40 protein-coding genes, 1 tRNA gene and 2 pseudogenes are annotated in these 57671 nt (G+C 72.9%); 17 read left to right on the top strand and 26 right to left on the bottom strand.

Going from position 1 to position 57671, the window contains the following annotated elements:
• Positions 1-392, bottom strand: a pseudogene (locus tag IE219_RS27200) (hypothetical protein); the annotation flags it as partial.
• 56 nt (positions 393-448) lie between these two features.
• The gene (locus tag IE219_RS27205) at positions 449-1321 is read right to left on the bottom strand and encodes a diiron oxygenase (protein WP_189982218.1); all 873 of its coding nucleotides are present in this window, start codon (positions 1319-1321) and stop codon (positions 449-451) included.
• Positions 1322-1719: 398 nt separating this feature from the next.
• Between IE219_RS27205 and IE219_RS27210 the strand changes: the two genes are divergently transcribed.
• From IE219_RS27210 to IE219_RS32000, 3 genes and pseudogenes are all read left to right on the top strand, one after another.
• Positions 1720-3606 carry an ABC transporter ATP-binding protein gene (locus tag IE219_RS27210; RefSeq protein WP_229850041.1) on the top strand — a complete coding sequence of 629 codons (1887 nt, stop codon included), beginning with the start codon at positions 1720-1722 and terminating at the stop codon, positions 3604-3606.
• Entirely contained in the window at positions 3603-5387 is a 1785-nt protein-coding gene (locus tag IE219_RS27215) for an ABC transporter ATP-binding protein (protein WP_189982220.1), read from the top strand. The genes IE219_RS27210 and IE219_RS27215 overlap by 4 nt, the downstream gene beginning before the upstream one ends.
• Before the next feature lie 191 nt (positions 5388-5578).
• A pseudogene (locus IE219_RS32000) lies at positions 5579-5807 on the top strand (phytanoyl-CoA dioxygenase family protein); the annotation flags it as partial.
• 115 nt (positions 5808-5922) lie between these two features.
• Here the strand turns inward: IE219_RS32000 and IE219_RS27220 are convergent.
• Positions 5923-8127 carry a trypsin-like serine protease gene (locus tag IE219_RS27220; protein ID WP_189982222.1) on the bottom strand — a complete coding sequence of 735 codons (2205 nt, stop codon included), beginning with the start codon at positions 8125-8127 and terminating at the stop codon, positions 5923-5925.
• Between the two features lie 52 nt (positions 8128-8179).
• A complete protein-coding gene (locus IE219_RS27225) occupies positions 8180-8710 on the bottom strand; it encodes a hypothetical protein (protein WP_229850043.1) in 531 nt (176 codons plus the stop codon).
• Between the two features lie 763 nt (positions 8711-9473).
• Between IE219_RS27225 and IE219_RS27230 the strand changes: the two genes are divergently transcribed.
• From IE219_RS27230 to IE219_RS27240, 3 genes are all read left to right on the top strand, one after another.
• The gene (locus IE219_RS27230; protein WP_229850045.1) at positions 9474-12956 is read left to right on the top strand and encodes an ALF repeat-containing protein; all 3483 of its coding nucleotides are present in this window, start codon (positions 9474-9476) and stop codon (positions 12954-12956) included.
• A complete protein-coding gene (locus tag IE219_RS27235) occupies positions 12956-13348 on the top strand; it encodes a hypothetical protein (RefSeq protein WP_229850047.1) in 393 nt (130 codons plus the stop codon). Before IE219_RS27230 ends, IE219_RS27235 begins: the two co-directional genes overlap by 1 nt.
• A gap of 342 nt (positions 13349-13690) precedes the next feature.
• Positions 13691-13766: transfer RNA gene (locus IE219_RS27240), tRNA-Arg, on the top strand.
• A 430-nt stretch (positions 13767-14196) separates the two neighbouring features.
• Here IE219_RS27240 and IE219_RS27245 read toward each other — a convergent pair.
• The 6 genes from IE219_RS27245 to IE219_RS27270 form a co-directional block, all read right to left on the bottom strand.
• Positions 14197-15369 (bottom strand): serine hydrolase domain-containing protein, encoded by a 1173-nt coding sequence (locus IE219_RS27245; protein ID WP_189982224.1) that lies wholly within the window; start codon positions 15367-15369, stop codon positions 14197-14199.
• Positions 15370-15423: 54 nt separating this feature from the next.
• Complete coding sequence (locus IE219_RS27250; RefSeq protein WP_189982226.1) at positions 15424-15993, bottom strand: 2OG-Fe(II) oxygenase; 570 nt, start codon at positions 15991-15993, stop codon at positions 15424-15426.
• The gene (gene cysS / locus IE219_RS27255; protein WP_229850051.1) at positions 15990-17369 is read right to left on the bottom strand and encodes a cysteine--tRNA ligase; all 1380 of its coding nucleotides are present in this window, start codon (positions 17367-17369) and stop codon (positions 15990-15992) included. The genes IE219_RS27250 and cysS overlap by 4 nt, the downstream gene beginning before the upstream one ends.
• A gap of 51 nt (positions 17370-17420) precedes the next feature.
• The gene (locus IE219_RS27260; protein WP_189982228.1) at positions 17421-18350 is read right to left on the bottom strand and encodes a hypothetical protein; all 930 of its coding nucleotides are present in this window, start codon (positions 18348-18350) and stop codon (positions 17421-17423) included.
• Positions 18351-18363: 13 nt separating this feature from the next.
• Positions 18364-19443: a sugar-transfer associated ATP-grasp domain-containing protein gene (locus tag IE219_RS27265; RefSeq protein WP_189982230.1), complete on the bottom strand. Its 1080-nt coding sequence runs from the start codon at positions 19441-19443 to the stop codon at positions 18364-18366.
• A 145-nt stretch (positions 19444-19588) separates the two neighbouring features.
• A complete protein-coding gene (locus tag IE219_RS27270; RefSeq protein ID WP_189982232.1) occupies positions 19589-19792 on the bottom strand; it encodes a hypothetical protein in 204 nt (67 codons plus the stop codon).
• 418 nt (positions 19793-20210) lie between these two features.
• On the opposite strand from IE219_RS27270, the gene IE219_RS27275 reads away from it, so the two are divergent.
• Complete coding sequence (locus IE219_RS27275; protein ID WP_189982234.1) at positions 20211-21551, top strand: NsdA family TPR-like regulatory protein; 1341 nt, start codon at positions 20211-20213, stop codon at positions 21549-21551.
• A 358-nt stretch (positions 21552-21909) separates the two neighbouring features.
• Here the strand turns inward: IE219_RS27275 and lepB are convergent, their stop codons facing one another.
• The 3 genes from lepB to IE219_RS27290 form a co-directional block, all read right to left on the bottom strand.
• Positions 21910-22677: a signal peptidase I gene (gene lepB / locus IE219_RS27280; protein ID WP_189982236.1), complete on the bottom strand. Its 768-nt coding sequence runs from the start codon at positions 22675-22677 to the stop codon at positions 21910-21912.
• 91 nt (positions 22678-22768) lie between these two features.
• Positions 22769-24634, bottom strand: coding sequence for a DUF8823 domain-containing protein (locus IE219_RS27285; RefSeq protein WP_373298897.1), 1866 nt, complete (start codon positions 24632-24634; stop codon positions 22769-22771).
• A gap of 203 nt (positions 24635-24837) precedes the next feature.
• A complete protein-coding gene (locus tag IE219_RS27290; protein WP_229850055.1) occupies positions 24838-27594 on the bottom strand; it encodes a D-alanyl-D-alanine carboxypeptidase in 2757 nt (918 codons plus the stop codon).
• A gap of 288 nt (positions 27595-27882) precedes the next feature.
• Between IE219_RS27290 and IE219_RS27295 the strand changes: the two genes are divergently transcribed.
• The 3 genes from IE219_RS27295 to IE219_RS27305 all read left to right on the top strand — a co-directional run bounded on the left by IE219_RS27295 (position 27883) and on the right by IE219_RS27305 (position 30277).
• Entirely contained in the window at positions 27883-28578 is a 696-nt protein-coding gene (locus tag IE219_RS27295) for a GOLPH3/VPS74 family protein (RefSeq protein ID WP_189982240.1), read from the top strand.
• A 355-nt stretch (positions 28579-28933) separates the two neighbouring features.
• Positions 28934-29794, top strand: a complete 861-nt coding sequence (locus IE219_RS27300; RefSeq protein ID WP_189982242.1) for a helix-turn-helix domain-containing protein — start codon at positions 28934-28936, stop codon at positions 29792-29794.
• A 282-nt stretch (positions 29795-30076) separates the two neighbouring features.
• The gene (locus tag IE219_RS27305) at positions 30077-30277 is read left to right on the top strand and encodes a DUF397 domain-containing protein (RefSeq protein ID WP_189982244.1); all 201 of its coding nucleotides are present in this window, start codon (positions 30077-30079) and stop codon (positions 30275-30277) included.
• 163 nt (positions 30278-30440) lie between these two features.
• Here the strand turns inward: IE219_RS27305 and IE219_RS27310 are convergent, their stop codons facing one another.
• Positions 30441-31265 (bottom strand): hypothetical protein, encoded by an 825-nt coding sequence (locus IE219_RS27310; protein WP_189982247.1) that lies wholly within the window; start codon positions 31263-31265, stop codon positions 30441-30443.
• Between the two features lie 85 nt (positions 31266-31350).
• Between IE219_RS27310 and IE219_RS27315 the strand changes: the two genes are divergently transcribed.
• Complete coding sequence (locus tag IE219_RS27315) at positions 31351-32136, top strand: SDR family oxidoreductase (RefSeq protein WP_189982249.1); 786 nt, start codon at positions 31351-31353, stop codon at positions 32134-32136.
• Positions 32137-32166: 30 nt separating this feature from the next.
• On the opposite strand, the gene IE219_RS27320 is transcribed toward IE219_RS27315, so the two are convergent.
• Complete coding sequence (locus IE219_RS27320; protein WP_189982251.1) at positions 32167-33258, bottom strand: ADP-ribosylglycohydrolase family protein; 1092 nt, start codon at positions 33256-33258, stop codon at positions 32167-32169.
• A gap of 228 nt (positions 33259-33486) precedes the next feature.
• Entirely contained in the window at positions 33487-37182 is a 3696-nt protein-coding gene (locus tag IE219_RS27325) for a S8 family serine peptidase (protein WP_189982253.1), read from the bottom strand.
• A 252-nt stretch (positions 37183-37434) separates the two neighbouring features.
• On the opposite strand from IE219_RS27325, the gene IE219_RS27330 reads away from it, so the two are divergent.
• A complete protein-coding gene (locus IE219_RS27330) occupies positions 37435-38508 on the top strand; it encodes a helix-turn-helix transcriptional regulator (protein ID WP_444545652.1) in 1074 nt (357 codons plus the stop codon).
• Positions 38509-38518: 10 nt separating this feature from the next.
• Here IE219_RS27330 and IE219_RS27335 read toward each other — a convergent pair whose 3' ends face one another.
• Positions 38519-41110, bottom strand: a complete 2592-nt coding sequence (locus IE219_RS27335; RefSeq protein WP_189982255.1) for a bifunctional FO biosynthesis protein CofGH — start codon at positions 41108-41110, stop codon at positions 38519-38521.
• A gap of 64 nt (positions 41111-41174) precedes the next feature.
• Entirely contained in the window at positions 41175-42050 is an 876-nt protein-coding gene (locus IE219_RS27340) for a TIGR03619 family F420-dependent LLM class oxidoreductase (protein ID WP_189982257.1), read from the bottom strand.
• A gap of 269 nt (positions 42051-42319) precedes the next feature.
• Between IE219_RS27340 and IE219_RS27345 the strand changes: the two genes are divergently transcribed.
• The gene (locus IE219_RS27345) at positions 42320-42538 is read left to right on the top strand and encodes a hypothetical protein (RefSeq protein WP_189982260.1); all 219 of its coding nucleotides are present in this window, start codon (positions 42320-42322) and stop codon (positions 42536-42538) included.
• A 41-nt stretch (positions 42539-42579) separates the two neighbouring features.
• On the opposite strand, the gene IE219_RS27350 is transcribed toward IE219_RS27345, so the two are convergent.
• The 7 genes from IE219_RS27350 to IE219_RS27380 all read right to left on the bottom strand — a co-directional run bounded on the left by IE219_RS27350 (position 42580) and on the right by IE219_RS27380 (position 51588).
• The gene (locus IE219_RS27350; protein ID WP_189982262.1) at positions 42580-43353 is read right to left on the bottom strand and encodes a glycosyltransferase family 2 protein; all 774 of its coding nucleotides are present in this window, start codon (positions 43351-43353) and stop codon (positions 42580-42582) included.
• Between the two features lie 141 nt (positions 43354-43494).
• Entirely contained in the window at positions 43495-45060 is a 1566-nt protein-coding gene (locus tag IE219_RS27355) for an APC family permease (protein WP_189982263.1), read from the bottom strand.
• Positions 45061-45309: 249 nt separating this feature from the next.
• A complete protein-coding gene (locus tag IE219_RS27360) occupies positions 45310-46767 on the bottom strand; it encodes an aldehyde dehydrogenase family protein (protein WP_189982265.1) in 1458 nt (485 codons plus the stop codon).
• Positions 46764-48503: an N-acyl-D-amino-acid deacylase family protein gene (locus IE219_RS27365; protein ID WP_189982267.1), complete on the bottom strand. Its 1740-nt coding sequence runs from the start codon at positions 48501-48503 to the stop codon at positions 46764-46766. Before IE219_RS27365 ends, IE219_RS27360 begins: the two co-directional genes overlap by 4 nt.
• 181 nt (positions 48504-48684) lie before the next feature.
• Positions 48685-49809: an LLM class flavin-dependent oxidoreductase gene (locus tag IE219_RS27370; RefSeq protein WP_189982269.1), complete on the bottom strand. Its 1125-nt coding sequence runs from the start codon at positions 49807-49809 to the stop codon at positions 48685-48687.
• Between the two features lie 90 nt (positions 49810-49899).
• Positions 49900-50661, bottom strand: coding sequence for an SDR family NAD(P)-dependent oxidoreductase (locus IE219_RS27375; RefSeq protein WP_189982271.1), 762 nt, complete (start codon positions 50659-50661; stop codon positions 49900-49902).
• A gap of 9 nt (positions 50662-50670) precedes the next feature.
• The gene (locus IE219_RS27380) at positions 50671-51588 is read right to left on the bottom strand and encodes a TIGR03619 family F420-dependent LLM class oxidoreductase (protein WP_189982430.1); all 918 of its coding nucleotides are present in this window, start codon (positions 51586-51588) and stop codon (positions 50671-50673) included.
• A gap of 140 nt (positions 51589-51728) precedes the next feature.
• On the opposite strand from IE219_RS27380, the gene IE219_RS27385 reads away from it, so the two are divergent.
• Both IE219_RS27385 and IE219_RS27390 read left to right on the top strand, forming a co-directional pair.
• Positions 51729-52034, top strand: coding sequence for a hypothetical protein (locus IE219_RS27385; RefSeq protein WP_189982273.1), 306 nt, complete (start codon positions 51729-51731; stop codon positions 52032-52034).
• Positions 52031-52348, top strand: coding sequence for a type II toxin-antitoxin system PemK/MazF family toxin (locus IE219_RS27390; protein ID WP_189982275.1), 318 nt, complete (start codon positions 52031-52033; stop codon positions 52346-52348). Before IE219_RS27385 ends, IE219_RS27390 begins: the two co-directional genes overlap by 4 nt.
• 62 nt (positions 52349-52410) lie before the next feature.
• On the opposite strand, the gene IE219_RS27395 is transcribed toward IE219_RS27390, so the two are convergent.
• Complete coding sequence (locus IE219_RS27395) at positions 52411-53637, bottom strand: amidohydrolase family protein (protein ID WP_189982277.1); 1227 nt, start codon at positions 53635-53637, stop codon at positions 52411-52413.
• A gap of 446 nt (positions 53638-54083) precedes the next feature.
• On the opposite strand from IE219_RS27395, the gene afsR reads away from it, so the two are divergent.
• Complete coding sequence (gene afsR / locus IE219_RS27400) at positions 54084-56954, top strand: SARP-family global regulator AfsR (protein ID WP_308434048.1); 2871 nt, start codon at positions 54084-54086, stop codon at positions 56952-56954.
• A gap of 218 nt (positions 56955-57172) precedes the next feature.
• On the top strand, positions 57173-57403 hold the full coding sequence (locus IE219_RS27405) for a hypothetical protein (protein WP_189982279.1): 231 nt from the start codon (positions 57173-57175) through the stop codon (positions 57401-57403).
• Positions 57404-57671: the final 268 nt, after the last annotated feature.

A 57671-nucleotide genomic window follows, 5' to 3' on the forward strand; every position in this document is an offset into this window, starting at 1 on the left:
GCCGACAGCCGCAGCCCCTCCTCACCCACGTCCGCACCCTCCAGCGAGAGCAGCAGCCCGTAACAGGTCGCCGAGGGCAGCAGGTGGCCCGTGGGCTCCAGGGCGCGGTCGCCGGGTGCCTGGCCGGCGGCGAGGCCGTCATAGGCGTCGGGGGCGAACCGCCCCGCCGAGAGGCCGAGATGGGGGAAGTTACGGAAGTAGTCCAGCTTGGCCAGGCCGTCGGCGGCCAGCAGCGGCGGCCCGGTCACCTCCGGAGCCGCCAGCCGGACGGCGAGACCACTGAGAAGACCGTCGAGACCCCGCAGCAACGCGGTGTGGACGGGATCCAGCGTGACCAGACCCGGCCCGGAATTCTTCAGGACGGGGACGGGCGGGGCACCGGTGGGGCTCATGGGGCGTTCCTCTCGGATCGAAGACGGATCGGGGGCGGGCCTGGGGCGGGCCGCGGTCAGTCGAGGACGCCGATGCGCCGGTAGAAGGTGGTGGTGCGGGAGACGATCGCGTCGTGGGCGGGCTTGCGCGCGGGGTCGGCGAGCAGCCGGGTGCGGAAGGCGAAGGGGTCGGCGATGCCCGCCTCCCGGTAGGCGTCGACGCTGTACAGGGACTGGAGCGAGGTGGTGATGTAGCGCTCGATGTAGGCGCGGGCCGCGTCGAGTTCGGCCGGTTCGCCCTCGGCCTTGAGGCGCTCGTAGAAGGCGCGGACGAGCTGGCAGCCGAAGGCGATGTGGCGGGACTCGTCCTGGTGGTGGACCCGGTTGATGGCGCGGATGGTCTCCGGCAGGGCGGTGTCGGCGGCCATCCGGCTGTTGAAGTGGTCGACGATCTGCTCGAAGATCAGGATGCGGCTGAAGACGATGAAGTTGCCGAGCAGCGCGGACTGTTCGCGGGCCGGGAAGGCCAGGGAGCGGTCGGGGAAGAGCCGGCCGCCGTAGCGCAGGCAGAACTCGGCGAAGAACCACATGTGTTCGTTCTCCTCACCGAGGAAGTGGTGGAAGAACGGGGTGGGGATCTCGTAGCCGGGCGCGTGGATCCGGTGGACGACCTCGGCCATGAGCTCCCGGATGCCGTGCACGTTGAGGCTGTAGAAGTTGATGCTCTCCCACTTGGCGAGGGCCAGGTACTGCTCGCGGGTGAGGTCGGCGGCGGCGGCGGTGCCGTGGACCGTCATCAGGTCCTCGCTCATCCACAGGGCGCCCTCGGGGATGGAGTCGGGCCACGCGAAGGTCTGGTACGGGTTGTAGTACTCGTTCTCCGCGGCGGTGGTGAGGCGCTGGACAGCGCTGCGGACCTCTTCGTCCCACAGGGGTGCGGCGGTCGTCATGGCTTTCCTCCGGGGATCGGGGCATGAGGATCAGGGCATGCGGGTGCCACGCGCCGACGGGGCGGGAAAAGGGCGGAACGGCCCACGGGTGGGGCGGGCGCGGCGGCGTGGCGGGGACTCGACGAGTCGGAAACGGGCCGGTGGAGCGGGGCAGGAAGGATGGTCTGCGGCGTTCGCTCGCCTCGACACTAATCACGCCCGGCGGCCCGTGTCCAGACCGGAAAGGATCACCGGTTCGCGGCTTGTTCCCTTCGTCCCGGAAGCAAACGCTCCTCATGTCCGCCTGTTAATACGGCACTTGACACCCCCGAAGGTCTGGACCAATTGTGTGCTCCGGTGTCACCCCGCCCGTTCGGGTGCGCTGTCGCGAACCACCCTTCCCAGCAAGGAGAACGCGCTTGTCGCCGCCGCACGCCCCCACCGCCTCCGTGTCCCCGCTCCGTGCCCGTGCGCGGCGGACCCGGGACCTGATCGGACTGCTGCCGCACGCGGGAGCCGGACTGGTGTCGGCCGCCGTCGCGCTCAACCTCGTCATCGGCCTCCTGCCGCTCGCCTTCATCGTCTGGATGAGCGTGCTGCTCGACCGGCTCCCGAGGGCCGGCACCGGCACCGGGGCCGTCCTCGCGGCCCTCTTCCTCGCCCTCGGCGCCTTCGTCCTCCAGCAGTTGCTCGCCCCCTTCCAGGCGGCGCTCGGCGAGGTCGCGACCCGCCGGGTGGACGGCCACTGCGTGACCGGACTGATGGACACCGCACTGCGCCGTTCGCCGATCTCCCTGCTGGAGAACGAGGAGACCCTGAAGCTCCTCAGCGACGCCCGCGGCGCCTTCGACCGGCTGCTTCCCACGCCCGGCGACGCGGCGGCCGGGGCGCTCGCCCTCATCGCCCGCTACACCCAGCTGTCCGGCGCGGTGGTCCTCGTCGGCATCACCCTCTCGCCGTGGGCGGCGCTGCTGACCGGCGCCACCGCGCTCCTCCTGCGCTTCGGGCAGCGGGGCTCGCTGGGCCGGTTCGCCGGGCTGTACCAGGGCCTCGCCGGAGAGCGGCGGAAGATCGCGTACATGCTCAGGACCGCCGGCGGCACCGAGGCCGCCAAGGAGATCCGCGTCCTCGGCCTGTCGGGCTGGTTCGGCGCCCGGCACCACGCCGACATGCGCGGCTACCTGGACCCGCTGTGGGAGGGGCGGCGCCGGATCCTGATGGGCCCGTTCGTCGTACTGGCCCTCGCCGGGCTCGCCGGCGGCTCCGGCGTCCTGCTGCTGCTCGCGGGCCCCGCCGCCCGCGGCGAGCTGTCGCTGCTGACCCTCGCGATCGCCCTCCAGGCCGTCCTCATCCCCATGCGGTTCGGGGTGTACTTCCCCGAGGCCGACGTCCAGACCCAGTACGGCATGCAGGCGTACGACTCCCTCACCGCCTTCACCCGGCGCGCGGCCGCGCTGGAGGAGCGGGCCCCGGCCGCCGCCCCGCGGCCCCGGACCGGCGAGGCGGCCCCCGCCCCGGCCGAGGGCGTGCGCTTCGAGAACGTCGTCTTCCGCTACACCCCGGACGGACCCGCCGTCCTCGACGGCCTGGACCTGGAGATCGAGGCGGGCCGCTCGACCGCGATCGTCGGCCTCAACGGCGCCGGGAAGACCACCCTGGTCAAGCTCCTCACCCGGCTCCACGAGCCCACCTCCGGCCGCGTCACCGCCGACGGCGCCGACCTGCGGGACCGGACCCCGGCCGAGTGGCAGCGGCGGCTCGCCGTCACCTTCCAGAAGTTCAACCGGTACGAGCTGAGCCTGCGCGACAACGTGGTGCTCGGCGCTCCTGGCACCGGCGCCCCCGAGGACGCCGCCTTCGAGGCCGCCATGGCCCGCGCCGGCCTCGACGACGTCCTCGCCCGCCTCCCCCACGGCCCCGACACCGTGCTCTCCCGCCAGTACGAGGACGGCATCGACCTCTCCGGCGGCCAGTGGCAGCGCGTCGCCCTCGCCCGCTCCTTCCACGCGGTCGAGCGCGGCGCCCGGATCCTGGTCCTCGACGAGCCGACCTCCCAGCTCGACGTCCGCGCCGAGGTCGAGTTCTTCGACCGCTTCCTCACCATGACCAAGGGCCTGACCAGCGTGGTCATCTCGCACCGCTTCTCCACCGTCCGCCGCGCCGACCGGATTGTCGTCCTGGAGCACGGCAAGGTCGCCGAACAGGGCACCCACGACGAGCTGCTGGCCCTCGGCGGCCGCTACGCCGAGCTGTTCCGCCTCCAGGCGCAGCGGTTCTCCGACCCCCTGCTGGAGGAAGCCCGGTGACCACCCTCCTCACCGCCGTCCGCACCCTGCTGCGGCTCGCCCACCGGCTCGACCCGCGCCGCCTGTACGTCTCGGCGGCCCTGCTCCTCGTCGGGCTCCTCGCCACCCCGGCCGTCGCCCTGCTGCTGCGCGCCTTCACCGACAGCGCCCTCGACGGGGCCGCCGGCACCGCGGCGTGGCTCGCCGCCGGCATCGCCGCCGCCCTCGTCCTCGAACTGTCCATGGGGCACTTCGCCCACCTCTTCTACTTCGAACTGGGCGAGCAGCAGGAGACCGCGCTGCGCCAGGACGTGCTGGACGTCTCCAACGGCACGCACGGCCTGGAGCACCTGGACAGCCCCGAGTTCGCCGACACGCTCACCCTCGTCCGCGAGGACCTGCCGCGCACCCGCGCCTCGATGGAGGCCGTGCTCCAGCTCTGCGGACTCGCCCTCCAGGCCGTCCTCACCACCGTCATCCTCGCCACCGTCAACCCGTGGCTGGCCCTGCTGCCGCTGGCCGCGGTGCCGCCCGTCCTGGTCGCCGACCGGGCCCAGGCCGTCCTCGACCGGGCCAAGGAACGCTCCGCCGAACCCACCCGGCTCAGCCGCCACCTGCTGGCCCTGGCGACCTCCGACCACTCGGTCCCCGAGGTCCGTCTCAGCGGAGCCGAGAGCGAGCTGATGCGGCATCAGGCAAGGGCCTGGCAGCGCTCCACCGACCTGCTGCGCCGCGCCGCCCTGCACGCCGCGGCCCTCCGCGCGGGCGGCCAGCTGTTGTTCGCACTCGCATACGGAGGGGGGCTGTGGCTGGTGGTCCGGCAGGCCCTCGACGGCTCCGTCGACGCCGGTGACGTCATCCTCGTCATCACCCTCGCCGTCCAGGTGAGCGTGCAGGTGGCGAGCGCTCTCGGCCTCCTCGCGATGCTCCAGGGCGCGGGCCGCACCTTCGAGCGCCTGGACCGCCTGCGCGCCTGGTCCGCCGAGGAGCCCGCACCCGCCGCCCCCGTGCCCGCCCCCGCCCGTCTGGAGCAGGGCATCCGCCTGGAGAACGTCTCCTTCCGCTACCCCGGCAGCGACCGCGACGTCCTCACCGGCGTCGACCTGACCCTGCCCGCCGGCGCCACCGTCGCCCTCGTGGGCGAGAACGGCGCGGGCAAGAGCACCCTGGTCAAGCTGCTGTGCGGGATGTACCGGCCCACCACCGGACGCGTCCTGGTGGACGGCGTCGACCTGCGCGACCTCGACCCCGCGGCCTGGGCCGCCAGGATCGCCCCCCTCTTCCAGGACTTCGCCCGCCTCGAACTGCCGCTGCGCGAGAACGTCGGCGTCGGCCGGCTGTCCGCGCTCGACGACGACGGGGCGCTGCGCGGCGCGATCACCGCGGCCCGCGCCGACCGGGTCCTCGACCGGGTGCCCGGCGGCCTCGACGGCCTCCTCGGCAAGGGGTACGGCGACGGCACCGAGCTCTCCGGCGGCCAGTGGCAGCTCCTCGGCCTGGCCCGCTGCCTGGTCCGCGAGGACCCGCTCCTGATGCTCCTCGACGAACCGGCCTCGGCCCTGGACGCGGCGGCCGAGCACGCGCTGTTCGAGCGGTTCACGGACGCGGCGGACCGGGCCCGCTCGGACTCCGGCTCCCTGACCCTCTTCATCTCGCACCGCTTCTCCACCGTCCGCTCCGCCGACCTGATCGTCGTCCTGGAGAAGGGCGCGGTCCGGGAGCAGGGCGGCCACGACGGCCTCCTCGCCGCCCGGGGCCTCTACGCGGAACTCTTCGAACTCCAGGCCCGCGCCTACCAGTAGCCCACCCGGCCCACCACCCCGGCGGCCCCCGGCGATCACCGCCGGGGGCCACCCGCGTACCCGCCCGAGGAAAGGTTCCGATCGGCTACGTCATCGTCCGCGAGGCGACACCCGCCGCCGACGCCCGCGAACTCCTCGACTTCACCTGGGTCTTCCAGCACCTCAGCCCCGATGACCCCGAAGGCTGGTACGCCGACCGCCCGTTCCGCCCCGGCCTGGACCGCACCGCATACCCCGTGGTCCGCCCCGACCCGCACCCCGGTGACCCGCTCATCCGGAACGGCCTGCTCGCCCACGGCGTCGCCCGCGACACCTCGCACAACGGCGTCCGCGCCGTCCAGTACCTCTCGATGGTGCCCGCCCCTGGAGGAGCACGCGGAGCTGCGCCGCTCCCGCGTCGAGTCCTGGCGCCACCCGCGCCCCCGGCCGCGTGCGGCGGGGCGCACGACCGACGAGGCCCCCGGGCCGCGCGACGGAGACGTCTCCATCGGCGGCCCGGGGGCCTCGTCGGTCTGCCGTCCGGCGGACGACCGCGTCAGCGGACCTGCGCGCCGAAGCGGGTGCCGACGTTGGGCAGGCCGCCGGTGCCCGGCTTGTACACGGTCACCGGGGCGACCGTTCCGCCGGTGACGGTGTTGGACATGGGCAGGGCGTACAGGGCGCCGAGGCCGGGGCCGTAGGGCATGCCGACGTAGAGCTTGGTGCCGGTGTAGTGGATGTTGCGGCCCAGGTACTGGTTGGCGCCCGGGGTGCCGGGGATGCCGTCGCCGTCTCCGGCCTCGATCCAGCGGTCGTTGGCGCCGGCCGCGGCGACCAGGGAGAAGGTGTGGATCGCACCGGCGTTGTCGGTGGTGCCGAGGGCCTCGCCGGGGGTGCCGACGGCGAGGCGCATGGTGGCGCCGGTGCTCACGGCACGGGGTGCGGTGTTGACGGCGGTCAGGGTCTCGCCCATCCGGTCGCCGGCTTCGGCGGTGCCGGAGACGTCGTCGTCGGCGGTGCCCTGCCACAGCTGGCGCGTCTCGCTCCACGTGCCCGCGGCGGTCACCCGGCCGACCACGACACGGCCCGCGTCGGCCTTCTGCGTGGCGCCGCCGTCCGTGGACATGGCCTCACCGGGCGAACCGATCGCGAGGATCGACTCGTTGGCGGTGGCCGAGCCCGCGGGGCGGTAGTCGGTCAGGGAGAGCGACCAGGCGAAGTCGTCGTTCGCCTCGGCGCCGCCGGAGACGGAGTCGAGGTCCTGGTCGAGGCCGAACAGCGGCTTGGGGTGGCCGTCGGCGTGCAGGGTGTGGCTGAAGACCGCGAGGTTGCCCGCGGCGGCGTCGCCGTTGATGGTCTCGTTGGGCGCGCCGATCGCGATGTGCTGGGAGTCGGCGGCCAGGGAGGCGCCGAAGCCGTCGTTCGCCTCGGCCGCGCCGGGGACGTCGGCCTTGTCCTGGTGGATCGCGACGTTGACGGAGCCGCGCAGGTAGAAGGCGGCACCGGCCTTGGCGACCGTGCCCACCTTCTCGCCGGGCGCCGAGACCACGATGTAGGGCTCGCCCGCGGTGGTGGTGCCGGCCACGACGTTGTCGCCCATCCGGTCGCCCGCCTCGGGCGTGGCGGCCTTGATCGCTCCGGCGCCCGCACCCTGCTCGAAGTGGGTGCTCTTCAAGGTGCCGGTGCCCATGCCGCCCGGGGCGCCGTACAGGATGTCGAAGAAGCCCGCGTCGGCGGCGGAGCCCACGTCCTCCAGGGTGGTACCGACGACGAGGTCGGTGTAGCCGTCCTCGTTCCAGTCGACGGTGTCCATGGAGTCGGCGAACCAGTCGCCCTGCTCGGCGCCCCCCGCCACCCAGTCGAGGTCCTGGTTGATCTCGGCGACGCCCTTGCCCCCGCCGTACACGATCCGCACCAGACCCGCGTTGGTGTCGGTGCCGACCGTGGCGCCCGGGTCGGCGATCGCGACGTCCTCGACGCCGTCGCCGTTGAAGTCCACGATCCGGGTGGCGCCGACCTTGCCGTCGATCCAGGACTTGAGGTCGTCGACACGGGAGATGACACCGGCCGTGGAGGTCTGCGCGGGGTCGATGCCGTGGCAACCCCCCTGCGAGGACTGGCTGCTGAGGCCGACGAGCTGACCGGCGCGCAGGACGGGACCACCCGCGTCGCCCATGCAGGCGGCCGCGCCGTCCTTGCCGGTGACGGTCGCGGAGGTGGCGGCCGCCGCGTCGACGGTGTAGGAGGCGGTGTGCAGCTTGAGCGGTGCCCACTCGGTCTTGGTACGGCCGTAGCCGGCGAACTTCAGCTCCTCGCCCGCGGTCGGCCCGGACGTGGCGAGCGCCGCCGGAGCGACGCCTGCGACCGGTCTGTTGAGGCGGGCCAGGACGACGTCGCGGTCGGTGCGCGGGACGAGTTCGACCACGCGCCGCTCGGCGCCCTGGGTGCCGGACAGGTCGGAGCGGCCGATGATCGCGGTGGTGCTCTTCTGCGGGGCTCCGGCCGGGACGGCGAGCGAAGCGGCCGGGTCGGCGGCGAAGCAGCTCGCCGCGGTCAGCAGCCATTCGGCGTCCACGAGGACGGCGGAGCAGCCGCGGTCGTGCGGGCCGACGGTGATCTGGGCCGTATAGGCGTAGGTGGTGTCGGAGTCGGCGACGGGCGTGCCGGTGACGGCGGAGGCGGGTGCGGCGCACAGCGCCAGCGGAACCGCGACCAGGGCTGCGCCGAGCGTGGCCAGGCGGAGACCTCGGGAGTGCTGCATGAGTGGTTTCCTCGCTGCGGGATCCAAGGGGTGAACGGGTGGTCCGGCGTTCCTACTTGGAGGTGCGGATCTCGACGAGCATGTGGTCGCGGCCCTCGGGGTCGGCGCTCTCGCCGACCGCGGTCCAGGTGTCCTTGGCGACGTCGAAGGACTTCTCCTCCGTGCCGACCGTCATGTCGACCTGGGCGCTCTGGTCGGCGCTGCCCTTGACCGCGTACACGGAGGGGATCTCAAGCGTCAGCCAGCCGCTGTTCCCGGTGACCTTGAAGCAGATCTTCTCCTTGCTGCGGGCCCAGACCTCCAGCAGTCCGGCCTCGGCGGCGCAGTCGGCCAGCACGATGTGCCCGTCGCCCCGCTTCAGGACGATGTTCTTCTCGGCGAGGATCTTGTCCGCGTTCGGGTAGTCGTAGTTCTCCACGGCATAGCCGGGTGCCGCGTCGGCCACGGATTCGGTGCTCCCCGCCGGCGAGCCCGCCGACGAGGTCGTCCACAGCACGGCCGCCAGGCCGGCGGTACACGCCGTCGCAATGATGCGAGTGGCGATTTTCATGTGCAGCTCCCTCTTGTAGATCAGGTGTCTCATCCCCTTCTCCTCTGCATGGCGACGCGCCCCGACCGGGCGCCTCCACGCCGTTTCAGGGAAATACGAGCAAGCCCTGGACGCAGCCGGGATGGCGGCTGCCGATATTTCCGCGCAGGCCGTTTCGGCCCACCTGGCGGGGTGCGTGAATTCATCCAGGTGAGCTGAGTCGGCTTTCTGCGGCGCCCTATTCAAGGGCTCGACCCCTCCCCATGTCCAGCAGGGCAAACCGGAAGCGACCATGCAGGGTTGGCGAATTCACCCGCCTCAACAGCCGTTTTCACGAAGGTTGTAGGGATGACCGTGAAGACCCCGTGAAGAATCCGAGGTGCGACCTTCGCGAATGTGCGGGATTTGACGCGCGAATAGAAATTTCATCGAGATATGTTTGGGGTCGAAACTTCCAATTTGCTGAGTGGGTCGCACTTTGCGATCCGCCATGAACAATGGAGTCGATTCTCCGAGAAAACGGAACAATCACCACGGATCAAGCTGCGGAATCACGCCTCGTATTGCTATTGAATTGACGTTCGACTGAATGGGTGTTGGGATCGCTCTGCCTCAATGCCCGGACCACACCTGCGCGCCATTCGCGTATCCGTCCGGGCGGCGCGGCGGACGGGCGGCACCGTGCCGCGCCATCGGGCGCGCACGGGCCGGACAGACACAGCGAGAGTGGAAGGGAGTCGTGATGTCACAGCCGTCACGGCCGGGGTTGAGCAGGCGTCAGACACTGGCCATTTTCACCGGGATAGCCGCGGGCAGCATGCTGTCCACCGGTATGTTCGGGACGCGGCCGGCGTACGCGGCGAGCGGTTCGGGCGGCACGCCGGCGGTGCCCGAGGAGTCCGGGCTCCCGGACACCGATCGCGGCAAGGTGGTCTGGGCGTACCGGTCGGGCCGCCGGGCCGTCCGCGCCGCGGCGGCCACGGCGCTGGCGGGCTCCGCCGCGGACATCACGGACTTCCTCGACCAGAAGGCGCCGGTGGCCTGGGCCGAGGACAACAGGTTCGCGCTCGCGGAGTCCCTGGCCACGGCCGGCTCGGCGACGCGCACCGCCATCGGTGCGGCGCTGTCCGGCGGGGACGCGGCGGTCGAGGCCCTCCTCCAGGGCGGCTTCCGGACCGCCGTGGACGAGGACCTCAGGGTGGCAGTGAGCACGGTCCAGGCCCACGGTGCCAAGGCGGTGAAGCGTGACGCCTCCACCGCGCTGGCGGCCGACTCCCCCTTCGCGCTGCGCGCCTTCCTCAGTGACGGGCGGTTCGCTTCGCAGGAGGAGGACGACCGCATGCAGGTGATGACCATCCTCACCTCGGGGTCGCCCCAGGTGCGCGAGTACGCGAGCCGGGCCATGAACGACGGGTCGGCCAGGGCCGTCCGGTGGTTCCTGGAGACCGGCCAGTACATCGCCCGGGCGCGCGACGAGGAATCGGCCACGATCCAGCAGCTGGTCGACCTCGTGGAGAAGGAAGGCCGCCGCGCCGGCCAGAAGACCGACGAGGCCGTCGAGCTGTCCGACCAGGCGGTCAGCGCTTCCGAGAAGGCGAAGACCGCGGCGCTGGAGGCCAAGGCCGAGGCCCTGGCCGCCGGACAGGACGTCACCCGCTCGGCCAAGGCGGCGGGGAAGGCCGCGCAGGCGGCCAGGGGCGCGGCCGCCGCCGCGTCGACCGCGGTGTCGGCCTCGCGGACGGCGCAGGCCGCCGCACAGCGTTCGGTGGCCGCCGCCAACGCCGCCGCGGCGGCCGCGGCCATGGCGGGACGCGCCGCCGCGAACGCCTACCGTGCGGCGATCGCCGCCTCCAAGGACCGGGCGATGGCGGGCGCGGCCGGCGCGGCGGCGGACATCGCGCTGAAGCTGGTGAGCTTCGTGCGCACGGTGGCCGCCAAGGCGGACCTCGCGGCCGCGTCGGCCGAGGCGGCGCGGCGGGCGGGCGACGCCGCCACCAGCTCGGCGATCAACGCGGCCGACGCCGCCCGCTCGGCGGCCGACGCGGCCGTGGCCTCCGGAGCGGCCCAGTCCGAGGCCGCCGCCGCGAAGCGGGCCGCCGCCGAGGCGGACGCCGCCGCGGCCAGGGCCACCCGGGCGGCGAGCAGGGCGCGGAACCTGGCCGGGCAGGCGGCCGTCGCCGCCCGCGCGGCACGTGACGCGGCCAACAGCGCCGCCGACCACGCCGAGAAGGCCGCGGCCGCGGCCAAGGAGGCGGCCGCCCACGCCGGTGAGGCGGTCGACTACGCCAACCGGTCCACGCTGGCCGCCAACGCCGCCGTCACAGCGGCGAAGGCCGCCGCCGACGCGGTCGCCAAGGCGCGGGACGTCGAGCAGGCGGCCCGCCAGGCCGAGGCCGAGAGTCTGGCCGAGGAGACCGAGGAGGCGATCGAGCAGGCACGGCTCGCGGCGAAGGCGGAGTCGAACGACCTCGCGCGGTTCAACCGGGAGCGGTCCCAGGAGACGCGCCTCTCCGAAGAACTCCTGGCCCTCATCGGCGCCGCGGAAGCGGCCCTGCGGACCGGAACCGTCGAGCAGGCCGCGGCGGCCGGGCGCAAGGCGGCGGTCCGCCTCCTGGAGGGCGCGGGGACCTGGACCCGTCAGGCGGCGGAGTACGCGCTGGCCGGTTCGGACCAGGACGTCGCCCACTGGATCGAGACCGACCGCGTCCTCGCGCTCCAGCAGGACAACGTCGAGAACGTCGCGGCGCTCGCCGCGATGTCGACGCAGGCCGTGGCCACGGCGGCCGCGGCGGCGCTGAAGACCGAGGACCCGGCCAGGATCAAGGCGTTCCTGGAGACCGGATCGGTCGAGGCGGCCGCCGACGACAACCGGGTCGAGGTGGCCAGGATCCTGGCCGACCCCAGCAGCGGCACGAGGGTGCGGAGCGAGGCGGCGGCCGCGCTGAACACCGGGACCGCCGAGGCCGTGCACACCTTCCTGTGGGTGGGCCGCGAGGCGGCCGTGCGCGAGGACGACCGGGTGGCCGCGTCCGCGCTCCTCGCGACCGGGGGCCCGTACACCAAGGCGGCGGCGCAGATCGCGCTCGAAGGCGACACCTTCATGCTCCGCCAGTTCATCGCGACCACCCAGTACGACTTCGCGCGGATCGACCACGACCGCGCCACGCACATCAGCGCGATCCGTGCGTCGATCGCACGCGCGGCGAAGATCGCGGCGAACGCGCAGGAGGACGCGGCCCGCGCCTCCGAGGCCGCCGCCCTCGCACGCCAGGCCGCCGACAAGGCGACCGAGTGGGCCAACCTCGCCAAGGGGTACGCCGCGGACGCCGCGAAGTCCGCGCAGGAGGCGCGGGACAACGCCGAGGCCGCCGAGAAGTCCGCGGCCGAAGCGGCGAAGTCCGCCCAGACCGCGAGCAACGCGGCCGCCGCGGCACGCAAGGCGAGCAGCGTGGCGCGTCAGGCCGCGACGCGCGCCGTGCGGTCCGCCGAGATCGCCGCGCGCTACGCCACGGACGCCGCGATCTCGTCGACGATCGCCCGCAAGCAGGCGATCGAGGCCGGCCAGGACGCCGACGCCGCCGCGCGGGCCGCGACCCAGGCCTACCGTCTCGTCGCCGAGGCCGCGTGGCGCCAGGCGATCCAGAACGCGATCGACAACGCGTCCGTCCCCATCGGCGACGGCAAGGGCGAACTCCCGGCCGGAGCCGAGAGCTGCCTGACGCCGTTCGGCAAGCCCATCCCGTCCGGAAACGGCGCCAACCCGTTCGAGCTGGGATGGAGCTGGCTCACCGGAGGCGGCGACCGCTCCCAGTGCTTCGGCCCGGACGACCCGTTCACCAAGCTCTACCGCGAGCACCCCTGGACCAGCGAGACCCTCGGCTACTTCGCCGATCGGGTGCGGTCCGGGAAGTACGAGCTGGGCCACACCTACATGTACGACTACGGCCTCGACGGCTTCCAGGGCCTGAAGTGGCTCCGGGACGCCGGGCTCACGCAGCCGGCGGACGGGTTCCTGACCGGGTACACCGGAAACTCCGCGTACGCGTTCCTGGGCTCCCAGCAGATCCGGATGACCCCCATCCGGAAGAACGCGGACGGCAGCGTGGTGTGGCGGTACACGGCGTACAGCGCGCAGAGCATCGAGTCGGCGACCCGCCCGCCCGTCATCGGGTACCAGGACTGGTGGAAAGACGGCCCCGGCAAGGCCATCAACGGTCTGATCGACTGGGTCAGCGGCGACTCGGGGCCGGGGTCCACCATGACCATGACCATCGAGTTCAACGTGACGCTGGGGCCGTAGTGGGCAAGCTGACGAGCGGACGCCGGTTCGCCGCCGCCCTCCTCGCCGTTTCCGCGGTACTCACCGCGGGCTGCGCGGCTCGGGTGGACGCCGCGGACCTGCCCGGCCTGTACCGCGACAAGGAGTCCGGCGGCGAGATCCGGCTCGATCCCGACGGCACCTTCACCGCCACCGCTCTGACGATGGACCCGGACACCGCCCCCGAAGACCTCCACGGCAAGTGGGAGTTCGTCGACAGCTCCGGCAGCGACTTCGTCTACCTGGACATCGCCGGGCGCGGCATCGGCGAGGTCTCCGGCGTCCAGCTCTACACGCGCGGCGGAGGAAAGGTGGCGTTCAGCGAGCCGGACGGATCGTGGTCCCTGACGCTCACCAAGACCACCGAGAAGTAGAAACAACACGCGCCCGAAGGCAGGGCCTCCCGACAGCTCACCGGCCGTCAAGGCCGAGAGCGTCCCCGGGAGGCCCTGCCACCCCACGCGCACGCGGCCGCACCCACTGACTCCAACGCGTCCACCGTAGGCACACGACGGCCCCCGGCGACAACGGGGGCGACCTCCCTGACCCCTATCCGCTAGGCTGTCAGCGGTCAGTCGGCCTCCACGGCACCCGCCACGGAAAGTGTCCCCACAGACACCTCCCGAGCACCCGCCCGAAAGCCCCTGACCAGGGCGCTTGTCACCACCGCCCCGGCAACCCCCACAGGGTTCCCGGCAACGTCCCCGACAAGCCCCGCCTCCGTAGCTCAGGGGATAGAGCACCGCTCTCCTAAAGCGGGTGTCGCAGGTTCGAATCCTGCCGGGGGCACCATGCAGTACCGCTCTGACCTGGGGTTTATCCCCCAGGGAAGGGTCTCACTCGGCCTCGGACGTCCCGTCCGGGGCCGTTTGCCTGAGCACTGCGTGAGCGGACGGGGCGGCAGCCCCCGAAATGCCCCCAAACGATCAGCACCATTCGGCACATCGCGAGGGGCGCGCGCACGCGGGACGAGACGGGCCGCAGCCTCGGCGATCGCGAGATCCGCCTCGGGGAGCAGGCTCGCGCAGGCGTCCGCTGTGATGGTGATCACGGGCGGATGATCGAGGAAAAACGTCGGCATGTCGAAGGCCCCACGGAGCCCTAGTCGCAGGAGCGGCAGGCACGGCCAGTGGCCTCCCCAGGGCCTACTCACACCGGCCCTCAACGGCCATCTGGAGCGACCCCCTTGTTCTCGGCAGAACCGCTTCCACCTAGCGATCCGTCACTCCAGAGACTTCCGCACCGCCTCGGTGAGCGAAGCCGCACGCACATCGCCGGATCCGCTGATGATGTGGTTCATCGCGTAGCCGAAGGCAATGCCGTGCTCGGGGTCGGCAAAGGCGAGTGAGCCGCCGCGGCCGGTGTGGCCGAAGGCGTTCGGGCCGGTCATGAGGTTGCCCTCGGTCGGCAGCATGTAGCCGGTGCTGAACCGGCTCGGGAACAGCAGCACCTGGTCCTCCCCACTGGCCTGTTCTTCAGTTGCCGATGCCAACGTCTCCCGGGCCAGCAGGCGCACGCCGTCGACTTCGCCGATCAGGGCGGCGTACATGCGGGCGAGTGCGTGGGCAGTGCCGATGCCGTTGGAGGACGGGAGTTCGGCGGCCTGCACCTCGGGGGAGTCGAAGTCGATCGCGGCCGGGTCGGTGACCGCGAAGGCCCGGTTGCTGAAGGAGTTCGGGTCGCGCCAGGCGGCGACCTGTTCGCGGAGTTCCTCGGGAACCTCCTCGGTGGGCACGGTGGTGAGGTCTACGGCCGGTCGCCGGTACACCATGCGGCTGACGCGACCGCGTTCGCTCGTGGGCAGGCCGATGAAGAAGTCCAGCGCCAGGGGGCGCGCGATCTCCTCGGCGAAGAAACGGCCCGGCGAACGGCCGGAGACCCGGCGAATCACCTCGCCGACGAGCCAGCCCCAGGTGCGACCGTGGTACCCGTGTGCAGTACCCGGAGTCCACAGCGGGCGCTGGGCCGCGAGCGCTGCGGCCATGGGGTCCCAGGCCAGCGCCTGGGACAGCGGGAGCGGTTCGTCCAGGGCGGCCAAGCCGGCCTGGTGGGACAGGAGCCAGCGCACGGGGATGTCCGCCTTGCCGTTCGCCGCGAACTCCGGCCAGTACTTCGCCACCGGTGCGTCGAGATCGAGCATGCCGCGCTCGACCAGCATGTGCGCTGCGGTCGCGGTGCCCCCCTTGGTCGCCGAGTACACCAGCTGCAAGGTGTCCCGGTCCCACGGACGGCCGGTGTCAGCATCGGCGACGCCACCCCACAGATCGACCACCGGCCGACCGTGCCAGTAGACGCACACGGCCGCGCCGATGTCCCCGTGCTGGGTGAAGTTCGCCGCGAACGCTTCGCGGACCGGTTCGAATCCGGGCGCTACCTCACCGTTGATCGTCGTCATACCGTTCATCCTGGCAGCCGCGCTGCCCTGGCTGACAGGGGAACTGGCCTCAGTTCAGAGGCATTCGGCGTCGACGCGCACGACGAGTGTGACGCGTTCGCCCCTCGTGATCGGCCGTACGCCGTGGATGTGGTCGCGGGTGGCGGGGAAGGCGACCAGGGTGCCGCAGGACGGCTTGATCTCCTGGGCGGGGTTCTCGAAGAACAGCTCCCCGCCGCCGTAGGAGTCCGGCGTGTTGAGGCAGACCACGAGGGTGAGGTCGCCGCCGACGACGGGCTGGCCGTTGGTCCGGGCCCGCTCGCGTTCGATGTCGGTGACCTCGTCGTGGTGGGCGACGAAGCCGACGCCGGGGCCGTAGCGGTAGACGACCGCCGGCTGGGTGGGTATGCACTTCGGGGCGATCTCGAAGTGGCTGCGGATGTGGGCAGCGCAGTGGGAGATGACCGCCTCCTGCAGGTGCACCGGAATCTCGACGTACTCGCTCTTGCGCAGCGATTCGTCGATGACGCCCCGGTAGGTGCGCGGGCGGGCGGTGTGGTTCTTCACGTGGTCCGTCAGCGCTCCGCAGAGGCTGAGAGGAATGGCGCTCTCTACGATGAGTGGTAAGCGGCTCTTCCAGGTCATGAGGTGGGTTCCTTCCACCAACGGGTGCCTTCGGGCGAGTCCTCAAGGGTCACGCCCTGCTGGGTGAGCTGGTCGCGGATCGCGTCGGCCTCGGCGAACTTCCGCGCCGCGCGGAGCCGGTCGCGTTCCTTCACGAGTTCGTCGACGGCGGCGTCGCTCTGGGCGGCGCCGGGGATGTCGAAGGTTCCGAAGAGGTTGTTCACGTCCTCGATCAGCCGCAGGGCGGCCGGTCCGGACGGCTCCTCGATGCGGTTCTGCTCGCGGATGTACTGGAACAGGACGGCGAGGGCGCCGGGGGTGTCGAAGTCGTCGTCCAGGCGCTCGCTCATCTCCTTCCAGGCGTCCGTCGCGCGTGCGGCGTTCGCCGGGCTGTCGGTGTGCGCGGGGTCGATGGTCCGGGCGAAGTTCTCGATCCGGCGGCGTGCCCCTCGGGCCTGCTCCAGCGTGGAATCGCTCAGCTCCATGGAGGAGCGGTAGTGCTGGGAGAGGAAGGCGTACCGCAGGGTGCGGAAGTCCGTCCGGGCGAGGGCGTCGCGGATGGTGAGGAAGTTGCCGGTGCTCTTCGACATCTTCTCGCCGTCGACCCGCAGCAGCCCGGTGTGCATCCAGTAGCGGGCCAGCGGCTCGATGCCGGAGGCGGCTTCCATCTGCGCGACCTCGGCTTCGTGGTGCGGGAAGATGAGGTCGACGGCACCGCCGTGCAGGTCGTACGAGGGCCCGAAGAAGGTCTCCGTGATCGCGGTGTCCTCGATGTGCCAGCCCGGCCGGCCCGGGCCCAGCTCGGTCTCCCAGAACGGCTCGCCGTCCTTGCGGCCCTTCCACAGGGCGAAGTCGCCCAGGTTGCGCTTCTTCGAGTTGTCGTCGATCCGCGCCACCGAGTCCTCAGGGCGGAGATCGGTGCGGCCGGAGAGCTTGCCGTACGCGGGGAACGAAGCCAGGTCGAAGTACCAGCCGTCGTCGAGCTGGTAAGCATGGCCACGCTCGATCAGTCGCTTGATCTGGTCCACGATCGCGTCGATGTGGTCGTGGGCCCGCGCGTGGACGTCGACGCGAGTGTTGCCCAGCGCGGCCATGTCCTCCAGGTACTCCTTCTCGAAGAGGGCCGCGATCTCCTCCGTCGGGATGCCCTCCTCCGCAGACCGCCGGATGATCTTGTCATCGACGTCGGTGATGTTCTGGAGGTACATGACCTTGTACCCGCTCGCCTCCAGGTACCGGGCGATGAAGTCGAACTGCGTGTACGTCTTCGCGTGCCCGACGTGGCTGGGGCCGTACACGGTGGGCCCGCACACGAACATCCGTACCTCGGCCTCCCGCTCGGGGCGGAACTCCTCGGTCTGGCCGGTCAGCGTGTTGTGGACCTTGATCGACATCATGCCTCCTGTGTAAACGGATCACGCAGCGTACTGACGCCCGGACATAAGCACCTAACTGGAACCGCAGCGCTCGCCGCAGGGGACGAATCGCGGGGACGGCAGGGTGGCGAAGACCGACGCCTTCCCCCCGAGCAAGTGGTGGTTGGCCTGCTGGTACGCCTTCCGCACGGCCTCGATCGCCCCGGGGCTGAGGTCCATCCCGACCACCCGGCAGAACTCGCTCAGGGCCTCGCACCGCCGCTCCAGGTCGACCATCGACAGCGGGTCGCACTGCTGGGCCTCGATCAGCAGGTTCTCCTGCTCGCTGCCGATCAGGCCGAGCGCGCCGAGGGAGTACAGCTTCCACTTCATGTTCGGAAGCAGCTGACCAGAGCGGGCGTACATCCAGTCCACGACCTCGTCCAGCGCCCCGGAGAGGACGAAGTGGCCCGTGGGCACTCCGACCCGCCGCGCCATGCGCAGCGGGATCTCGCGTACGTCCCAGGTGAGCCTGTTGTGCAGCCGGTGGGTCTCGCCCTCCAGGCGCTGGAGCTGCTCGCGCGTCTTGTGGGAGATCAGTGCCGCGAAGGCTTCCTCGCGGTCGAACAGCGGCTCGCCCTTGTTCCCGTAGGCGTCGCACTTGTCGCTGTTCCACGTCGTGCGCGGGTCGGCCTCGTACTGGAAGAGGAGCTGGTGGACGTTGACCTCCATGCGTCCCCAGGGAACCGGCAGATGGAAGCTGAACTCCGGGATCCAGGCGGGGAGCCGGTCGCGGACCAGGGCGTACGTGTCCGTCGGCCGCAGCCTCCACTCGTCCTCCTTGAGCGGGACGTCGAGGATGACGGCCAGGTCGAAGTCGGAGTCGGTGCTGAAGCGGGTGACGTTGCGGGGCGCGACCGCCGAGGAGGACAGGACGTAGAGCGCCTGGACCTCGGGCATCGTCTTGAGCGTGTCGAGCAGACCTCCGGCAGCGGCGCGGGCCTGCATTCTCAGGTTTTCCACGGGAACTCCTTGATCAGATGATCGGGCGATCCATTACGGAGCGGAGCGCGGGAACGAGCTCCAGCGCGATGCCGCCGTGGGTGCGCTGGATGTGCGCGAGGGAGGGGCTGCTGTTGCCCTCGATGACCACGGGTCCGCCGGGCGTGAGGGCGATGTCCCAGCCGATGAAGGGCACCTGTGGGAACAGGCGGGCACAGCGCTCGGCCAGCTCTCGGACCTCCGTCATGCGGGAGATCCGGTGGTCGGCGAACGGCACCGAACTGCCCCCGTGGCAGGTGTGGGCGTTCAGGGACCGGTCGTAGCCGTGGCGGTCGAGTCTTCCGTCAGGATGGACACGGATCTGCATGCCTCCGGCGGCCGAGTTGTCCGTGGTGCTCTCAGCTCCGCCGAGCTTCAACATCACGTACAGGACCTCGGCGGTGCCATCGCGCAGCAGAGTGATCACGCGGAACGTGTTGAGGGCGTACGGGTTCAACACGTCCAGATCGGAGTGCTGGGGTACGTGCTGCTCCACCAGCCACGTGCCCCACCGCTGCGCGTAGGCCGGCAAGTCGAAGGCGTCCTCACCAGGCCGCACGATCACGACGCCGGACCCGCCGCTGGAGTAGCGGGAGGGCTTGACCACCACGCGCCCGAAGGCGGAAGCGCGATCGAGGACGTTCCGCAGCGACACCGTCTCACCGTCGGACGTCACACCCGCACGGCGGTCACCGCTCGCGATCAGCGCGGGCTGCGGGATGCCGGCGGAGGCGAGGATCCTCTTGCAGGACGTCTTGTCGTCCAGGTCGATCGCGTCCCGGTTCACGCGGGGAAGGAGTCGGTGGAACAAGGCACTCTCCGGCAGGTACGAGCAGGCCCGCTCGGTGGACACCTCGCGCCGGTATCCGCCGTAGCGGAAGTAGTGGAACGGCAGGCAGCGCCACCGCGCGGAGACCTTCACCAGGTCCCCCGCGATACGGGCGATGCTTTTCCGGTCCTCGTCGCGCAACATCGCGGAAAGGTGCTCGTTCCGCATCTGTCGCATCTGGTAGGGGAGAAACCGTGCGCTGGACACGCGAGGAAGAACCTGGGTGCGGAACCACTCCTCGGTCACGGCCTGGCGGTGGTTGAAGCCGCGGTTCGGGGGATGTCTCAAGGTGCTTCTCCTGTCTCTCAGTGGTCCGGGGTTCCGGCGATGGCCAGCGTGACGACGAGCGCGGTGACGACGAGCACGTAGGCCATGACAGCGAGGCGCTGCCTCATCGGGCGGGCCCGATGTTGTCGGCGGCCGTCGACCAGCCGATGCCGTTCACGGGCTGGATGTGGGCGATACGGATAACCCGGCCGCCGTGCCTCTCGTGGACGACTTCTGTCAGCTCGCCTTCACCCCGGTTCGCGATGTCGCGGACCAGGCGGTGAAGGAGGGGGTGGTTCTCCCGGCCTTCGGCGTCGACCGGATTCACCGCTCGGACTCCTCACGGTCGCTCGCTGCGCGACGGAGGAATCTCTCCCACCCGGACTCGGCGCGGGCGCGGAGGGCCGGGCTCGGACCGGCCGACGGCTCGGGAACCATGTGCTGTCGCCCACTGCCGCCGGGCGTACGAACGGGCAGGGGCTGGCTCATCTCGACCTCCTCGGGGGTGGTGCAGCCCGTCACCCACGCGGGGGACGGCGATGACGGGCTGCGGTCCTGGGAACCGTCCGGAGCGGGGCGGGGAGCCGGTTAACCCGGGTGCCCAGCTCCGAACGGCGTGAAGCCCAGTGAACGGTCGTGGGCCACGGGCCCGGAACGTTTCCAGGGGGTTCCTCCAGCGAGAGAAACCCCGTTTCCCGCACGTACGGGGAGTAGCCTCCTGACTACCGACCTGAGGGGAGGGTGGGATGTCTGACCCGATGGCCCTGCACCCGCTGACCTACGTGCGAGAAGGCAAGGGCTGGGGCAAGGCCGAGTTAGCCCGGCGCATGCGCGAACGCGGAGCCGAACTGGGCGTACCACTGGCCACCAACCGGACGACGGTCTGGAAGTGGGAGCAGGGACAGGCGCCAGACTCGGACGCGCAACGCGTGCTCGCCGACCTACTGGGTGTCCCTGAGGACCACGTACGTTCAGTGGCCTGGCCCCGATGGCTGCCGGCGTGGGAATCGACGGCCCTGGCGGCCCCGTGGACTCCGGCCGGCACCGTGAAGGTGTTCGCTGACCTGGTCAGGAGCGGCCACATGGACCGGCGGGGCTTCCTGTCCATCACCGGCGTCGCGCTGACGGGATTCGCCGCCAACTGGGCGGCCGCACCAGAGGCGTTCGCCTCGGCCATCGGCGGCGACCGGGTCACCGACGCGATGGTGACCACCATCGAAGCGCGCGTGGACACCCTCCGCACGCTCGACGACCAGATGGGCGGCGCCCGCCTCCTGGACCAGGCCACCAGCGACCTCGCACTGATCACCAGCCTCCTCGACCACGGGCGCTACACCGACGCCATCGAACACCGCCTGTACGCCACGGCCGCCCGTGTGTCCTACCTCGCCGGATGGATGGCCTACGACAAGGGCCTCCGCTCCCTCGGCCAGCGCTACTACGTCGGCGCCCTCCGCAGCGCCCACAGCGCGAAGGACGACGGCTTCGGGGCCTTCATCCTGGCCGAGATGGGCGTTCACATCTCCGACGCTGGCGACACAGCGGCACGCGTGAAGCTCATCGACACGGCCATCGGCCATGCTCCGTCGGCCCTCCCGCCGGCGGCGACCTCGTACCTCTACCTCCACCAGGCCGAGGCGCTCTCCAGGGACACCCAGCACGAGGCGGCCGGAAAGTCCCTCAACCACGCCTACGACTTGTGGGGCGCCCACCGCGAAGGCGACCGTCCAGACTGGCTCGGCTGGTACGGCGAGGCCCAACTCAAGTCGACTGAGGGCAAGATCATGCTGCGCTCCGGCTTCCCCGAGCGAGCAACCAGCGCCCTCGCCGTCGCGGTGGATCAAGCGGTTCCCCGCGACCGGGCCGTCCGCTCCGGCCGCCTCGCCACGGCGCGGCTCGCCGCCCGGGACCTGGACGGCGCCCTGGACGCCGCCAACGTCGGCCTGGAACTGCTGGAGAACCGCGTCCGCTCCGACCGGGCACACGTCCGCCTGATGAAATTCAGCCGCCACCTCGAACCGCATGCCGCGGCGCCCGCCGTACGAGAGTTCCGCGACCGCCTCCGCGCGCTCCCCATAGATCTCTGATCACAGAAGGTCTGACTGCCTGGGTACCAAGAAGCTGCACGGGGTGGGAGCTGACGCGATCTTCGTCACCGTCTAGGCAACATGAATGCGGCATAGGCACCGACGCCTGATCCTCCCTGCACTCAGACCGGCGCCGGGTGATGTCCCTGACTGCCCCCTCGGACTATCTCGCTCCACATTCGTGGACCACTCGGGCCCGCACCATAGGCGCACCAGATCTAGTGGGGAACAGCGAAAACGGTCCGCGAGTACGTCTGGTTCTCCAACGCCACCCCGTCACAGGTCAACGCAACGGCTGATGTCTGAAGGTCCGAGGTTCCCAGGCTGAGGGCTCGGGCATTGCTGTGCCGGGGCCGCCCTAGTCGAAGGTCGGGGGGACCGGGAGGGTGGACCAGTGGGGGACGGGCCAGGCGACGACGATGGCCCGGCCCACGACGTCGTCCACGGGGACCATGCCGCCGTGGCTGTCGTTGCGGTGGTAGCGGGAGTCCTGGGAGGCCTGGCGGTGGTCGCCCATGACCCAGACCGTGCCGGGGCTGACGGTGATCTTGAACTGGCCTTCGGGGTCCGTGCTGCACGGGGTGTTGCCGGCGTAGACGTACGGCTCGTCGAGGGGGCGGCCGTTGAGCTTGAGGGGGCCGCTGCCCTGGCATTCGACGGTGTCGCCGGCGACGCCGATGACGCGCTTGATCAGGTGCTGCTCGCCGGCGGCCGGCATCAGGCCGACGAAGCCGAGGGCCTTCTGGAGGGTGGTCGGGGGCGTCGCCTCGTGGCCGGCGAGCCAGTCGGCGGGGTCGCGGAAGACGATGACCTCGCCGCGTTCGGGCTGGGAGCCGAACCACGGGGTGAGCTTGTCGACGAGGACCCGGTCGTCGAGCTGGAGGGTGTTCTGCATGGAGCCCGACGGGATCAGGAACGCCTGGACCAGGAAGGTCTTGATCAGGAAGGCGAGGACGAGGGCGGTCACCGCCAGGAGCGGGTACTCCGCCCAGGGCGAGAGGCGGCGGCGCTTCTGCCGCCGGGGGGTGTCCGGTCCGGCGCTCCCGGGACCGGGCCTCGGCTCCGTCGCCACGTCTCCCGCGTCCGCCACGTCCGTCGCCCCCGATTCAGTTGGTTCCTGCCGCATGGGACGACCCTAGGGCCCGTACACGTATCCGTGCAGGGGTCCGGGGCGTTCGCCCTCCTTACGGGTGACCGTCAGGGGGCGGTGCGGCGTGTCAGCGGAGCTCCTCGGGGCAGGCCGTGCCGCGCGAGAGCTTGTACGGGGCGGCGAGGCGGTACGTGCCCGCCTTGGGAGCGACCAGTTCGGTCCACTCGTCGCCCTCGGCGTCCGGTTCCGCCTTCAGCAGGCAGCCGTCCTCGTTGGCGAAGACCTTCGGGAGCTCGGTCTCGGACTCGTCCCGGGCCCGCTTCGACTCCTCGGTCTCCCGCGGCGGCTCCAGCTTGCCGCCGTTCTCGTCCATGAGCGCCAGCCACGGCGAGTAGGGGATCCGGATCCGGACCCGGGCCGGACGGTCGAGGCGGAGCACGACCTCGTTCTCGGCGGCCCGCTGCACCTCGGCGGGCGCGTCGGCGAGCGGGGTGGCGCCGCGGACCTCGTACAGCCGCCAGTTCGCGTCGGACCAGATCTGGTCGAGGTAGGGCAGGCCCGCGTCGACGAGCTCGGCCTCCCGGGCGGCGCCCGAGTCGGGGGCGCCGGTGGGCAGGACGACGTACCGGACGGCCCAGCGGTGCAGCCATTCGCGGTAGTTGACCGCGTTCAGGGTGTCGTCGTAGAAGAGCGGGTTGCGTTCCATGTCGGCCTGGCGGTTCCAGCCGCGCGCCAGGTTGATGTACGGGCTGAGCGCGGAGGACTCGCGGTGGCTGGAGGCCGGCACGACCTCGACGCGCGCCTTGTGCGCGTCCCGCACCTGGAGCTGGTTGATCAGCGGCGCCACCTCGAAGGCCCAGGAGGCGTCGGGGCGGGTGCGGATGATGTCGTCGACGCCCTTGAAGCCGATCCACAGGTTCAGGCCGAGGAAGGCGACGGCGAGCGCGTACCAGCGGCGCGAGCGGGGGCGTGTGTACGGCAGCGCGGCCAGCAGCACCACGCCCGCGAAGAGCATCGGGAGCCGCGAGATGTTCGACCCGATCTGGGAGTCGATCGCCCAGGTCAGGAAGGTGCCGACGGTGTAGCAGGCGGCGGCCGTGCGGACCGTCCGCCACTCCTTCGGCACGAGGACCAGGACGAGGACGCCGAAGGCCAGCGGCAGCGCCGTCGAGCCGAAGGCCATCGGCTGGGTGCCGGAGAAGGGGAACAGCCAGGAGGAGAGCGCGACGACGACGACCGGGGCGAGGCCGATCGCGTACGCCCCCGGGCGCCGCTTGTTGAGGAAGAGGGCCGCCGCGACGACGCCGAGGAAGAGGCCCGCGACCGGGCTGCACGCGGTCGCGAGCCCGGCGAGCGGCGCCGCCACCGCGGCCTTCGCCCACCGCTTGCGGCGCCAGCGGTGCGGCCAGCAGAAGACGGCGGCGACCGCGCCGAGCGCGAACATCATGCCGAGGCCGAAGGTGACCCGGCCCGACAGCGCGTTGCAGACGAAGGCGAAGACGCCCGCGAGCGAGCACGCCAGGGGGTTGCGGACCGCCGGGACGCGCACCAGGATCAGCGCGGTCAGGGCGGCGGAGAGGGTGCCCGCGATCATCATCGTGGAGCGGACGCCGAGCAGCGACATCACGTACGGCGAGATCACGCTGTACGAGACCGGGTGCATCCCGCCGTACCAGGCGAGGTTGTACGCGGAGTCCGGGTGCCGTCCGACGAACTCGGCCCACGCGTCCTGCGCCGCGAGGTCCCCGCCGCTGTTCGCGAACCAGAAGAACCACAGGAGGTGGAGGAGCGCGGCGGCGCCCGTCGCCACCAGGACCGGGTAGCGGCGCCTGCGGCGGAACGGCCGGGGCCGCGCCGGGGCCGGGGCCGGGGCGGAGCGCTGGGCCGGGAGCGCGATCCGCGAGGGCATGGGGGCCTCCGGGTCCGGATCGGGGATCGGGTCGGATGCCGGAGGCATATCGCGGCCCGCGCTCGTCGGCTCGACGGTGGTCACTGAGGCCCGCCCTTTCCGGTCCCGCTGTCCCGCTTCTCGTCACTCGTCTTCCGGCCCGTCACCCCGTCCGACGGTAGGCAAGACGCTAACAGCAGGGCGCCCCGGCGGCTTGCCGGGGCGCCCGCGCGGCCTGCCCGCCGGGCCCGGCCGGGGGCCGGTCCGGCCGGGGCCGTGGGGCCGCGCGGCCGGACCGGTGGTCCGGATCAGCTGATCCGGGTGAGCTTCTTGTCGAAGCCGGGCTCCGCCAGGTCGGCCTGGAGCGCGACCGGGGCACTGACCTTGCCCGCGCCCTCGCCGACCGAGACGGTGCCGACGACGTCGCCGGCCCTGCCGGTGTGCGGGAGGGTCTTGCCGCCGTCGGTCAGCTCCAGCTTCACCTTCAGGCCGGGCCAGCCGACCGGCTTCAGCTCCTTGGTGGCCACGACCGGGGTCCGGCCGCCGAGGCCGTCGTCGACGTAGCCGACGACCTGGCCCTTCCGGACGACGACCGCGGAGGTGACGTCCTTCTGGGCCTGCTTGATCAGCTCGTAGCTGTAGTCGATGGACAGCTGGAGCTTGTCGTTGAGGACCTTGGCGTTCTTCGCGCCCATCACGATGCCGAGGATGCGGCGGTTCTCGCCGTCGACGACGGTGTTCGCCGCCCAGAGCAGGTTGCCGCCGGCGGGCGTGGACGAGCCGGTCTTGATGCCGCTGACACCCGGCTTGAGCAGGATGTTGTTGTTGTTCTCGATGCGGCCGGGGATGCCGTCGACCGTCACGTTCGGCATGTTCACGATCTCGCGGAACACGTCGTACTGCATGACCGCCTTCGCCAGCTTCAGCTGGTCCTGCGGGGTGGAGACGGTCGAGTCGAGCAGGCCGGACGGGTCGGTGTAGCGGCTCTGGGTCATGCCCAGGTCCTTCGCCGCCGCGTTCATCTTGTCGACGAACGCCTGCTCCGAACCGGCGTCCCAGCGCGCGAGGAGCCGGGCCACGTTGTTGGCCGACGGGATCATCAGGAGCTGGAGGAGCTCCTTCTGCGTGTACTTCTGGCCCTCCCGCACGGCCGCCGTCGACTCGTGCTGGGCGTTCGCCTGCTCGGCGGCCTTCGCGTCGATGGTGATCTCGGGGCCCCGCTGCTTCCCCTTGATCGGGTGGTCGCGGAGGATCACGTACGCGGTCATCGTCTTCGTCACGGACGCGATCGGGGCCGGCTTCTGCGCCCCGTACATGCCCATGGAGCCGACGCCCTCGACCTCGACCGCGCCCTGGCCCTCGGTCGGCCACGGCATCGCCAGTTCGCCGCCCTCGAAGGTGAAGGAGGGCGCGGCGGAGAGGGCCAGCGCGGGCTGCGGGAGCGGCCGGACCATCTGTGCGATCGCGAAGACGATCAGGAGGATCAGGACCAGCGGGGTCCAGATCCGGACCCGGCGCAGCACCGTGCGCCAGGGGCTCGGCGGCGGGGGCGGGGTGTTCGTCAGCTCCGCGAGCAGGTCGAGCGGGGGCAGCGGCGGGAGCGGCTGCTGCCGGGTCCGCTCGGGCTCGGCGAGCGCCGGGTTGACGCCCGCGGCGGGGGTGGCGGGCGTGGCGGTGGCGGGGGTGGCCTTCGCGGCCTTCGGGCCGGGGGCCGGGACGACCGCCGTCTTGGCCTCGGGCTCGGACGCGCCGGCGCCCGGGAGGTCCGGGCGCAGCGGGACGAAGGTGCTCGTGCGCTCGCTGTCGGGGTCGGTCCCGGGGGTACGGGGCAGCTTGAGCGCGGTCGTCGGCTGGTCCACCACCGGCGGCCGTACGGCCCGGAACATGGTGGTGGGCTGATCCACGGGCGACTCGTCGGCACCGCCCTCGACGGCGGCACCGCCCTTCGCACCGGCAACCACGCCGGGCTTCGTCCCGGAGGTCGCGTCCGGCTTCGCCCCGGGGGCGGCGTCGGACTTCGCTCCGGGGGCCGTGTCCTGCTTCGCCCAGGCGGGCTTCGTCGCGGCGGTGTCGGCCTTCGGCTCCGGGCGCGCGCCGGTCCTCGGGTCCACGGGCGCCGCGGCCTTCGGCTCCGCCTTCGCGTCGCCCTCCGGCTCCGCGCTGTCCTCGGCCTTCTTCGGGGCGAACCAGGACGCGGCGGGGGCCCCGGCCGCCTTCCCGGCCCCGGAGGGCTCCTCGGACGGGTCGGCACCCGCCCCGACGCGCGCGGGGGCCTCCCTGGAGGCTTCCGGGGCCTCCGCAGAGCCCTCCCGGGCCTCTCCGGGGGCTTCGGGGGCCTTCCCGGCGGCCTCGGGGGCCTTCGGGGTGCTCTCGGCGGTCGCGCCGGTGGCCTCGGCGGGCTCCTCGACGTCCCCGGCGGTCGCGGCAGCGGTTCCGGAGGCCCCGGCCGTCTTCCCGGCGCTCCCGGCGGTCGCACCGGTGCCCTCGGCGGGCTCCTCGACGTCCCCGGCGGCCGTACGGCCCTCCACGGCGCTCCCGGAGCCCTTGGCGCCCTTGGCGGCCCGGGTGTCCCCGGCGGAGCCGGCGGCGCCCTCGGCGGGGCCGGGCTCCTCGGACGGGGCGGTGGTGCCGGACTCCGGTGCCGGCTTCGGCTCGGTCTCCGTCCCGGACCCGCCCTTCGGCTCCGTCCCGGACTTCGCCCCGGGCGCGGACTCGGACTCCGACGCGGGCTCGGGCCCGGACGCGGGCGCGGACTCCGACGCGGGCTCGGGCCCGGACGCGGCGTCCGCCCCGGACCCCGGCTCCGCCCCCGGCTCGCCGTCGGCACCGGCGGCGGTCCCAGTGGCGTCGGCGGCGGTCCCGGCACCGGCTCCGCCCCCGGCGGCGTCGGTGGGCGGGTCGTCCGTCGTCGCGACCCATGCCGCCACGGCCTGCTTCAGGCGGTCGCCGCCCTCGGGCGCGGTCGCGTCGTCCTCCGGGGTGCGCGGGGCCAGGGTCCTGAAGACCGCCGTCGCCCGGTCCACCCGCTCCGAGGAGGACGACGGCTCTGGGGTCGCCGTGGACACCGGGGACGCCGGGGGTGTCGAGGGGGGAACCGCCGAGGACGACGCCGTCGTCCTCCCCTCCGACGACCCCTGCTGCTCCGCCCTGTCGGGGGACTCGCCCGCCACCGTGCCTCCTCCATGCGTCATGCGTACGTCCGAACCGTCTACCAGTGTCCTGTGTGGGCCCCTTGGCCCCTGCGCTAGACGAGAACGACATACCTACTGGTTCCCGGACGAAGCACCCAGGCACTCTCGACAGATGAATGTGAGAGGGGTCACCCTGTCATTCATCCACGCGGGGAGGCATGGATGGGCAGGAGCCGCAGAACACTTCCGGAGGAGCTTCTGCTGCTCGCTCTGGACCCGACCACGGGTACCACAGCGCAGCCGCAGTCGCTCGACCTGGGCCTCGCCGGAGCACAGCTAGTGGAGCTGGCTCTGGCAGGACGGATAGCCCCTGACGGGGATCGTATCGCCGTGGTGATGCCACGGCCGACCGGAGATCCGACTCTGGACTCCGCACTGGAACTGCTGCGCAGGCGCGGCAGTCCGGTCCGGGCCGTCCACTGGATCGGCGGGCCCCGGCTGGGGCTCCGCCAGACGTATCTCTCGCATCTGGAGCGATGCGGCATGGTGCATGCCGTGGAGGGCCAGATGTGCGGGGTGTTGCCGACGACTCGCTACCAGGCGACGGACACGGCCATCAGCCGGGAGATCAGGGCCCGGCTGGACAGTGCGATCCGCACCGGCGTACCGCCGGACCCGCGGACCGCGGCGCTCGCCGCACTGGCCCACGCGGTCGGTCTCGGCAAGCACCTGTACCCCGGCAACGAAGGACGGTCGTCGCGGTCCCGGCTGCGCGACCTGATCCGGCACGACCCCATGGGCGGTCTCGTGGCGCACGCCGTGATGGACGTCCAGAACGGGGTGGCCGCACAGCCGCGCCGCGGCCAGGGCGTCCCCGCCCAGCCGCGCGGCGGCATGGCCCGCGCCGCCGCGCACTAGCGCGCGCGTCGCACCCGGGCCGTACGCGCTCCCGCTCGACCGGCGCGTGCGGCACCGCACGACACGGCCCGCACGATCCGGCCGTCGCACCACCACGTACCCCTCCGGGAGCCGCACGGTGTGCGGGGCGTCCGTCCGGGCGCCCCGCACACGCGCGTCCCCGGCCCGGCCCGGGCGCCCGCACGCGCGTCGGCCGGTCCTCGCCCCGGCGCGGCGACCTCGCGTCCCCGGCTCCGCTTTGTCGCGGTTTCCCAGCGCACGGCGGCTCTTTGGTGGCAGTCTGCCCCTCAGTACGTACGCACAGCGACGTACGCACGACTACGCATCGCAGACAGCAGCCGGAGGTGCAGTTTCCGTGGCGTCCAGTGTCAACCCCACCGTCAGGCGACGCCGTTTGGGGCAGGAGCTGCGCAAGCTCCGCGAGGGCAAGGGCATGACGGCCGAGCAGGTCGCCGAGCGCCTCCTCGTCTCCCAGTCCAAGATCAGCCGCCTTGAGAACGGCCGTCGCTCCATCAGCCAGCGGGACGTCCGCGACCTGTGCGGGGTGTACGAGGTCGAGGACGAGGCGATGGTCAACTCCCTCATGCAGATGGCCAAGGACTCGCGCCAGCAGGGCTGGTGGCACGCCTTCGGCGACATCCCGTACAGCGTGTACATCGGTCTGGAGGAGGCCGCGGAGAGCCTGCGCGTCTACGAGCCGCAGATCATCCCCGGCCTGCCCCAGACCCGTGCGTACGCCGCCTCGGTGATCTCCGGCGCGCTGCCCGAGTCGACGCCGGCCGACATCGAGAAGCGGACCACCGTCCGCGTCCACCGGCAGGCCCGGATCCACGACGACGAGCGGCCGCTGCGGCTGTGGGCGGTCATCGACGAGGCCGCGCTGCACCGGGTGGTGGGCAGCCGGCAGGTGATGGCCGAGCAGCTGGAGCACCTGGTCACGGCCTCGCAGCTGCCGCACGTCACCGTGCAGGTGCTGCCCTTCGCGACCGGCGCGCACCCGGGGATCAGCGGCCAGTACTCGATCCTGGAGTTCCCGGACACCTCGGACTCCAGCGTCGTCTACATCGAGGGCGTGACGAGCGACCTGTACCTGGAGAAGGGGCCGGACGTCTCGAAGTACAGCTACATGTACGAGCACCTGCGGGCGCAGGCGCTGGGCGTGGAGCAGACGCGGGAGTTCGTCGCGGACATCGCGAAGGGGTACGCGCGGGGGTGAACGCCGGTGCGCCCCGGGGGCGTTCGGGGCCCCGCCGGGGCGCGGACGCGGGGCGTCCGGCAGTTCCGGCGTTTCCGGCGCCTCGGACAGGTCTGAACCACAGGGCCAAATAAGGTACACCGCCGACTCGGTGGCGCGGAAGCCGAGTCGGAATATGCCACCCGGTCGTGTGAACGCCGGTCCCCTCGCCCGGGATTGGTGAGTAGCGTCGATCAGGCCGGTGGGGGTAACACCGGCACCGATCCCGACGCCCCTTCGGGCAGAACCGGAGCTGAGCACATCATGGCCATCATCCAGGGTGCCACCGACAACTGGACCAAGTCCTCCTACTCCGGCGGCAACGGTGCCTGCGTCGAGGTGAAGTCGCCGGCCGTCGCCTCCATCGCCGTCCGCGACTCCAAGGCCCCCGAGGGCCCCTCCCTCGCCTTCGGGCCGGGCTCGTGGAACGCCTTCGTCGGCCGGGTGAGCGACGGGTCCCTCTGAGACCGCAGGCAGAACCCCGCCCCGCGCGGGGACGCCCTCTCGTCCGGTCCGCCGTCCTGGCCGAGAGGGCCGTCCGCCCCGGGCCGTTCCGGATCCCGATCCGGAACGGCCCGGGGCGTTCCCGTCGGGCGAGCCGGACCCGGCGGGAATTGTCAGACAGGCCCTAGCGGAGCCGGTCCACGTACCGGTCGGTGCCCGGGACGGTCGGGATGAACGGCGCCACCAGTTCCACCCTCCCCGCATCGCCCGCGAGGCCGTCCAGGTCCGCGAAGTGCTCCGCCCAGCAGTCGCGCGGGTCCCGCTCCAGGAACCACAGGAGCGTCAGGCGGGTGTCGACGCCCTCCACCTGCTTCACGTACGCCATGCGGTCGCCCGGCAGCGGCGTCGGGCGGAAGACCGTCACCATCGCCGCCGGGGAACCGGCGAGCCGGCGGGGCAGGTCGCGGGCGGCGAGCCGTTCGAGGAGTTCCGCCCGCCGCGCCGGGTCCGCGCAGTCCACGACCTGGAGGACCAGGCCCGCGTAGGGGTGGTCGAGGGCGTGGAGGTCGCGGGGGCCCGCCGCCCCGTCCCGGTACACCGTCGTCTCGTGGTCCTGGAAGGACGTGAAGACGTGGGTGCGGGCCTGGTGGACGCGGGCGTCCCGGTCGAGCCGCTTGTTGATGGCGACCGTCCACCGCATGTGCTCGTCGTAGCGGCCCTCGGTGATCCAGTACGTGGAGAGGTAGCAGCCGGCGGTGACCGGGCGGGCGACGGCGGACTCGGCGGGCGTGCGGAGCTCCTGGAGGTCGCGGGTGGCGACCCAGCGGCGGCCGGCGAACATCCAGGGCATCGCCATCGCGCCCGCGTAGTAGTGGTCGTCCTCGTACCAGCGGTTGTACGCGTACTCGTGGCCCGGGTGCGGTTCGACCATGGTGATCAGGGCGTGGCCGGGGCGGACCCCGTACGGCCCGGTGGCGGCCAGTTCCCCGTACGCGTCGGCGTCGCTCATCGCCGTCCCCTCTCTTCCCTGCGCGGCTCGGGCCCCCTACTCTGACGGACCGTCAGATATCTGGCCAGAGGCGGGAGGAACCCGGATGCTGCTCCAGGGGAAGACGGTCGTCGTGTCGGGCGTCGGGGCCGGGCTCGGCCACCGGGTCGCCGAGGCGGTGGTGCGCGACGGCGGGAACGCGGTCCTCGGCGCCCGGACCGCCGCCGCGCTGGCGAAGACGGCCCGCGCGATCGACCCGGGCGGCCGGCACACCGCCCACCTCGCCACCGACATCACCGACGAGGCGCGGTGCGAGGCGCTGGCCGCGCTCGCCGTGGAGCGCTTCGGCGCGATCGACGCCGTCGTCCACGTCGCCGCCTGGGACTCGTACTTCGGCGGGCTCGCGGACGCCGACTTCGCCACCTGGCAGGGGGTCCTCGACGTCAACCTGCTCGGGACGCTGCGGATGACGCGCGCCTGTCTGCCCGCGCTGCGGGCGGCGGGCGGCGGGTCGGTCGTCTTCATCGGCACCCAGTCGGCCGTCGCCGCCCCCACCCAGGTCCAGCAGGCCGCCTACGCCGCCTCCAAGGGCGCGCTGACCTCCGCGATGTACTCGCTGGCGCGGGAGCTGGGCCCCGACCGGATCCGGGTCAACACGGTGCTGCCCGGGTGGATGTGGGGGCCGCCCGTCGAGGGCTTCGTCCGCTTCACCGCGCGGGCGGAGGGGGTGCCGGAGGCCGAGGTGCTGGCGCGGCTCACCGCCCGGACGGCGCTGCCGGAGCTGGCGACGGACGGCGACGTCGCCGACGCGGCGGTCTTCCTCGCCTCGCCCCGGGCCCGCGCCGTCACCGGGCAGTCGCTACTGGTCAACGCGGGCGAGCTGATGCGCTGAGCGGAAGCCCTCCGCGGCGGGGCGGCCGGGTCAGGTGGGGTAGCGGGCGTGCCAGACCGGGAGGTGCAGGGCGGTGGACTGGGTCAGCTCCATCGCGAAGTCGTCGGAGAGTTCGAGGATCGTGCCCCGGCCCTCCAGGCCCGCCAGCCAGGCCGGCGGGAGGGCCGTCTCGCCGTGCAGGGCGCCGAGGAGCGCGCCGGTGACCGCGCCGGTCACGGCGGAGGGCCCGTCGTGGTTGACGGCGAGGCGCAGGCCGTGGCGAACGTCCTCGCCGACCAGCGCGCAGTAGACGGCCGCCGCGAGCTGGCCCTCGGCCCGGTCCTCGGCCGCGCCGAGCGCGGTGACCCGGTCCGCGTCCGGAACCCCTTCCCGTATGGCTCCGAGGGCGCGGGCGAGGGCCCCGGTCACCGGCTCGTGGCCGGGGCGGGACGCCAGCAGGGACAGGGCCGTGCCGACGGCCGCCTCGACGGAGGCGCCCCGGGCGGCCCCGTGCAGGACGACGGCGAGCGCCCCGGCGGCGAGGGTGGCGGCGGGGGCGCCGTGGGTCTGGGCGGCGCACTCGACGGCGAGCTGGCAGACGAGCTGCGGCTCCCAGCCGACGAGGAGGCCGAAGGGGGCGGAGCGGGCGAGCGCGCCGGAGTCGGCGGCCTCGGGGTTCTTGGGCTTGTCGAGGGTGCCGAGGCGGTCGTCGCCGAGGCCGGTGAGGCAGGCGCGGGGCGGGCGGCGGCGGGCGTAGAGCCACTCCTCGCGGCCGAGCCAGCCGTTGTCGCGGCGCCGCTCGTCGGGGCCCCAGTCGCTCTGGGTGGCGGCCCAGCGCAGGTGGGCGCGGTGGATGTCGGTGGGCGGGTGCCAGACGCCGCCGTCGCGGCGGACGTGGGCGCGGACGAGGCCGTCGACGGTGAAGAGGCTCATCTGGGTGGCGGCGGTGACCGGGAGGGTGCCGTCGGGGGGTTCGGTCAGGCCGGTGTCCCCGTGGGTCTCGCGGATCTCGTCCAGGGTGCGGTCGTGGACTCCGGCGCCGAGGGCGTCGCCGACGGCCGCGCCGAGCAGGCAGCCGCGGACCCGGGCGCGGAAGTCCTGTTGTTCGGTGCGGCCCCACACGGCCGCGGCAGTGGTGGTCACGATGTGCCCCTCCCCCGTCCGAGGTCCCGTTCACCGGTCTGCGCAGCACTGTAATGGACCGAGTGGGCCGGTTCGGGGGCCGGAACGTTATGTGATCCGACGCCCTTACGGCCTTTTTTGAACGGAATTCGTCCTGTGCACGAAGAAAAAGGGGGGACCGCGCACGGCCGGAGGCCCGGCCCCCCGCGGAACGCTCCGCGAAGGGGCCGGGCCGTGGTGCGGCCGTCGTCAGCGGCGGACCTGGTAGGCCCGGGTGACCGTCTGGTCGACGGAGTTGCCGGCCGCGTCGGTGGCCGTGACCCGCAGCGTCACGAAGCCGGCCTTCGACGGGTTGGCGACGGAGCCGTTCAGGCCGCGGTCCAGACGGACCTCGCGCCAGGTGGTGCCGTCGTCGGCCGAGGCCCACAGCTTCACCGAGGCGATCCGCGGCGCGGCGGCCAGGCCCTTGGGGTGGCGCACCCCGAGCCCGACCTGGGTGCGGGAGCCGGCGCGGGCGCCGTTCGTCAGGTCGGTGCCGAGCCGGTAGTCGACCGACAGGACCGGCAGGACCGTCATGCCCTCGGCGCCCGCCGAGCGGAAGCGCCAGTCGGTGCGGACGCCGGTGGAGGTGGCCCAGCCGGCGCCGTCCCGCCGCACGTCGGTGACGACGCGGTACTCGGCGCTCTGCGGGACGACCGGGAAGGCGACGGCCGCGTAGGGCGCGGAGCCGAGCGCGACGCCGTCGCGGTAGACGGTGGTCGTCTCCTTGTCGGTGGCCCCGTCGCGGTTGACGGACCAGCGGGAGGTGCCGCTGTCGAGGAGACCGGCGGCGGCGACCACGCCGAGCTCGCCGCTGCGCTGCGCGGCGGCGTTCAGCCCGTCCGGCAGGGCGGTGCGGACCACGGCCCTGTTCCAGTCGCGCCGCACCTTCTGGCCCGGGGCGAAGGTCTGGTCGGCGGTGATCTGCGAGGCGCCGCCGGCGCTCCACACGGGGCCGAGCTTGAACGCCTCGGAGGTGCGCACGCCCGCCGTGACGTACTCGGTCAGGGTGCGCGGCAGGACCGTCCGGGCGTGGGTGAAGTACGCGACCGTCTGCATCGGGGAGCGCGTGACGCGGGCGTAGCCGGCCTCGGTGCCCCCGGTGGAGGCGTGGAAGCGGGAGTCGACGACGGCCAGGTCGCCGGTGCGGACCCGGTAGCGCTGGTCGGCGGGGACGCCGCCTGCGTGGTACTTCATCAGCTCGTACGCGTACGGGCTGAGCGCGGTGCCGGAGAAGGTGACCCGGGGCGCGGGCAGGGCCAGCAGGCGGGCGCCCTCGGCGCCGGAGAGGGTCATCGCCGGGATGCGGCTGGCCTCGGTGCGCAGGTGGCTGCCGGTCCAGGGGCCGGGGGTGTCGTTGTGGACGAGGACGGCGAGGGCGCCGGCGTCGGCGGCCGCGTCGATCTGGTCGTAGGTGCTGACGGCGTCGTCCCGCTTCACCAGGGCGACCTTGCCCCGGACGTCCTCACCGGGCTTGGCGACCCGCAGGGTGCGGGTGCCGTCGAAGCGGGCGGAGCCGATCCAGCCCTCGAAGTAGGCGGCGTCCAGGGCTCCGTCGGCGCGGCCCGCGATCCGGGCGGAGAGGGCGGGGGCGGCGAGCGACCAGGCGACGCGCGACTCGAAGAGGGCGGGGTCGGTGGTGGCCGACGGCACCGAGTAGACGGCGGTCCGGCCGCTCAGCCAGGTCTCGCGGCCGTGGACCATGTCGGCGGTGGCGGCGCGGGCGGTGGTGCCGATCCGGACCCGGCTCGCCTCGGTGGGCAGCGGGGTGCTCATGGTGACCCGTCCGGCCTTCGAGCCGTCGAAGGTGAAGGTCCGGTCGGACTCGATCACGGTGCCGGGCTGGACCGCGTAGGTGTACTCGGTCGTCAGGCTCTGGTCGGGGCTGTTGTGGGCGATCTCGGCGTAGAAGGAGTGCTCGCCGCGCGGCAGCCGCAGCCGGACGGTGCCGTCCGCGCCGACCGGGTAGGTGTCCGGGAAGGTGCCCTGGTCGAGGCGGGTGTCGGAGACGCTGGCGGTGCCCTTGGTGGGCTTGCCGTCGCGGTCGAGGACCTTGATCGTGACGTCGAAGCGCTGCACGTCGCGGCCGAAGCCGACCGCGGTGACGGCCGCCGTGGCGCCGTCGGCGGACCGGGCGGTGACGTGCGCCCCGTACGAGCCGGTGGTGACGGCGGTGCTGTCGAGGGTGACGGGGACGGTGGCGGTGCCGTGCGCCGGGACGGTCACCGAGGCGGCGCCGAGGGTGAGCGCGCCGGCCGGGAGGTCGCCGCCGGCCCGCTCGACGGAGAGCGCGAGGGTGACGGGGGCGTCGCCGTCGTTGGTGTAGGTGAGCGTCTTCTCGGCGGGGGCGGAGTCGTCCCAGCCCTTGAGGCCGAAGTCGACGGTGCCGTCGGCAAAGACGGTCTGGCGGAGCGCGCGGGCCACGTCGACGCGGCCGGCGCCCTGGGCGTAGACCGAGGTGTCGGCGGTGGTCCTCGCGGTGCTGACGAGCTGGGCCTTGAGGCGCTCGGGCGACCAGTCGGGGTGCCGCTGGGCGAGGATCGCGGCGGCCCCGGCGACGTGCGGGGTCGCCATCGACGTACCGCTGGCGGTGGTGTACTTGTCGCCGACGGGCGTGCCCATGGCGGTGCCGGCCGCGCGGGCGGCGACGATCCGGACGCCGGGGGCGGTGATCTCCGGCTTGAGGCCGCCGTCGCCGCGCGGGCCGCGGCTGGAGAAGTCCGCGACGGCGTCGGCGGAGTCGACGGCGCCGACGGTGAGGGCCGCGGCGGCGGCGCCGGGCGAGCCGACGGAGGTGGCGCGGGGGCCGCTGTTGCCTGCGGCGATGGTGAACAGGACGCCGGTCTCGGCGGTGAGTTCGTTGACGGCGAGGGACATCGGGTCGGTGCCGTCGGCGCCCTCCTGGCCGCCGAGGCTCATGGAGACGACCTTGGCGCCGGAGCGGGCGGCCCACTCCATGCCCTCGATGATGCCGGACTCCGAGCCGGAGCCGCCGTCGTCGAGGACCTTGCCGATGACGAGCCGGGCACCGGGGGCGACGCCCTTGTAGGAGCCGCCGGAGGCCGCGCCGCTGCCCGCGATGGTGGAGGCGACGTGGGTGCCGTGGCCGTGGCCGTCGCGGACGGTCTCGCCGGGGACGAAGCTGCGGCTGTCGGCGATGCGGTCGGCGAGGTCGGGGTGGGTGGTGTCGATGCCGGTGTCGAGGACGGCGACCTTGACGCCGGTGCCGTCGTAGCCGCCGGCCCACGCCTCGGGGGCGCCGATCTGCGGGACGCTCTTGTCGAGGAGGGTGTCGACCCGGCCGTCGAGCCAGAGGCGCTGGATGCCGCCGGAGAGGCGGGCCCTCGGGGTTCCGGCGCGGGCGCTGTCGTCGTCGACGGCCTCCCAGAAGGCGTCGCCCTTGCTCTTGTCGGCGGCGACGGCGGCGCCGCGCACGCCGGGGAGCTTGCGGGTGAGGCGGGCGCCGCCGGGGGTGGCGGCGCTCTCGCCGGTGTAGCGGACGATCAGCGGGGTCGCGGCCCGGTGGGCGTCGTCGTAGCCCTGGGCGACGAGCTGGGTGACGTTGAACAGGCGCTTGTCGACCTGGCCGGCGCGGATCAGGGCCTCGGCCTCGCGGGGGATCACGTAGACGTCGGTGCCGACGGTGTACGTGCGCAGCCCGGCGGCGTCGCTCCGGTACGGGAGGACGTCGACGGCCACGGTCTTCCCGGCGCGGGTGGCGACCGTGACCTTGTCCCCGGTCACCAGGGTGACCGTCGCGGTGGTGACCGCCGCCGTGCCGGGGGCGGCGGTGACGGCGTCGCCGCCGGTCGCGGGGAGGGGGGCGGCGCCGTACGCGAAGCCGCCGGCGGCCATGGTGGCGGCCAGGGCGAAGCTGAGCAGTGCGGTGGTCCGTCTGCGTCGCATGCTGGGAGCACTCCTTCCGCCGGCGGGGGATTCCGCGTCCGGCGGAACAAAGATTCGGCAGGAACGATCACCTTCGCTACGGGGTGCGGCTGACGAAGAAGCGACATGTCCACTCGCCGCCATCTTGACCGCATCGCTGGCCCGTTGGGGTGTGTGCGTGGTAATCGCACCCTCGTTTCCGCAGGTCCCGGCGTGATTTGATCCGCCGTGTCGAGAGGGGACACCGTGACGGCCGGGGTGGGAGGAGACGTCTTGGGAGACGGTCACATGCTGGAGGCGGCGGGGGTCGGCGCCCGGGAGGAGCGGGTCTACCGCTTCCTCGTCGGAGTGCGGGAGGCCGAAGTCCTGGAGGTCGCCCGGCAGTTGGGGCTCGACGTGGTGCAGGCGCAGGAGGCGCTGCTGTCGCTCCACGACAAGGGTCTGGTGGGGCGGGTCGCCGGAGCGCGGCCGGGCGGCGCCGCGCGGTACGTGCCGGTGGCGCCGGACGCGGCGCTGCGCCCGCTCCTGATGCGCGGGCACGAGGCGCTGGAGTCGGCCCGCCGGGGGATGGAGCAGCTGTCCGAGGCGTACCGGGCCGGGGGCCGGCGGCGCGACGCCGAGGAGCTCGTCGAGGTGATCACCGGGGCGAGCGTGATCCGGCAGCGGCTGCGGCACCTGGCGTACGGGGCGCGGGAGATGCGCTGGTTCTGCAAGACCCGGCCGGTCGCCCTGGCGGCGGAGGAGAACCACGAGGAGTGGGAGCTCCTCGCCCGGGGCGTGCGGTACCGGACGATCTACGAGCGGGAGCTCCTGGAGGTGCCGGGCATGGTGGACAACGTCGCCCGGAGCGTCCGCGCGGGCGAGGAGGCGCGGGCGACCGCGACGCTGCCGGTGCGGCTGGTGATCGCGGACAGTTCGGTCGCGGTCTGCCCGCTGGTGTCCGGGCAGTGGGACGGCGGCGCCGGCACGGCCGACGTGACCGATCCGGTCACCCCGGCCGGGGAGCCGACGGCCGCCGTGGTGCGCGGCAGCAGCCTCCTCGACGCGCTGATCGCCCTCTTCGAGAGCCAGTGGGCGGCGGCGACCCCGCTGCACCTCACCGACTCGGGAGAGCTGGCGGACACCGGACCGGACGGCGGCCCCCGGCCCGCCGTCCACCTCGCCGACGACGAGCGCTACCTGCTCTCCCTGATCGTCGCCGGCGTCGCGGACAAGGCGATCGCCTCCCAGCTGTGGGTCAGCCAGCGCACGGTGCAGCGCCGCATCCAGACCCTGATGCAGCGCGCGGGCGCCGCCACCCGCACCCAACTGGTCTGGCACGCGGCCCAGCGCGGCTGGCTGACCTGACGGTCGGCGGTCAGCCCTCGATCACCGGCAGGAGGTCCGGCAGGTGGCCGTCGGAGGTGCGGGCCGTGTGCCGGCGCTCCTCGGGGACCTCGCCGTAGAGGGTGGTGCGGGGGCGGGCGGGGCGGCCGGCGGCCTCGGCGATGGCCTCCAGGTCGCGGATGGAGCGGTACGAGCCGTAACTCGACCCGGCCATGCGGGAGATGGTCTCCTCCATGAGGGTGCCGCCGAGGTCGTCGGCCCCCGAGCGGAGCATCTCGGCGGCGCCCTCCGCGCCCAGCTTCACCCAGCTGGTCTGGATGTGGGGGATGTGCGGGTGGAGGAGGAGGCGGGCCATCGCGGTGACCGCGCGGTTGTCGCGGACGGTCGGCCCGGGGCGGGCGATGCCCGCGAGGTAGACGGGCGCGTTGGTGTGGATGAAGGGGAGGGTGACGAACTCGGTGAAGCCGCCGGTCCGCTGCTGGATGCCGGCCAGGGTGCGCAGGTGGCCGAGCCAGTGCCGGGGCTGGTCGACGTGGCCGTACATCATCGTCGAGGAGGAGCGGATGCCCAGTTCGTGGGCGGTGGTGACGACCTCGATCCAGGTGGCGGTGGGCAGTTTGCCCTTGGTGAGGACCCAGCGGACCTCGTCGTCGAGGATCTCGGCGGCGGTGCCGGGGATCGAGTCGAGTCCGGCCTCCTTCGCGGCGGTCAGCCACTCGCGGATCGACAGGCCGGTGCGGGTGGCGCCGTTGACGACCTCCATCGGGGAGAAGGCGTGCACGTGCATGCCGGGGACGCGCTCCTTCACCGCGCGGGCGATGTCGAAGTAGGCGGTGCCGGGCAGGTCGGGGTGGATGCCGCCCTGCATGCAGACCTCGACGGCGCCGACGTCCCACGCCTGCTGGGCGCGGTCGGCGACCTGCTCCAGGGAGAGGGTGTAGGCGTCGGCGTCGGTGCGGCGCTGGGCGAAGGCGCAGAAGCGGCAGCCGGTGTAGCAGACGTTGGTGAAGTTGATGTTGCGGGTGACGATGTAGGTGACCTCGTCGCCGCAGACCGATTTCCGCAGGTCGTCGGCGATGCGGGTGAGGGCGTCGAGGGCGGGCCCGTCGGCGTGGAGGAGGGCGAGGGCCTGCGGGTCGGTCAGCTTCTCCGGGTCGTCGGCGGCGACCCGGAGGGCCTCGCGGACGTCGCTGTCGACGCGCTCGGGGACCATGCCGGGCGCGGCGGCCTCGCGCAGCGCCGACCAGTCGCCGTACACCTCGTCGAAGTCCTCGCGCCGGTCGCCGGTGCGGCCCTCGGTGTCGATGGCGGTGTGCAGGTCGGTGCGGCCGGTGGCGGTGAACGCCTCGTCGGGCTCCTGCCAGGGCAGGCCGCGCACCACCGCGTCCGGATTCGCGAGGCCGGTCTCCGGGTCGGCGAGGGCGCGCACGTGCGGCACGATCCGGGGGTCGAGCCAGGGTTCGCCGCGGCGGACGAACTCCGGGTAGACGCAGAGCCGTTCGCGCAGTTCGAAGCCGGCGGCGCGGGAGTGCTCGGCGAGTTCGCCGATGCGGGGCCAGGGGCGTTCGGGGTTGACGTGGTCGATGGTGAGGGGCGAGACGCCGCCCCAGTCGTCGATGCCGGCGGCGATCAGCCGCCCGTACTCGGCGTCGACCAGGTTCGGCGGGGCCTGGAGGCAGGCGGATGGGCCCATCACCAGGCGGGCGACGGCGACGGCGGCGACCAGGTCGTCGAGGTCGGCGTCGGGCATGGAGCGCATCGCGGTGTCGGGCTTGGCCCGGAAGTTCTGGATGATGAGTTCCTGGACGCCGTGGTAGGCGCGGGCCACCCGGCGCAGCGCGAACAGGGACTCGGCGCGCTCCTCGTAGGTCTCCCCGATGCCGAGGAGGAGGCCGGAGGTGAAGGGGACGGAGGACCGGCCGGCGTCCTCCAGGACCCGCAGCCGGACGGCGGGCTCCTTGTCGGGCGAGCCGTGGTGGGGGCCGCCGGGCTCGGACCACAGGCGGGTCGCGGTCGTCTCCAGCATCATGCCCATGGAGGGGGCGACCGGCTTGAGGCGCTGGAAGTCGGTCCAGGTCAGGACGCCGGGGTTGAGGTGGGGCAGGAGGCCGGTCTCCTCCAGGATGCGGATCGACATGGCCCGGACGTAGGCGAGGGTGTCGTCGTAGCCGTGCGCGTCGAGCCATTCGCGCGCCTCGGGCCACCGGTCCTCCGGCTTGTCGCCGAGCGTGATCAGCGCTTCCTTGCAGCCGAGTTCGGCGCCCCGGCGGGCGATGTCGAGGACCTCGTCGGGCGACAGGAACATGCCGTGTCCGGCCCGCCGCAGCTTGCCGGGCACGGTCACGAAGGTGCAGTAGTGGCAGGTGTCGCGGCACAGCCGGGTCAGGGGTATGAAGACGCTCTTCGAGTACGTGATCACCCCGGGCCGGCCGGCCGCCGCCAGGCCCGCGTCCCGCACCCGCCCCGCGATGCCCGCCAGTTCCTCCAGGTCGTCCCCGCGCGCGCGGAGCAGCACCGCCGCCTCGGCCGTGTCGAGCGCGACCCCGTCGCGCGCCCGGCGCAGCGCGCGGCGCATGGAGGTGGCGGTGGGGTATTCCTGCTGGTCGGCCTGGTGATCCGTCATGCGTCGAGCATACGAGCGGGGGACGGGCGGCGGAGCGGGCTCCCGGCAGCTTGGCGCAGACCGGTCACGCGCCCGGCGCGGACCGGCCACCCCCGCCGGGGACCGGTCGTCCCAGGTGGGTCGCGTAGGAGTCGAGGACGCGCAGGACCTCGGCCTCGCCGGCCGGGGGGAGCTGGAGGACGGTCTCCTCGCAGCCGAGTTCGGCGTAGCGGGCGAGTTTGCCGGGGGTGGGCAGGACGGCGTACGGGACGACCTGGAGGGCCCCGGGGTCGCGGCCGGCCCGCTCCCACCGGTCGCGCAGGACCGGCAGGGTCTCGCCGAGGCCGCGGCCGCCGATGGGCATCCAGCCGTCGGTGTGCTCGGCGACCGCGGCGAAGAGCTTCGGTCCGGCGGCGCCGCCGAGGAGGATCCGGGGGGCGCCACCGGCGGGCTTGGGCCAGGCGTCGGAGGCGCGGACGGAGTGGCCGAAGGCGCCCGCGTGAGCCGTGGGCCCGGGGGCCCAGAGGGCCTTCATGAGGGCGAGCCGGTCGGCGACGAGGTCGCGGCGGGCGGCCCAGTCGACGCCGTGGTCGGCGGCCTCCTCGCGGTTCCAGCCGTAGCCGAGGCCGAGGGTGAAGCGGCCGCCGGAGAGGTGGTCGAGGGTGGCGATCTGCTTGGCGAGGGCGATCGGGTCGTGCTGGGCGAGCAGGGTGATGCCGGTGCCGAGGGCGAGGCGTTCGGTGACGGCGGCGGCCTGGGCGAGGGCGACGAAGGGGTCGAGGGTGCGCCCGTACTCGCGCGGCAGGTCGCCGCCGGCCGGGTAGGGGGTGTCGCGGGAGACGGGGATGTGGGTGTGCTCGGGGAGGTAGAGCCCGGCGAAGCCGCGCGCCTCCAGCTCGCGGGCGAGCCGCACGGGGGAGATGGTCTCGTCGGTCAGGAAGATCGTGGTCGAGATCCGCATGACGGCACGGTAGGCCCCCGGCCCGTCTTTTCCGAGAGCCGCGACGCGTGTGTCAACGCGGTACGGGGTCCGCTGCCCGCCACCGCGCGGCCGGGTGTCCGTACCCACCGCACTCCCACACCCGCTCCCGGAACTCCTGGAGGCCGAGCGGGGTCGGGTCGCCCTCGTACGGGACGCACCCGAGCGGTCCGGGCGTGCGGCCGGGGCGCGGGGGCGGTCGCGGGTGTCCGGTCCGTAACCGGGTCGGGTGGGGTGGCGTTGGAGCGGGTATGAAGAGGATTCTCACCGCAGCCGCCCTGACCGCCTTCGCCGCCGCCGGCGGTCTCTCCGCCGCCGGGACCGCGGCGGCCGACACCGGTGGCCTGAACCTGCCGTCGGTCGTCCCGCTCAGCGGCGTCCTGAACCCCAAGCCGGTCCCGGCGAAGGCCGCCGCCGACCTGCCGGCCGCCAACAAGGCCGTGCAGGGCCTGCTGCCCGGCCGCCACTGACGCGGGCGCCCCCTCCCCGGGTCCGGGGAGGGGGCGGGCCGTCAGATCCGGGAGTTGCGCAGCGACTGCCAGGCCGCGCCGGCCAGGGCCCGCGTCGAGCGGGGCACCGACAGGTGCTCGTGCTCGCGGTAGAGCTCCCAGTTGTACTTGATCAGGGACATCTTGTTGGAGGACAGCGAGTTCGCCTGGTGGGCGCGGTAGACGGCGAGGGGCTCGGCCAGGCCGCGGGCGTCCGCGCCGTCCCGCATGATCGACAGCCACAGGGCGTAGTCCTGGCGCTTGCGCATCTCCGGCATGAGCCGGGTGCCGAGCGCCTTGCGGTCGTACATGGCGGTGAGGGCGCCGATGTAGTCCCGGACCAGCATGGCGCGGTAGTCGACGTGGGCGCGCGCCTGGATCACCCGCCCGTTCGGCACCCAGTCGGTGCTCTCGCCCGCGTGGTCGGCGTCCATCTTGAAGTACGAGGTGAAGGTCAGGGGCGCGGTGCCCCGGGCGGCGAAGGCGAGCTGCTTCTCGGTCTTCTCGGGGAGCCACATGTCGTCGCTGTCGAGGAAGGCGACGTAGTCGCCGCGGGCCCGCTCGATGGCGAGGTTGCGGGCGCGGCCCGCGCCGCCCCGCTCGGGGGCGCTCCGGGGCAGGACCCGCTCGTCCCGCTCGGCGAACTCGCGCAGCAGGTCCATGGAGCCGTCGGTGGACCGGTCGTCGGTGACCAGCAGCTCCACGTCGGCGTGGGTCTGGGTGAGCACCGAGCGGACGGCCGCGCCGAGGGTGGCCGCCGAGTTGTACACGGGCATGACGACGGACACCAGGGGCACAGCACTTCTCCTCGCAGGACCGGGGACGGCGGTCCGGTCCATTCAAGCACCGGATGCGGAGGGCGGCCGCCACGCGGGTGGGGGTGGAGCGGAGGGGCGGGACCCCCCACGGGCCCGCCCCTCCGCCGTTCGCGGGGTCGCTCAGTCGGCGACGATCAGGGAGGGGGTCTCCTTGGTGAGGACCTCGCCCCGGAAGAAGGCGGGGCTGCGGCGCCGCATGACGAGCATGATGACCGCGCCGAGGACGAGGAGGCCGACGGCGATGACGAAGACGGAGCCGACGCCGAGGACGGCGGAGCCGGAGCCGTAGGCCGGGTCCCACATGTCGTAGAGGGTCTTGCCGAAGACGGCGGTGAGCATGAGGCCGCCGAGGGCCGGCAGGAGGCCCTTGAAGACGAGGTCGCGGGCGGAGCGGAAGAGGTCGGCGCGGAAGTACCGGACGCAGGCGAAGGCCGTGATGCCGTAGTAGAAGCAGATCATGAGGCCGAGCGCGTAGATGGTGTCGACCAGGACGTGCTCGCTGACCAGGGTCATCACCGTGTAGAAGGCGCCGGTGGCGACCCCGGCGACGACGGTGGCCCTGCCGGGGGTCTTGAAGACCGGGTGGACCTCGGTGAAGGACTTCGGCAGGGCCTCGTAGGTGGACATGGCGAGGACCGTGCGGGCGACCGGGATGAAGGTGGTCTGGAGGCTGGCGGCGGCGGAGGCCAGGACCGCGACGAAGAGCAGGATGCCGAGGGCGGGGCCCATGACGGGTCCGGCGAGGGCGGCGAAGACGTTGTCGGAGGTCTCCGGGTTGGCGAGGCCGAGGCCCTCGGTGCCGGAGCCGACGGCCATCTGGGCGGCGATGCCGGTGGCCAGGTAGGAGCCGACGAGGACGACCATGGCGATGAGGGCGGCGCGGCCGGGGGTCTTGTCGCTGCCGACGGTCTCCTCGTTGGAGGCCATGCAGGTGTCCCAGCCCCAGTACATGAAGATCGAGAGCGAGAGTCCGGCGGTGAAGGCCGCGAAGGACTGGACCGCGAAGGGGTTCATCCAGGACCAGGAGAAGTCGACGGAGGTCTCGAAGGAGCCGGCCTTGCTCAGGGCGAGGGCGACGAAGACGGCGAGGACGACGAGCTGGAGGACGACGAGGGTGTACTGGACGCCCTTGGTGGCCGTCATGCCGCGGTAGCTGATCGCGGTGGCGGCGGCGATGAGGGCGAGGCAGGTGAGGATGTGGACGGCCTTGTTGTCGTCCAGGGCGCCGATGGAGTCGTTGCCGGTGATCTCGCCCGCGAGGAGCCAGAAGTAGGAGGTGGCGACGCCCGCGAGGTTGGAGAGGACGATGATCGTGGCGATCACCAGGCCCCAGCCGCACATCCAGCCGATCTTGGGTCCGAAGGCCTTCACGGTCCAGGTGAAGGAGGTGCCGCAGTCCGGCATGGCCTTGTTGAGCTCCCGGTACGCGAAGGCGACGAGGAGCATGGGGAGGAAGCCCGCGAGGAAGACGGCGGGCATCTGGAGGCCGACCTCGCCGGCGGTGGAGCCCAGGGTGGAGGTCAGGCAGTAGACCGGGGCGACGGTGGAGATGCCGATGATCGCGTTGCCGAAGAGTCCGACGGAGTTGCCGCCCAGTCCCTTCGTGCGGACGCCTTGCGTGTCCCCCGGCGCGCTGACGCCCGTTACCGTGTCTCCGGCCTGGGGCCGCACATCCACCTGAGTCATGAACAGGACGTTAAATGCTGCGGTTTCCACATCCGGAGGGGTTGACTCCGCTCACCTGAACGATCTGTGCCTTGCATTCTGGGACAGTTTCCCCCCTGGCGCCATCGATTGAAAGATCGACCGAGCCGGGGGACCGACCAACCGGCAGGTCGGCCCCCGGGTGTCCGCTATGCGGAAACCGCAGCTAAGCCCGGAATGTCCGTTCCGAAAATTTCCCGGGGAATTTTCGCGACGGTCTCCGGCGGCCGGTCAGCCGGGCCAGACCACCGCCTGGAGCTCGCTGTAGGCGTGCAGCGCGTACGAGCCCACGTCCCGCCCCACCCCGCTCTTCTTGAAGCCGCCGAAGGGCGCCTCCATGTTGCGGCCGACCGTGTTGATCCCGACCCCGCCGGCCCGCAGCCGGGCCGCGATCCGGAAGGCGCGGGCCACGTCGCCGGACCAGACGTAGTCGATCAGGCCGTAGTCGCTGTCGTTGGCGAGCGCGATGCCCTCCTCCTCGTCGTCGAAGGGGACGACCACGACGACCGGGCCGAAGATCTCCTCCCGGACCACCCGCATCTCGTGGGTGCAGTCGGCGAGCAGCGTCGGCGCCACGTAGAAGCCCCGGTCGAGGGCGGGCCGCCCGCCGCCCGCGACGACCCGCGCGCCCTCCTTGCGGCCCAGCTCCACGTACCCCTCGATCCGGTCGCGGTGGGCCGCCGAGATCACCGGGCCGACGACCGTGCCCTTCTCGGCCGGGTCCCCGACCTTCAGGTGCCCGGCGTAGGCGGCCAGCTTCTCGACCAGCCGGTCGTGGATCCCCCGCTGGGCGAGGACCCGGGTGGGGGCCGTGCAGATCTGGCCGCTGTAGAAGGAGAAGGTGGTGCCGATGCCGAGGACGGCCGCGTCCAGGTCGGCGTCGTCGAGGACGAGCGCCGCGCCCTTCCCGCCCAGCTCCATGAGCTGCCGCTTCATGGACCGGCCGCAGACCTCGCCGATGGCCTGGCCGACGGCGGTGGAGCCGGTGAAGGAGACCATGTCGACGTCCGGGGAGTCGACGGCGGCCTCGCCGACGGCGGGGGCGGAGCCGGTGACCAGGTTGACCACCCCGGCGGGGACGCCCGCCTCCTCCAGGGCGCGGACCATCGCGAAGACGGAGAGCGGGTCCTGCGGGGCGGGCTTCACGACGACCGTGTTGCCCATGGCGAGCGCCGGGGCGATCTTGCCGGCCGGGTTGGCCCAGGGGTTGTTGTACGAGGTCACGCAGGTGACGACGCCGACCGGGCGGCGCACCGCGACCGCGCCGAAGACCCCGGCCCGGCCCATCGGCCCGGCCTCGTTGACCTGCGGCGGCAGCGCCTCCTCGACCGGCTCCAGGGCGCCGCGCGCGTACCGCCGGAAGCGGGCGGCGCCGACGGCGACCTGCATGCCGCGCGCGGTGGCGGTGGTGGCGCCGCTCTCGGCGCGGGCGAGGGCGGTGTGCGCGGCGGCGTCGCGGGTCATGATCGCGGCGGCCCGGTCGAGGAGCGCGGCCCGCTCCTCGGGCCGGGTGCGCGACCAGGTGGCGAAGGCGTCGCGGGCGGCGGCGGCCGCGTCGTGGACCTGGGCGCGGGACGCCTCGGGGGCGAGGCCGACGGTCTCCTCGGTGGCCGGGTTCACCACCGGGTAGTGGCCGCCGTCGGGCTCGGTCCACTCCCCGCCGATGTAGAGCTTCTCCGTGGGCGTCATCGGGTCGGCACCGTCCTCGTGTCGCGGCCCGAGCGCAGGACGCGCCCGGGGATCGCCCCGGTCACCTCGTCGTCGCGGATCGTCTCCACGCCGTTGACCCGCACGGAGACGATGCCGACCGCGCGGGAGTCGAGGCGGGGGCTGTCGCCGGGCAGGTCGTGGACGAGGGTCGCCGGGCCCGCGTCGATCCGCTCGGGGTCGAAGAGGACCAGGTCGGCGTGGAAGCCCTCGGCGATCCGGCCGCGCTCGCGCAGGCCGAAGAGGCGGGCCGGGTCGTCGCTGAGCATCCGGACGGCCCGCTCCAGGGGGACCAGCTTCCGGCCGCGCAGGCAGTCGCCGAGGAAGCGGGTGGTGTAGGGGGCGCCGCACATGCGGTCCAGGTGGGCGCCGGCGTCGGAGCCGCCGAGGAGGACGTCCTCGTGCTCCCAGGTCTCGCGGCGCAGTTCCCAGGAGGCCGGGTCGTTGTCGCTGGGCATCGGCCACAGCACGGTCCGCAGGTCGTCGTGGGCGCAGATCTCGACGAGGCACTGGAAGGGGTCCTGGCCGCGTTCGGCGGCGATGTCCTTCACGACGCGGCCGGTCAGGCCCTCGTTCTCGCGGCTGTACGTGTCGCCGATGACGTACCGGCCGAAGTCGGCGAGCCGCCGGAAGACGCCCGCCTCCTTGGAGGAGGCGCGGCGCAGCATCCCGGCGCGGACGCCGGGGTCGCGGAGCCGTGCGATCCGCTCGGGCACGGGCAGGGCCAGGACCTCGCCCCAGCCGGGGATGAGGTTGAGGGCGCAGAAGGTGCCGAGGGACATGTTCATGGGGGTGAGGATCGGCATGGTGAGGGCGACGATCCGGCCGCCGGACTTCCGGGCCCGTTCGGAGGCGGTGAGCTGGCGGGGGACGCGTTCGGGGACGGCGGCGTCGATGGTGAGGACGTTCCAGTTCAGGGGGCGTCCGGCGGCGGCGGTCATCTCGACGAAGAGGTCGATCTCGGCGTCGGAGAACTGGTCGAGGCAGCCGGCGAGGATGGCCTCGATCTGGGTGCCCTCGTGCTCGCCGACCGCCTTCGACAGGGCGATCAGTTCGGCGGGGGCGGCGTGCCGGGAGGCGACGGGGGCGCCGTCGCCGTCGGAGTGGGTGGACGACTGGGTGGTGGACAGGCCCCAGGCGCCGGCCTCCATGGCCTCCTTGAGGAGGGCGGTCATCCGCTCCAGCTGCTCGGGGGTGGGCTGTCCGCCGACGGCGTCGGCGCCCATCACGTACCGGCGCAGGGCGCAGTGGCCGACCATGAAGCCGGCGTTGACGGCGATCCGGCCCTCCAGGGCGTCGAGGTACTCGCCGAAGGAGGACCAGCTCCAGTCGACGCCCTCTTCGAGGGCGGCCAGCGCCATGCCCTCGACCTTGGACATCATGCGGCGGGTGTAGTCGGCGTCCTCGGGCCGGCCGGGGTGGAGCGGGGCGAGGGTGAAGCCGCAGTTGCCGCCGGCGACGGTGGTGACGCCGTGGTTCATGGAGGGGGTGGCGTACGGGTCCCAGAACAGCTGGGCGTCGTAGTGGGTGTGCGGGTCGACGAAGCCGGGGGCGAGGACCAGCCCGGTGGCGTCCTCGCTGGTGCGGGCCTCCTCGGCGACGGTGCCGGGTGCGGCGATGACGGCGATCCGGCCGTCGCGCAGGCCGACGTCTGCCCGGCGGGAGGGCGCGCCGGTGCCGTCCACGACGGTGGCGCCCCTGATCAGGTGGTCGAGCATGGCGGTCCCTTTCTGGGCGGTGTCCGCACGGGGTCCGTACCGGGGTCCGCGCGGGCCTTCGGACGGGGGCTCCGGGCGCGGCGGGCGCGGGTGGGCCCCGGACCGGGGGCCGCCGCGGTGGGCCCCCGGCCGGGGCCGGTGACGGGGCGGCGGCCCGGGAAAGACGCCGCCCCGCGTTCCGCTACGCGCCGGCCGCCTGCCGGAAGCGGGTGGTGCGGTGGACGGGGTCGGTGTCGATGTGCGGGATCACGTGCTCGCCGATCAGCTTGATCGAGTTCATCGTGTCCTCGTACGAGATCCCGATGGGGAGGCCGAAGGAGAGCTGGTCGGCGCCGGCCCGCTCCCAGCGGCGGCACTGGGCGAGGACCTCGGAGGGGTCGCCGCAGATCATCAGCTCCTCCTGGATGAGGAGTTCGATGATCTCGGCCGAGTACTCGGGGAGCAGCTCGGGCCACTCGGGGATGCCCTCGGGCCGGGGGAAGGTGTCGTGGTAGCGGAAGAGGAGCGACTGGAGGTAGTTGAGCCCGCCGCCGACGGCGATCTCGACGGCCTTGTCGTGGGTCTCCGCGCAGATGGCGGTGGAGGTGACCATGACGTTGTCGTTGACGAAGTCGCCGACGGCCTTGGCCTCCTTGATCGCGTTCTTGTAGGACTCGACGACCCACTCCATGTCGGAGACCTTCTGGACGCTGAAGCCGAGGACGCCGAGGCCCATCTTCCCGGCCATCGCGTAGGAGGAGGGGGAGCCGGCGGCGTACCACATGGCGGGGTGGGACTTCCCGTACGGCTTGGGGAGGATCTTGCGGGGCGGGAGGGACCAGTGCTTGCCCTGGAAGCCCTGGTACTCCTCCTGGAGCCACATCTTGGGGAACTCCCCGATGGTCTCCTCCCAGATCTCCTTGGTGTGGTTCATGTCGGTGATGCCCGGGAAGAAGCCGAGGATCTCGTGGGACCCGGCGCCCCGTCCGGAGCCGAACTCGAACCGGCCGCCGGAGAGGTGGTCGAGCATGGCGACCTTCTCGGCGACCTTGACCGGGTGGTTGACCTGGGCGAGGGGGTTGAAGATGCCGGAGCCGAGGTGGATGCGCTCGGTGGCGTGGGCGAGGTAGCCCAGGTAGACGTCGTTGGCCGAGAGGTGCGAGTACTCCTCCAGGAAGTGGTGTTCGGAGGCCCAGGCGTACTTGAAGTTGTGCTTGTCGGCCTGGATGACGTACTCGGTCTCCTCCATGAGGGCCTTGTGCTCGGCTTCGGGATCGGTCTCGGCCCGCTTGCCGACGTATCCCTGTACGAAGATCCCGAATTCCACGGAAGTCACCGTCCTCGTGAGTTTCTGACGTGTCGTCAGATTCTTGGATGGGCTGCGCCCTGTCAATACCTGACAGGGCGTCAGATGAGCTCAGAAGAGGGAGACCCCGGCCAGCCAGCCGCCGTCGATGACGAACGGCTGGCCCGTCACGTACGAGGAGTCGTCCGAGGTCAGGAAGAGGGCGAGGGCCGCCACCTCCTCCGGGCGGCCGATCCGGCCGAGCGGCACCAGCTTGCGGTACAGCTCGCCGGTGGCCGCCGGGTCCACCCCCTCCGGGTTGCTCATCGCGGTGTCGATCGCGCCGGGGCAGACCGCGTTGACCCGGATGCCCTTCGGCGCCAGCTCCAGGGCCGCGACCCGGGTCAGCCCGAGGACCGCGTGCTTGGAGGCCGCGTAGGCGCCGACCCCGGCCATCCCGGTCACCCCCGTGTACGAGGCGGTGTTGACGATCGTGCCGCCGCCGGCCGCCGCGATCTCGGGCGCCACCGCCCGGATGCCGAGGAAGCAGCCGGTCTGGTTGACCGAGACGACCGCCTGGAACTCCTCCAGCGGGGTGGCGAGCAGCTCGTTGAAGCGGAGCACGCCCGCGTTGTTCACCAGCCCGTCGATCCGCCCGAACCGCTCCTTCGCCGCCGCCACCGCGGCCGTCCAGTCGTCCTCTCGGGTCACGTCCAGGCGGACGTAGGCGGCCCGCTCCTCCCCCAGCTCCTTCGCCAGCGCCTCCCCGGGGCCGTCGAGGACGTCGGCGAGGACCACCCGCGCCCCCTCGGCGGCGAAGAGGCGCGCCTCCTGCTCGCCCTGCCCGCGCGCCGCCCCCGTGACGAGGACGACCCGACCCTCCAGCTTGCCCATGCGCGCTCCCTAAAGACGGGGGGCGACCTCCTCGGCGAAGGCCGCCATCTGGTCGATGAGTTCGGTACGGCTCCGGCTGCGGAAGCGCACCTGGATCTGGCCGACGCCCATCGCCCCGTACTCCCGCAGCGAGGCCGCCAGCTCCTCGGGCGGGCCGCTGAGCGTGCGCCGCCCGACCGGCCAGCCGGGGGTGCCCACGTAGAGCGGTTCGGCGATGGCGCCGAAGGTGAAGGGGGCGTCGAGTCCGGCCTCCTCGCGCAGCCGCCGGATCCGGCCGATCCGCTCGGCGAGCACCGGCCTCGGGTCGCCCTGCGGCAGCCAGCCGTCGCCCTTGAGCGCGGCCCGCCGCACCGCCGCCGGGGAGGAGCCGCCGACCCAGACCGGCACCCGCGCCTGCGCGGGCCGGGGCCGCTGCCCCAGGTCCTTGAAGGCGAAGCGCTCCCCCAGGTGCTCGGGGAACTCCTCCGGGCCCAGCGCGGCCCGCAGCGCGTCGATCGTCTCGTCGAGGACCCCGCCGCGCCCGTCGAAGTCCGCCCCGACCGCGTCGAACTCCTCCCGCACGTGCCCGGCCCCCACCCCGAGGACCAGCCGGCCGCCGGAGAGGTGGTCGACGGTCGCGTACGCCTTGGCGGTGGCCAGCGGGTGGCGCAGTCCGACCACGGCGACGTGCGAGACGAGGCGGACCCGCTCGGTGGCGGCGGCGAGGAAGGAGAGGGTGGCGACGGGGTCGTACCAGACGGTGCTCATCGCCTCCGCGAGCCGGCGCGGGATCGCCACGTGGTCGCAGGAGGCCAGGTAGTCGAAGCCGTACGCGTCGGCGGCGCGGGCCACGGCGAGCAGGTCGGCGGGCCCGGCGGCGGCCTCCCAGGGCTCGGCGTAGAGCGCGGACTGGGACTGGACGGGCAGCTGCATCCCGTGGACCACCATGAGCGACCCCTCCATCTGACACATCGTCAGTTATGCCGACGGGGCCATGCTGATACCTGACGGACCATCAGGCAAGAGGGTGAGGCGACCGACCCCTCCCACCTTTGACATGCGGCATAAAGTGCAGCACTATGTGATGCATGGCAACCTTGACGCGAAAGAGCGTGCCGCTGGACGCCCCCACGGAAGAGGCGATGCGCCGGGTGCGCCGCCACGACAGCCCGGAGAACAGGGCCCTGCGCCAGGTCACCGGGATAAAAGTGGGCGACGACACGTCGGACGCCGAAGTACTGCGCGCCCTCCTCAACGCCGGACGGGTCGCCATCGAAGAGAAGGCCCTGGAGAACGGCTACGCGGCGCTCGCCGCCGCCCAGGACGACGAGGACCGCGCCTATGCGGCCGCGCGCCGCACCCGCAGGCGGAGCCGCCCGGAGAGTGGCGAATGACGGAGATCGTCCCCCTGCGCGGACGCCTCTACCGGGCCGACCTGGGCTTTGGCCTCAAGCCCTGGCTCGTCGTCTCCAACAACGCCCGCAATCGGAAACTGGACGAGTGCCTGGTGGTCCGCGTCACGACGAGCGACAAACCGAACATCCCCAGCGTCGTCGAGCTGGGGCCCGACGACCCCGCGGTCGGACGGATCCTCTGTGACGACCTCGGCCCGATGTACCGGGACGACATCAAGGCCGACCTCGGCGCCCTCTCGGCGCGGACGATGGCACAGGTGGCCACGGCCTTGCGGCACGTACTGGCCCTCTGACCGGACAGCCGGGGGAAGGCGATCCCGCGCACGGCGGGCAAGGCCCTCCCCCGGCTCCGCGCTCACGGGCGCCAGAGGCCCTCCGGGCTCAGGCCGAGCAGCTCGATCGCGTTGCCGCGCACGATGCGCTCGACGGCGTCCGGGGCCAGGTGGCCCATCTGCGCCTCGCCGACCTCGCGGGACTTGGGCCAGGTCGAGTCCGAGTGCGGGTAGTCCGTCTCGTACAGCACGTTCCCGACGCCGATCGCGTCGAGGTTGCGCAGCCCGAAGGCGTCGTCGAAGAAGCAGCCGAAGACGTGCCCGGCGAAGAGCTCCGACGGCGGCCGGGTGACCTTGTCGGCGACGCCGCCCCAGGCCCGGTTCTCCTCCCAGACCACGTCCGCCCGCTCCAGGATGTACGGGATCCAGCCGATCTGGCCCTCCGCGTACATGATCCGCAGGTTCGGGAAGCGCTCGAACTTGCCGCTCATCAGCCAGTCGACCATCGAGAAGCAGCAGTTGGCGAAGGTGATCGTGGAGCCGACCGCCGGCGGGGCGTCCGCCGAGGTGGACGGCATCCGGCTGGACGAGCCGATGTGCATGGCGATGACCGTGCCGGTCTCGTCGCAGGCCCGCAGGAAGGGGTCCCAGTGGTCGGTGTGGACCGAGGGGAGCCCGAGGTGCGGCGGGATCTCGGAGAAGGCGACCGCCCGGACGCCCCGGGCGGCGTTGCGCCGCACCTCGGCGGCGGCCAGCTCGGGGTCCCAGAGCGGGACGAGGGTGAGCGGGATCAGCCGGCCGTCCGCCTCGGGGCCGCACCACTCCTCGACCATCCAGTCGTTGTACGCGCGCACGCACAGCAGGCCAAGCTCGCGGTCGGACGCCTCGGTGAAGGTCTGGCCGCAGAAGCGCGGGAAGGTCGGGAAGCAGAGCGCGGACTGGACGTGGTTGACGTCCATGTCGGCGAGCCGGTCGGGGACGGAGAAGGAGCCCGGCCGCATCTGCTCGTAGGTGATGACTTCGAGGCGTATCTCGTCGCGGTCGTAGCCGACGGCGGTGTCGAGCCTGGTCAGCGGCCGGTGCAGGTCCTCGTAGACCCACCAGTCGCCGATCGGGCCGTCGTCGCCGGGGGCGCCCATGACGGGGGCGAACTTGCCGCCGAGGAAGGTCATCTCCTTCAGCGGGGCACGGACGATCCGGGGCCCGGTGTCGTGGTACCGGGACGGGAGCCGGTCGCGCCAGACGTGCGCGGGCTCCACCGTGTGGTCGTCCACCGAGATGATCCTGGGGAAGGTCTCCTGGGTCTCCATGCCGTTCACGGTAGCGCTGATCTGACGAACCGTCAGCTACCGTGTCCCTTACGGGCTCGCGCGACTTCTGTCCACCGCCCCGCCCCGGTTGTCCGCAAGGTCCCACCCGATGCTGACGCGCTCCCTCCGGACAGGGCAGACTGTCCAGGGCGATACCAGCGGTACGGGCAGGGGGAGCCATGGGGCAGGACAAGGGGCCGCGCGTCCCGACGCAGGGCCCCGGCCGGAACGGGGCCGGAGCGGAGGGCCGGGCAGGCGTGCCCCGGCAGCGCGGAACGGACCGGAGACCGGAACCGGAAGCGGAGCCTGGAGCGGAACCGGTGACGAGCACGGGAGCGGGTACGGAAGCGAGCGCGGGAGCGGGTACGGGGGCAGGAGCGGCGACAGTTTCCGCGGCTCCGGGTACCCCCGCGTCCGGGACCCCGGCCGCCGGGCTGCGGTTCGGCGTGCTCGGGCCCGTCCGGGCCTGGCGGGGGGACGAACCGCTGGCCACCGGGTCGCCCCAGCAGCGCGCCCTGCTCGCCGCCCTGCTCCTGCGCGGCGGCCGGACCGCCACCGCCGCCGAGCTCATCGACGCCCTCTGGGGCGAGGAACCGCCCTCCCAGGCGCTCGCCGCCCTGCGCACCTACGCCTCCCGGCTCCGCAAGGTCCTCGGCGCCGACGTCCTCGTCAGCGAGTCCGGCGGCTACGCCCTGCGGGCCGGCGACCTCGACCTGGCCCGCGCCCGCGCGCTGGCCGGGGAGGCCGAGAAGCTGCGGGCCGGCGGCGAGCGGACCGCCGCCCGCGCCCGGCTCGCCGACGCCCTCGACCTGTGGGAGGGCGAGGTCCTGGCCTCCGTCCCCGGGCCGTACGCCGAGGGCCAGCGGACCCGCCTGGAGGAGTGGCGGCTCACCCTCCTGGAGACCCGCCTCGACGTCGACCTGGAGATCGGCGCGCACGCCGAGGCCGTCTCCGAGCTGACCGCGCTGACCGCCGCGCACCCGCTGCGCGAGCGCCTGCGCGAACTGCTGATGCTCGCCCTCTACCGGGGCGGCCGGCAGGCCGAGGCGCTCGCCGTCTACGCCGACACCCGCCGCCTCCTCGCCGACGAGCTGGGCGTCGACCCCACGCCCGAACTCTCCCGGCTCCAGCGCCGCATCCTCCAGGGCGACACCGAACTCGCCCGCCCCGTCGAGGAGCAGGCCCCGGCCGCCGCGCCCCTGGCCCGGCCCGCCCAACTGCCCGCCACCGTGCCCGACTTCACCGGCCGGGCCGCCTTCGTCCGCGAGCTGGGCGCCCGGCTCTCCACCGCCGAGGGCTCCGTGATGGCCGTCTCCGCCCTCGCCGGCATCGGCGGCGTCGGCAAGACCACCCTCGCGGTGCACGTCGCCCACGAGGCCCGGCGGCACTTCCCGGACGGGCAGCTGTACGTGGACCTCCAGGGCGCGGGCGCCCGGGCCGCCGCCCCGGAGACCGTCCTCGGCTCCTTCCTGCGCGCCCTCGGCACCCCCGACGCGGCCATCCCCGACTCCGTGCAGGAGCGGGCCGCGCTCTACCGCTCCACCCTCGACGGCCGCCGCGTCCTCGTCCTCCTCGACAACGCCCGGGACGCCGCCCAGATCCGCCCCCTGCTGCCCGGCACGGCGGGCTGCGCGGCCCTGGTGACCAGCCGCATCCGGATGGTCGACCTGGCCGGCGCGCACCTGGTGGACCTCGACGTGATGTCCCCCGAGGAGGCGCTCCAGCTCTTCACCCGGATCGTCGGCGCGGAGCGGGTGCGGGCCGAGCGGGAGGCGTCCCTGGACGTCGTCGCGGCCTGCGGCTTCCTGCCGCTGGCGATCCGCATCGCCGCCTCCCGGCTGGCCGCCCGCCGCACCTGGACGGTCTCGGTGCTGGCGGCGAAGCTGGCCGACGAGCGCCGCCGCCTCGACGAGCTCCAGGCGGGCGACCTCGCGGTCAAGGCGACCTTCGAACTCGGCTACGGCCAGCTGGAGCCGGCCCAGGCGCGCGCCTTCCGCCTCCTCGGCCTGGCCGACGGCCCCGACATCTCCCTGGCCGCCGCGGCGGCCGTCCTCGACCTGCCCCTGTGGGACACCGAAGACCTCCTGGAGGCCCTGGTCGACACGTCCCTCCTCGAATCGGCCGCGCCCGGCCGCTACCGCTACCACGACCTGGTGCGGCTGTACGCGCGGGCGTGCGCCGACCGGGACGAGCACCCGCCGACGGAGAAGGAGGCGGCGCTCTCCCGGCTCCTCGACTTCTACCTGTCGACGGCGGCCCGGGTGTACGCCATCGAGCGCCCCGGCGACCGGCTGGTCGACCACCTGGAGCGGACCGCGTACGAGGGCCTGTCCTTCACCGACCGCCACGAGGCCCAGGACTGGCTGTACGCCGAGTCCCGCTGCCTCCTCTCCTGCGTCCGCCAGTCCGCCGCCGCCCCGGCGACCCTCCGCCGCGCCGTGGACCTCCTGTGGGCCTCCCTGGACCTCGCCGAGTCGGGCACCGACTCCAAGGAGTACGAGGCGGTGGCGACGGTCCTGCGGGAGGCGGCCGTGCGCACCGGCGACGTCCGGGCCCAGGGCCGCGCTGCCATCACCCTGGCCTATGTGCACCAGCTCTCCGGCCGCTTCGACCTGGCGGGCGAGGAGGCCGGCCGGGCCCGCGCCCTCGCGACCGGCTCGCCCGATCCGCTCCCCCTGTGCTGGGCCTCCAACCTCCTCGGCGTGGTCGCCTTCTACCGGGCCCGCTACGAGGAGGCCGAGGAGCACCTGGTGCGGGCCATCGAGGACTTCCGGCGCTGCGAGGACCTCGCCGGGGAGGCCAGCGCCCTGTGCAACCAGTCGCGGGTCCACCTGGCGACCGGGCGGCCCGGCACGGCCGTGGCCTTCGCCCGGCGCGGCACCGAGATGTACGACGACCTCGGACACGCCCTCAAGGGGGCCAACGGCCGGTACGCGATGGGCATCGCGCTCACCGAGGGCGGGCGGCTCTCCGACGCCTCGCACTGCCTGCGGGAGGCGCTCACCACCTTCACGGACAGCAGGCAGCGGCTGTGGCAGGGCATGACCCTGTTCCGCCTCGCCGAGGTGGACATCGCCGACCGGGAGTACGCCCGGGCCGCCTCCAACGCCGAGACGGCCCTCACCGTGCTGCGGGACGTCGGCGGCGAGTGGCGGCGCGGCAAGGTCCTCATGGTGCTGGGGCACGCCCTGCGCGGCATCGGCCAGCAGGGCCGCGCGGTGGTGTGCTGGCAGGACGCCCTGGCCATATTCGAGGCCACCCGGTCGCCGGAGGCGGCGGAGGTGCGCGAGCTCCTGACGCGCTGTCCGGCGGGCTGATCCCGCCCGGGCTGCGCGTTCATCGTTCGTTTATCGCACCGCGCCATGCTTCACTCATCGATCCGTCGCGTCGGGGGGCAGACGGGTCAGCGGTAGGAACGTCACCCCGACCCACTAGGGTGATCGGCCCTGCTTCGGGTCACGTCCGGCTGTCCGTTGGGGGAAGCAGCCGGACGTGGCCCAGAGACCCACCTGCCGAACGATCGAGGAGAGTTGCCATGAGCGACGAGCAGAGCGTCAACCCGGCGAACGTGCACATCACGGGCGAGCCCGCCACCGCCGGTCTGGAGACCAAGAACGTCCACATCACGGACACCGAGGCCACCGACGCGATAGCCGAGAAGATCGGCATCAAGAACGTGCACATCACCGGCGAGCCGGCCACCGCGGGCGAGGGCACCACCGCCCCCCTCGGCAACGTGCACATCACGTCCGAGCCGGCCAAGTAGACCATTCCCGACGGGGAGAACGGCACCGGCGGCGACTTCGGGGGAGCCGCCGGGGCCGTCCGGAGGAGGTCCGGTCGACGGGGGAGCGCACGGTCCCGGGGGACACCGGGGCGGAACCAGGGGGGATCCGCCCGGTGCGGGCCGCGCGCGACGCGATCGGACCACCGAGAGGAGGGGCCGGGCGACAGCCCGGCCCCTCCCGCGTGTGCGCGCCACCTGACGAAGTAGACCGCTCCGGTTCGCGGGGCGCGTACGCCACCGCGATGAT

Source organism: Streptomyces termitum (assembly GCF_014650175.1).
Taxonomy (GTDB): Bacteria; Actinomycetota; Actinomycetes; order Streptomycetales; family Streptomycetaceae; genus Streptomyces; species Streptomyces termitum.

Excerpts from the sequence above, each read along its gene's own strand:
- IE219_RS27335 (WP_189982255.1), bottom strand. The coding sequence starts at position 41,110 with ATGACGGATCACCAGGCCGACCAGCAGGAATACCCCACCGCCACCTCC.
- IE219_RS27360 (WP_189982265.1), bottom strand. The coding sequence starts at position 46,767 with ATGACGCCCACGGAGAAGCTCTACATCGGCGGGGAGTGGACCGAGCCC.
- IE219_RS27345 (WP_189982260.1), top strand. The coding sequence starts at position 42,320 with ATGAAGAGGATTCTCACCGCAGCCGCCCTGACCGCCTTCGCCGCCGCC.
- IE219_RS27250 (WP_189982226.1), bottom strand. The coding sequence starts at position 15,993 with ATGACCTGGAAGAGCCGCTTACCACTCATCGTAGAGAGCGCCATTCCT.
- IE219_RS27205 (WP_189982218.1), bottom strand. The coding sequence starts at position 1,321 with ATGACGACCGCCGCACCCCTGTGGGACGAAGAGGTCCGCAGCGCTGTC.
- IE219_RS27275 (WP_189982234.1), top strand. The coding sequence starts at position 20,211 with ATGTCTGACCCGATGGCCCTGCACCCGCTGACCTACGTGCGAGAAGGC.
- IE219_RS27365 (WP_189982267.1), bottom strand. The coding sequence starts at position 48,503 with ATGCTCGACCACCTGATCAGGGGCGCCACCGTCGTGGACGGCACCGGC.
- IE219_RS27340 (WP_189982257.1), bottom strand. The coding sequence starts at position 42,050 with ATGCGGATCTCGACCACGATCTTCCTGACCGACGAGACCATCTCCCCC.
- IE219_RS27315 (WP_189982249.1), top strand. The coding sequence starts at position 31,351 with ATGCTGCTCCAGGGGAAGACGGTCGTCGTGTCGGGCGTCGGGGCCGGG.
- cysS (WP_229850051.1), bottom strand. The coding sequence starts at position 17,369 with ATGATGTCGATCAAGGTCCACAACACGCTGACCGGCCAGACCGAGGAG.
- IE219_RS27395 (WP_189982277.1), bottom strand. The coding sequence starts at position 53,637 with ATGGAGACCCAGGAGACCTTCCCCAGGATCATCTCGGTGGACGACCAC.
- IE219_RS27325 (WP_189982253.1), bottom strand. The coding sequence starts at position 37,182 with ATGCGACGCAGACGGACCACCGCACTGCTCAGCTTCGCCCTGGCCGCC.
- IE219_RS27380 (WP_189982430.1), bottom strand. The coding sequence starts at position 51,588 with ATGGTGGTCCACGGGATGCAGCTGCCCGTCCAGTCCCAGTCCGCGCTC.
- IE219_RS27375 (WP_189982271.1), bottom strand. The coding sequence starts at position 50,661 with ATGGGCAAGCTGGAGGGTCGGGTCGTCCTCGTCACGGGGGCGGCGCGC.
- IE219_RS27405 (WP_189982279.1), top strand. The coding sequence starts at position 57,173 with ATGAGCGACGAGCAGAGCGTCAACCCGGCGAACGTGCACATCACGGGC.
- IE219_RS27310 (WP_189982247.1), bottom strand. The coding sequence starts at position 31,265 with ATGAGCGACGCCGACGCGTACGGGGAACTGGCCGCCACCGGGCCGTAC.
- IE219_RS27295 (WP_189982240.1), top strand. The coding sequence starts at position 27,883 with ATGGGCAGGAGCCGCAGAACACTTCCGGAGGAGCTTCTGCTGCTCGCT.
- lepB (WP_189982236.1), bottom strand. The coding sequence starts at position 22,677 with ATGCGGCAGGAACCAACTGAATCGGGGGCGACGGACGTGGCGGACGCG.
- IE219_RS27390 (WP_189982275.1), top strand. The coding sequence starts at position 52,031 with ATGACGGAGATCGTCCCCCTGCGCGGACGCCTCTACCGGGCCGACCTG.
- IE219_RS27225 (WP_229850043.1), bottom strand. The coding sequence starts at position 8,710 with ATGAGACACCTGATCTACAAGAGGGAGCTGCACATGAAAATCGCCACT.
- IE219_RS27230 (WP_229850045.1), top strand. The coding sequence starts at position 9,474 with ATGCTGTCCACCGGTATGTTCGGGACGCGGCCGGCGTACGCGGCGAGC.
- IE219_RS27220 (WP_189982222.1), bottom strand. The coding sequence starts at position 8,127 with ATGCAGCACTCCCGAGGTCTCCGCCTGGCCACGCTCGGCGCAGCCCTG.
- IE219_RS27385 (WP_189982273.1), top strand. The coding sequence starts at position 51,729 with ATGGCAACCTTGACGCGAAAGAGCGTGCCGCTGGACGCCCCCACGGAA.
- IE219_RS27305 (WP_189982244.1), top strand. The coding sequence starts at position 30,077 with ATGGCCATCATCCAGGGTGCCACCGACAACTGGACCAAGTCCTCCTAC.
- IE219_RS27355 (WP_189982263.1), bottom strand. The coding sequence starts at position 45,060 with ATGACTCAGGTGGATGTGCGGCCCCAGGCCGGAGACACGGTAACGGGC.
- IE219_RS27245 (WP_189982224.1), bottom strand. The coding sequence starts at position 15,369 with ATGACGACGATCAACGGTGAGGTAGCGCCCGGATTCGAACCGGTCCGC.